49 protein-coding genes and 2 other RNA genes (1 of these 51 running past the window's edge) are annotated in these 57671 nt (G+C 63.0%); 35 read left to right on the top strand and 16 right to left on the bottom strand.

All coding sequences use genetic code 11. From position 1 onward, the window contains the following. Positions 1-16, top strand: partial view of a long-chain fatty acid--CoA ligase gene (locus KIT79_14340; protein MCW5830482.1) — the 3' end only. 1595 nt of this gene lie to the left of the window's left edge; only the last 16 of its 1611 coding nucleotides appear in the window; its start codon lies off the left edge, out of view; the stop codon is at positions 14-16. A gap of 3 nt (positions 17-19) precedes the next feature. On the opposite strand, the gene KIT79_14335 is transcribed toward KIT79_14340, so the two are convergent. Both KIT79_14335 and rnpB read right to left on the bottom strand, forming a co-directional pair. After that, on the bottom strand, positions 20-751 hold the full coding sequence (locus KIT79_14335) for a hypothetical protein (GenBank protein ID MCW5830481.1): 732 nt from the start codon (positions 749-751) through the stop codon (positions 20-22). 22 nt (positions 752-773) lie between these two features. Then, an RNA gene (gene rnpB, locus KIT79_14330) (RNase P RNA component class A) lies at positions 774-1160 on the bottom strand. A gap of 72 nt (positions 1161-1232) precedes the next feature. Here rnpB and ribD point away from each other — a divergent pair. From ribD to KIT79_14305, 5 genes are all read left to right on the top strand, one after another. Next, on the top strand, positions 1233-2390 hold the full coding sequence (gene ribD / locus KIT79_14325) for a bifunctional diaminohydroxyphosphoribosylaminopyrimidine deaminase/5-amino-6-(5-phosphoribosylamino)uracil reductase RibD (protein ID MCW5830480.1): 1158 nt from the start codon (positions 1233-1235) through the stop codon (positions 2388-2390). A gap of 9 nt (positions 2391-2399) precedes the next feature. Then, positions 2400-3080 carry a riboflavin synthase gene (locus KIT79_14320; GenBank protein MCW5830479.1) on the top strand — a complete coding sequence of 227 codons (681 nt, stop codon included), beginning with the start codon at positions 2400-2402 and terminating at the stop codon, positions 3078-3080. Between the two features lie 157 nt (positions 3081-3237). Beyond that, the gene (locus KIT79_14315; protein MCW5830478.1) at positions 3238-4452 is read left to right on the top strand and encodes a bifunctional 3,4-dihydroxy-2-butanone-4-phosphate synthase/GTP cyclohydrolase II; all 1215 of its coding nucleotides are present in this window, start codon (positions 3238-3240) and stop codon (positions 4450-4452) included. Positions 4453-4497: 45 nt separating this feature from the next. Further along, a complete protein-coding gene (locus KIT79_14310; GenBank protein MCW5830477.1) occupies positions 4498-4728 on the top strand; it encodes a hypothetical protein in 231 nt (76 codons plus the stop codon). Beyond that, the gene (locus KIT79_14305) at positions 4725-5375 is read left to right on the top strand and encodes a DUF2238 domain-containing protein (GenBank protein MCW5830476.1); all 651 of its coding nucleotides are present in this window, start codon (positions 4725-4727) and stop codon (positions 5373-5375) included. The genes KIT79_14310 and KIT79_14305 overlap by 4 nt, the downstream gene beginning before the upstream one ends. Here KIT79_14305 and KIT79_14300 read toward each other — a convergent pair. After that, entirely contained in the window at positions 5306-6199 is an 894-nt protein-coding gene (locus KIT79_14300; GenBank protein ID MCW5830475.1) for a CHAD domain-containing protein, read from the bottom strand. The two genes, KIT79_14305 and KIT79_14300, sit on opposite strands and share 70 nt — an antisense overlap. Positions 6200-6258: 59 nt before the next feature. Here KIT79_14300 and KIT79_14295 point away from each other — a divergent pair, with 59 nt between their 5' ends. Beyond that, on the top strand, positions 6259-7875 hold the full coding sequence (locus KIT79_14295) for an ATP-binding cassette domain-containing protein (GenBank protein MCW5830474.1): 1617 nt from the start codon (positions 6259-6261) through the stop codon (positions 7873-7875). A 69-nt stretch (positions 7876-7944) separates the two neighbouring features. Then, positions 7945-9123 carry a metallophosphoesterase gene (locus tag KIT79_14290; protein ID MCW5830473.1) on the top strand — a complete coding sequence of 393 codons (1179 nt, stop codon included), beginning with the start codon at positions 7945-7947 and terminating at the stop codon, positions 9121-9123. Between the two features lie 6 nt (positions 9124-9129). On the opposite strand, the gene apaG is transcribed toward KIT79_14290, so the two are convergent. Continuing rightward, on the bottom strand, positions 9130-9519 hold the full coding sequence (gene apaG, locus KIT79_14285) for a Co2+/Mg2+ efflux protein ApaG (protein MCW5830472.1): 390 nt from the start codon (positions 9517-9519) through the stop codon (positions 9130-9132). A gap of 77 nt (positions 9520-9596) precedes the next feature. Then, the gene (locus KIT79_14280; GenBank protein MCW5830471.1) at positions 9597-10835 is read right to left on the bottom strand and encodes an AI-2E family transporter; all 1239 of its coding nucleotides are present in this window, start codon (positions 10833-10835) and stop codon (positions 9597-9599) included. 135 nt (positions 10836-10970) lie between these two features. On the opposite strand from KIT79_14280, the gene metK reads away from it, so the two are divergent. The 6 genes from metK to KIT79_14250 all read left to right on the top strand — a co-directional run bounded on the left by metK (position 10971) and on the right by KIT79_14250 (position 19525). Next, positions 10971-12167, top strand: coding sequence for a methionine adenosyltransferase (gene metK / locus KIT79_14275; protein ID MCW5830470.1), 1197 nt, complete (start codon positions 10971-10973; stop codon positions 12165-12167). Between the two features lie 131 nt (positions 12168-12298). After that, positions 12299-13390: an aspartate-semialdehyde dehydrogenase gene (gene asd, locus KIT79_14270; GenBank protein ID MCW5830469.1), complete on the top strand. Its 1092-nt coding sequence runs from the start codon at positions 12299-12301 to the stop codon at positions 13388-13390. Between the two features lie 38 nt (positions 13391-13428). Continuing rightward, positions 13429-14757, top strand: a complete 1329-nt coding sequence (gene ahcY, locus KIT79_14265; protein ID MCW5830468.1) for an adenosylhomocysteinase — start codon at positions 13429-13431, stop codon at positions 14755-14757. Between the two features lie 158 nt (positions 14758-14915). After that, complete coding sequence (locus KIT79_14260) at positions 14916-15905, top strand: SDR family NAD(P)-dependent oxidoreductase (protein ID MCW5830467.1); 990 nt, start codon at positions 14916-14918, stop codon at positions 15903-15905. Then, a complete protein-coding gene (locus tag KIT79_14255; GenBank protein MCW5830466.1) occupies positions 15902-17005 on the top strand; it encodes an undecaprenyl/decaprenyl-phosphate alpha-N-acetylglucosaminyl 1-phosphate transferase in 1104 nt (367 codons plus the stop codon). The genes KIT79_14260 and KIT79_14255 overlap by 4 nt, the downstream gene beginning before the upstream one ends. A gap of 42 nt (positions 17006-17047) precedes the next feature. Further along, positions 17048-19525 (top strand): protein kinase, encoded by a 2478-nt coding sequence (locus KIT79_14250; GenBank protein MCW5830465.1) that lies wholly within the window; start codon positions 17048-17050, stop codon positions 19523-19525. On the opposite strand, the gene KIT79_14245 is transcribed toward KIT79_14250, so the two are convergent. Then, the gene (locus KIT79_14245) at positions 19498-20664 is read right to left on the bottom strand and encodes a glycosyltransferase family 4 protein (protein ID MCW5830464.1); all 1167 of its coding nucleotides are present in this window, start codon (positions 20662-20664) and stop codon (positions 19498-19500) included. The two genes, KIT79_14250 and KIT79_14245, sit on opposite strands and share 28 nt — an antisense overlap. A gap of 88 nt (positions 20665-20752) precedes the next feature. Between KIT79_14245 and KIT79_14240 the strand changes: the two genes are divergently transcribed. Beyond that, entirely contained in the window at positions 20753-22483 is a 1731-nt protein-coding gene (locus tag KIT79_14240) for an alpha/beta fold hydrolase (protein ID MCW5830463.1), read from the top strand. Positions 22484-22486: 3 nt separating this feature from the next. Here KIT79_14240 and KIT79_14235 read toward each other — a convergent pair whose 3' ends face one another. The 3 genes from KIT79_14235 to KIT79_14225 form a co-directional block, all read right to left on the bottom strand. Further along, a complete protein-coding gene (locus tag KIT79_14235) occupies positions 22487-24076 on the bottom strand; it encodes a VWA domain-containing protein (protein ID MCW5830462.1) in 1590 nt (529 codons plus the stop codon). A gap of 32 nt (positions 24077-24108) precedes the next feature. Further along, positions 24109-25248 (bottom strand): AAA family ATPase, encoded by a 1140-nt coding sequence (locus KIT79_14230; protein MCW5830461.1) that lies wholly within the window; start codon positions 25246-25248, stop codon positions 24109-24111. A gap of 103 nt (positions 25249-25351) precedes the next feature. Further along, the gene (locus KIT79_14225; GenBank protein ID MCW5830460.1) at positions 25352-25837 is read right to left on the bottom strand and encodes a cyclic nucleotide-binding domain-containing protein; all 486 of its coding nucleotides are present in this window, start codon (positions 25835-25837) and stop codon (positions 25352-25354) included. Between the two features lie 122 nt (positions 25838-25959). Here KIT79_14225 and hemW point away from each other — a divergent pair, with 122 nt between their 5' ends. The 11 genes from hemW (at position 25960) to KIT79_14170 (ending at position 40106) form a co-directional block, all read left to right on the top strand. Next, a complete protein-coding gene (gene hemW / locus KIT79_14220) occupies positions 25960-27201 on the top strand; it encodes a radical SAM family heme chaperone HemW (protein ID MCW5830459.1) in 1242 nt (413 codons plus the stop codon). Between the two features lie 101 nt (positions 27202-27302). Beyond that, positions 27303-28355: a heat-inducible transcription repressor HrcA gene (gene hrcA / locus KIT79_14215; protein MCW5830458.1), complete on the top strand. Its 1053-nt coding sequence runs from the start codon at positions 27303-27305 to the stop codon at positions 28353-28355. 62 nt (positions 28356-28417) lie between these two features. Continuing rightward, positions 28418-29191 carry a nucleotide exchange factor GrpE gene (locus KIT79_14210; protein MCW5830457.1) on the top strand — a complete coding sequence of 258 codons (774 nt, stop codon included), beginning with the start codon at positions 28418-28420 and terminating at the stop codon, positions 29189-29191. Positions 29192-29230: 39 nt separating this feature from the next. After that, positions 29231-31054, top strand: coding sequence for a molecular chaperone DnaK (dnaK, locus tag KIT79_14205; GenBank protein MCW5830456.1), 1824 nt, complete (start codon positions 29231-29233; stop codon positions 31052-31054). Between the two features lie 104 nt (positions 31055-31158). Further along, positions 31159-32286 (top strand): molecular chaperone DnaJ, encoded by a 1128-nt coding sequence (dnaJ, locus tag KIT79_14200; GenBank protein ID MCW5830455.1) that lies wholly within the window; start codon positions 31159-31161, stop codon positions 32284-32286. A 101-nt stretch (positions 32287-32387) separates the two neighbouring features. Then, positions 32388-33308, top strand: a complete 921-nt coding sequence (locus KIT79_14195) for a hypothetical protein (protein ID MCW5830454.1) — start codon at positions 32388-32390, stop codon at positions 33306-33308. Positions 33309-33432: 124 nt separating this feature from the next. Then, entirely contained in the window at positions 33433-35028 is a 1596-nt protein-coding gene (locus KIT79_14190; protein ID MCW5830453.1) for an acyl-CoA carboxylase subunit beta, read from the top strand. Then, positions 35028-36560 (top strand): VCBS repeat-containing protein, encoded by a 1533-nt coding sequence (locus tag KIT79_14185; protein MCW5830452.1) that lies wholly within the window; start codon positions 35028-35030, stop codon positions 36558-36560. Before KIT79_14190 ends, KIT79_14185 begins: the two co-directional genes overlap by 1 nt. A gap of 107 nt (positions 36561-36667) precedes the next feature. After that, the gene (locus KIT79_14180; GenBank protein ID MCW5830451.1) at positions 36668-38017 is read left to right on the top strand and encodes a hypothetical protein; all 1350 of its coding nucleotides are present in this window, start codon (positions 36668-36670) and stop codon (positions 38015-38017) included. A gap of 10 nt (positions 38018-38027) precedes the next feature. Beyond that, complete coding sequence (recO, locus tag KIT79_14175) at positions 38028-38777, top strand: DNA repair protein RecO (GenBank protein MCW5830450.1); 750 nt, start codon at positions 38028-38030, stop codon at positions 38775-38777. Between the two features lie 66 nt (positions 38778-38843). Continuing rightward, complete coding sequence (locus tag KIT79_14170) at positions 38844-40106, top strand: hypothetical protein (GenBank protein MCW5830449.1); 1263 nt, start codon at positions 38844-38846, stop codon at positions 40104-40106. Between the two features lie 9 nt (positions 40107-40115). Here the strand turns inward: KIT79_14170 and KIT79_14165 are convergent, their stop codons facing one another. Then, on the bottom strand, positions 40116-41438 hold the full coding sequence (locus KIT79_14165; protein MCW5830448.1) for an AarF/ABC1/UbiB kinase family protein: 1323 nt from the start codon (positions 41436-41438) through the stop codon (positions 40116-40118). A gap of 258 nt (positions 41439-41696) precedes the next feature. On the opposite strand from KIT79_14165, the gene ssrS reads away from it, so the two are divergent. Beyond that, a non-coding RNA gene (gene ssrS / locus KIT79_14160) (6S RNA) lies at positions 41697-41900 on the top strand. Here ssrS and KIT79_14155 read toward each other — a convergent pair. Continuing rightward, positions 41899-42171: a hypothetical protein gene (locus KIT79_14155; protein MCW5830447.1), complete on the bottom strand. Its 273-nt coding sequence runs from the start codon at positions 42169-42171 to the stop codon at positions 41899-41901. The genes ssrS and KIT79_14155 overlap by 2 nt on opposite strands. Before the next feature lie 208 nt (positions 42172-42379). On the opposite strand from KIT79_14155, the gene KIT79_14150 reads away from it, so the two are divergent. From KIT79_14150 to KIT79_14135, 4 genes are read left to right on the top strand one after another with little or no spacing between them, the layout of a single operon-like run. After that, on the top strand, positions 42380-42961 hold the full coding sequence (locus KIT79_14150; protein MCW5830446.1) for a 5-formyltetrahydrofolate cyclo-ligase: 582 nt from the start codon (positions 42380-42382) through the stop codon (positions 42959-42961). A gap of 3 nt (positions 42962-42964) precedes the next feature. Continuing rightward, the gene (rny, locus tag KIT79_14145; GenBank protein ID MCW5830445.1) at positions 42965-44545 is read left to right on the top strand and encodes a ribonuclease Y; all 1581 of its coding nucleotides are present in this window, start codon (positions 42965-42967) and stop codon (positions 44543-44545) included. 14 nt (positions 44546-44559) lie between these two features. Continuing rightward, positions 44560-45378, top strand: coding sequence for a TIGR00282 family metallophosphoesterase (locus KIT79_14140; GenBank protein ID MCW5830444.1), 819 nt, complete (start codon positions 44560-44562; stop codon positions 45376-45378). A gap of 44 nt (positions 45379-45422) precedes the next feature. Continuing rightward, positions 45423-46598, top strand: coding sequence for a tyrosine--tRNA ligase (locus KIT79_14135; protein MCW5830443.1), 1176 nt, complete (start codon positions 45423-45425; stop codon positions 46596-46598). A gap of 1 nt (position 46599) precedes the next feature. On the opposite strand, the gene KIT79_14130 is transcribed toward KIT79_14135, so the two are convergent. The 5 genes from KIT79_14130 to KIT79_14110 are packed head-to-tail and all read right to left on the bottom strand — an operon-like array spanning position 46600 to position 52732. Next, on the bottom strand, positions 46600-47784 hold the full coding sequence (locus KIT79_14130) for a glycosyltransferase family 4 protein (GenBank protein ID MCW5830442.1): 1185 nt from the start codon (positions 47782-47784) through the stop codon (positions 46600-46602). Further along, a complete protein-coding gene (gene asnB, locus KIT79_14125) occupies positions 47781-49646 on the bottom strand; it encodes an asparagine synthase (glutamine-hydrolyzing) (GenBank protein ID MCW5830441.1) in 1866 nt (621 codons plus the stop codon). Before asnB ends, KIT79_14130 begins: the two co-directional genes overlap by 4 nt. Next, positions 49646-50740 (bottom strand): glycosyltransferase, encoded by a 1095-nt coding sequence (locus tag KIT79_14120; protein ID MCW5830440.1) that lies wholly within the window; start codon positions 50738-50740, stop codon positions 49646-49648. Before KIT79_14120 ends, asnB begins: the two co-directional genes overlap by 1 nt. Continuing rightward, positions 50737-51804 (bottom strand): glycosyltransferase family 4 protein, encoded by a 1068-nt coding sequence (locus tag KIT79_14115; GenBank protein MCW5830439.1) that lies wholly within the window; start codon positions 51802-51804, stop codon positions 50737-50739. The genes KIT79_14120 and KIT79_14115 overlap by 4 nt, the downstream gene beginning before the upstream one ends. Beyond that, complete coding sequence (locus KIT79_14110; protein ID MCW5830438.1) at positions 51788-52732, bottom strand: glycosyltransferase family 2 protein; 945 nt, start codon at positions 52730-52732, stop codon at positions 51788-51790. Before KIT79_14110 ends, KIT79_14115 begins: the two co-directional genes overlap by 17 nt. A gap of 253 nt (positions 52733-52985) precedes the next feature. Between KIT79_14110 and KIT79_14105 the strand changes: the two genes are divergently transcribed. The 4 genes from KIT79_14105 (at position 52986) to KIT79_14090 (ending at position 57267) form a co-directional block, all read left to right on the top strand. Beyond that, positions 52986-55223 (top strand): cyclic nucleotide-binding domain-containing protein, encoded by a 2238-nt coding sequence (locus tag KIT79_14105; GenBank protein ID MCW5830437.1) that lies wholly within the window; start codon positions 52986-52988, stop codon positions 55221-55223. An 80-nt stretch (positions 55224-55303) separates the two neighbouring features. Beyond that, a complete protein-coding gene (locus KIT79_14100) occupies positions 55304-55507 on the top strand; it encodes a hypothetical protein (GenBank protein ID MCW5830436.1) in 204 nt (67 codons plus the stop codon). Between the two features lie 60 nt (positions 55508-55567). After that, on the top strand, positions 55568-56485 hold the full coding sequence (locus tag KIT79_14095) for an ABC transporter ATP-binding protein (protein MCW5830435.1): 918 nt from the start codon (positions 55568-55570) through the stop codon (positions 56483-56485). Beyond that, on the top strand, positions 56482-57267 hold the full coding sequence (locus KIT79_14090) for an ABC transporter permease (protein MCW5830434.1): 786 nt from the start codon (positions 56482-56484) through the stop codon (positions 57265-57267). The genes KIT79_14095 and KIT79_14090 overlap by 4 nt, the downstream gene beginning before the upstream one ends. The last annotated feature ends 404 nt before the right edge of the window (positions 57268-57671 follow it).

Genomic DNA, 57671 nt, shown 5'->3' with positions numbered 1-57671 from the left:
CTGGAAGTGGCAGTGAGGGCTACCACTCGACCTGCAGGTCCAGTTCCTCGTTGAACAGATGGAACATGAGCCGGCCGCGGCCAGGACGGGCCGGGACGCGGGCATACAGGAACGCTCCGTCCCGTGAGCGGGCCACCGGAAGCGAACGTCCGCGGGAGTCATAGAGCAGGGCTAGGCCGATCTTCGAGACGTCGATGGAGGGCTGTTCCGGCGTCGAGACATAGAATTTCACGAGGTCGTCCTTCCTCACCACTTCGATCAGGTAGTCGGCGTTTGTGTAAACCCTGCCGCCGTGCCGGGCGTAGTAGTCCCGTGGCGGGTCGATGCGGATAACGGCGTCGGCCGCCCCTTCCGCTGGGCAGTCGCGGAACAGGAGATGCCCGGTGACGCCGCGGATCACCGCTTCCCTGAGTTCCGTCGCATGAAAGGCGCCGGGTTCATCTCCTGAGCGGGCGAACCAGAACTCTTCCCAGCGTTCGCTGGTCCCCCGCCGGATCACGAGCCCCCGGCAGCGTTCGGGCAAGGTCTCCACCGGGTTTCCGAACCCGTCCTGTAAATAGATGCTCTGCCGGGCTTCGGTGAGGACAATTTCAGCCTTGAGCGTGCCGGCGGGAAAAAGAAATCCGCCGTGCAGCGTCTGGAGTTGCGCCGGTTCCGGGTCGAAATCCATGGCGTCGAACGGCATTGCCTTCGGGGCGCAGGCCGGGAGCAAAAGGATCAATATGGCCGCGAATCCGCCAGTCGTTTTCATCCGGATTCCTTCATCTAAAGTGCGCCCTGGAACGGCTGTACTCCGGATCCTGTCCCCCTTGCGGGGCGGTGGTCATCCATCTGGGAACGCCGTTGCCGGCGCCCTCAAGCGATCTACCCGTGCGCTTCGGCGGGGACTCTCGCCTACCAGCGCGCACCTATTTGATCTTGCTCCGGACGGGGTTTGCCACGGTCCGGGTCGCCCCGGTGCCGGGTGCGCTCTTACCGCACCGTTTCACCCTTGCCTGATCCCCTTGCGGGGCCATCGGCGGACTGTTCTCTGTTGCACTTTCCGTAGCCTTTCGGCTCCCGGCCGTTAGCCGGCGTCCGGTCCCACGGAGTCCGGAAGTTCCTCGGCAGGCGGCCGGCAGCAAGCTGCCAACCCCTGACGCGACCACCCGCCGTTCCAGGGCGCAAGGGACATTGTAACCACGATCGGGGGGCGGGGCGAACAGAGAGGGCTCTGTGCTATATACCGGCACATGAGCGGTCCCAAACGCCCGGCCCGGCCCGTCAAGCTCCATCCGCAGCGTGAAGCGGACCGGAAGTTCATGGCCCGTGCGCTGGAACTGGCAGCCCGGGGCAAGGGGAAGACTTCGCCGAACCCCATCGTCGGCTCGGTGGTGGTAAAGGGCGGCAAAATCATCGCCGAGGGCTACCACCGGGGTCCGGGCCTGCCGCACGCCGAGGCCGAGGCGCTCGCAAGGGCCGGACGCCGGGCGAAGGGGGCAACGGTCTATGTGACGCTCACCCCCTGCAACCTTGAGGGCCAGGTGCCACCCTGCACGTCGGGACTGATTGCGGCCGGGGTCAAACGGGTGGTCATCGCGTCGGATGATCCGCACCCCAAGGCTGACGGGGCCCTGCAGCGGCTCCGCAGGTCGGGGATTGAAGTAACGACGGGCATCCTGAAGGACGAAGCCGGGCGGCTGAACGAAATCTTCCTCACCTGGGCCGGAACCGGGACGCCATTTACGGTGGTGAAGCTCGCCGCCTCGCTGGACGGGAAGATCGCCACCCGCACGGGCCAGTCGAAATACATCACCGGCAGGGAGTCGCTCCGCCGGGTTCACGAGTGGCGCGACCTTTATGATGCCGTTTGCGTGGGCGTGGGCACTGTGCTGGCCGACGATCCAGAACTGAACGTGCGGTTCACCCGCCGGACCGGCGCCGATCCGGCTGTTGTCATCGTCGATTCGCGCCTCCGGACGCCTCCCACGGCCAGGCTGTTCCGTAACCGCCGGACGAAAAAGATCATCGCCACCACCGGGCGGGGTGGAGCGGCCCGCCGCCGGGTGCTGGAAAAGGCCGGCGCCCGCGTCGTGGAGCTGACTGACCGGAACGGACAGGTGGACCTGCCCCGCCTGTGGCGGTACCTGGGTCTGGAACGGATAACGGGCGTACTGGTCGAAGGCGGTCCCACGCTCGGGTGGAGCCTGATCGAACTGGGACTTGCCGACCGGTTCGCCCTTTTTCTCGCCCCCAGAATCATCGGCGGCGCGCTGGCACCGGGCGTGCTCGGCGGTTCCGGCGTGGAAAAACTGGCGGGGGCGATACCGGTCCGCGATCTGGCGACCGAGCGGCTGGGTAATGATCTCCTCGTTACGGGCGAACTCGACCGCCGCTACCGGGCAAGGTAGGTTCAAGCCATGTTCACCGGCCTCATCATTGACCGTGGGAAGATAACCGGCCGCCGGGCGCTGCCGGGGGGCGAAACGGCGGGAGTTGTCCTGACGGTCCAGACGAAACTGGATACCGGCGATTTTGAATTGGGTGAGAGCATCGCCGTGAGCGGCACATGCCTCACGGTAACGAAGATTCACAGGGACGGCTTTGAGGCCGATGTCTCCCGCGAATCCCTGAACAAGACGAAACTGGGCAGCGTCGCCGTGGGATCGGAAGTGAATCTCGAACGGGCGCTCCGGGCAGCTGATCGGCTCGGGGGGCATATCGTTCAGGGCCACGTGGATGGCGTCGGCGAACTGCTGTCGGCCGAACCTGTGGGCGAGAGCCACAAGCTCACCTTCCGGGTGCCGGATACCATCGCCCCGTACCTGATACCCAAGGGTTCGGTGGCGGTGGACGGGGTATCGCTGACCGTGAACGAGGTTCAAGGGGCGGAGTTTACCGTCAACATCATTCCGGTCACCTGGTCCGAAACAGCCTTGGGCACGCTCAAAAAGGGCGATCCGGTCAATCTTGAGGCGGACGTGCTGGCCAAATACGTCGAGCGGCTGCTCGCGGTCCGGCTTGGGCCTGCCGTGGCCGGGAAAGCCGGGGGTTCGAAGATTGATCTCAGGTTTCTGGCCGAACACGGATTTTTGGAATAGGGTTACATCCAGCACCCGGGGGGTGGATTCCAGTGTCCCCCGGCGCCTCAAGCGCCCCGCCGCGGAAACCCGCGGAGTTTTCAGGGGCCACCCCATCCACCGGTCGGGACCGGCTGATCCGGCCTGAACTGTTCCCGGGTGCGCGGGAGTTCCCTCTATGCCGTTGAGCCGTGTCGAAGACGCCATGCGCGACCTGCGCGAAGGCAAGATGATCATCATGGTTGATGATGAGGACCGCGAGAACGAGGGCGATCTCGTGATGGCGGCCCAGTTCGCCACCCCCGAGGCTGTGAACTTCATGGCCAAACATGGCCGGGGGCTGATCTGTCTTACCCTGACCGAAGAACGTGCCGGGCACCTGAACCTTCCCCTGATGGTCCGCGAAAACACGTCCCAGTTCGGCACGGCGTTCACTGTTTCCATCGAGGCGCGTACGGGCGTGACGACCGGCATCAGCGCCGCCGACCGGGCGCGTACCATCCATGTGGCGATTGATGACAGTTCTACCGCCAGCGATCTGTCCCGCCCCGGCCATGTATTTCCCCTGATCGCCCGTCCGGGCGGCGTGCTCCAGCGCACGGGACAGACCGAAGGCTCGGTCGATATCTGCCGAATGGCGGGTGTGAAACCCTACGGTGTCATCTGCGAGATCATGAAGGACGACGGCACCATGGCCCGGATGCCGGACCTCGAACGGTTTGCCGCCGAATGGAATCTCAAGATCATCTCGGTTGCCGACATCATCCGGTACCGGCTCTGGAAGGAGCGGCTCGTTCATCGCGTCTCGGAGGGCCGCCTGCCGACCCAGTATGGCGAGTTCAGGATCATCGTCTACCACAATGACGTGGACAGCCATGAACATGTGGCGCTCATCAAGGGCGATGTGACCGACGGCGAGCCGACGCTGGTGCGGGTCCATTCGTCATGCGTCACGGGCGACATCTTCAATTCGCTCCGGTGCGATTGCGGAGAGCAGCTTCACGCTGCCATGCGCATGGTGGAGCGCGCCGGGAAGGGTGTTGTCCTGTACCTCATCCAGGAGGGCCGCGGTATTGGGCTGGCGAACAAGATCAAGGCCTACAACCTCCAGGACGGCGGCATGGACACGGTGGAAGCCAATATCGCTCTCGGGTTCAAGCCGGATCTGAGGGATTTCGGCATTGGCGCGCAGATTCTCGTGGACCTGGGGCTGAAGAAGCTCCGCCTCATGACCAACAATCCCAAGAAGATCGTCGGGCTCGAAGCCTATGGGATGGAAGTGGTTGACCGTGTTCCCATCGAGATCGAGCCCAGCCAGGAAAACCTGCGTTACCTGAAGACCAAGCGCGACAAGCTCGGCCACCTGCTCCGGATCATGCCGGACGGGGAGTAGGGGCGGCGCTTGCACGTCCCGCTGCCGGCCGTTCATGAATCCGCGATGAGCGATCCAGCCAACGAAGTTCCAGAGGAAACGCCCGAAGAACGGGAGCGCCGGGTCCGGATCATCGGCATCCTGGCGGGCCTGATCGCCGTCTGGCTGGCCGTGCTGTCAGTGGGTTTTGTCATCTGGCGGGCCCGCGAGCACCGCGAAGCGCTTCCCGTCCAGATAGAGCACGGGACCAGCGACAGCAGCCCGGCTGACGGTGCCGTGGAACCCGCATCTCCGTGACCAGCTCTCGCGCTGAACGGATCGCCCTTGTCGCCCTGACGGTGCTGGCGCTGGTTCTTTCAGGCTGGAGCCCGTTTGACCGGCTCACCTGGTTCCTGGAAGTGCTGCCCGTCTTGATCGGACTCCCGCTGGCTATTCTGACCTTCGACCGGTTCCCGCTGACGCCGCTGCTCTACCGGCTCCTGTTCTTTCACTCGCTGGGGCTGATCCTGGGCGGACATTACACCTACGCACGGGTTCCGGCAGGCGACTGGATGCGCGATGTCTTCTCCCTGAGTCGTAATCCCTATGATCGGTTCGGCCACTTCGTGCAGGGGTTTGTTCCGGCGATCCTGGCGAGGGAACTGCTGCTGCGCCTGACGCCGCTGAAACCCGGCAAGTGGCTGTTCTTTATCGTAGTGAGCTTCTGTCTTGCCTTCAGTGCCGTCTATGAACTGATGGAGTGGCTTGCCGCCGTGATTATCGGGCAGGGCGCCAACGAATTCCTGGGGATGCAGGGCGACGAGTGGGATACCCAGTGGGACATGTTCCTCGCGTTGGTGGGGGCGGCGCTGTCCCTGCTTCTCCTCAGCGGTGTTCACGGCCGCCAGCTTGAGCGCATCGTTTCAGGCGGTTCCCGGAACGATTCCAGCTCCGGCAGCAACTGAATAAACTCCCGGATGCGCCGGTCCCGTTCGGAACGGACTTTCCGCAGGGCGGCCTTTGCGCCGGATTTCAGGGGCGCCGGTGCGGCCCCACTGTAACTGGCGATCCGTTTCTCCAGCACACAGATATCCTGCACGGCGCCCATGGCCGCCTGAAACCGGCGCATCGAGCCGATCTGCTGACGGCTGACGCCGGGCGGCACACTGGCCATGAACTCTCGCATGTAACGGAACTTCTTGAACGGCACACGGAGTCGGTGAATGGTCACGGGCTCGTCTGCGTCTACCAGTGCGGCCAGCCGGACAACCTTCTGGAACTCCCGCCTGGAAATCCGGCCGAGCGAGATGGCGAGCGCCGTCGAAGTCTCGTCCCGGGTGCCTGCCTTTTGGGTCAGGCTGCGAATCTGCCTGACGGCGCGGCGGATAGACTTTGGTGTCCCGGCCTTCCGGGCCGGGACTCGTTTCTTGGAAAGTTTTTTCTCTTCGGACCGGAGCTCTTTTACGAGCGGTTCCAGAGGGGCGTTGACAGAAAGAACCGACGGCAGAAGCCGGAGCTGGACCTGGGCATCCCGGAGTGGGCCGAGGCTTCCCATATCCTCCTTGGCACGTTTACGGGCCTTTTTGACCATATCCGCCCCGTCATCGCCGAGAAGCGGTCCGTAGAGATCGAACATGGCGAGAAGCCGGCGAGTGGCGACCCGGAGATCGTGGATGGACCGCTCGCTGCCCTTGCGGCGATAGCGACTGCGGCACCGCTCGTAACAGTCCCACGTCCGGTTTATGGACCGGAGAAGATGGTTGGAAGGGCTGGCTGCGTGCTTGCTCACAGATGGCTCATCCCCGCAAAACTTGTATTCCGGGGGCGGATTTGGCTAGTGGGGCCGCCGTGATTAGTGCCGACAACATCACGCTCCGGTTTGGAGCCAGAACGCTGTTCGAGGACGTTACCACCGAGTTCACACCGGGCAACTGTTATGGGGTGATTGGGGCCAATGGAGCGGGAAAGTCCACGTTCCTGAAGATACTGTCCGGGGAGATCGATCCCGACACGGGCAAGGTCCACACTGCCAAGGGGTCGCGGGTCAGCTTCCTCCGCCAGAACCAGTTCGAGTTTGACGACTTTACGGTCATCAATACCGTGATCCGCGGCCATGAAAAGCTGTATGGCATCATGACCGAGCGGGACGCGCTGTATGCCAAGCCCGACTTCTCCGATGCCGACGGCATGCGGACGGCCGATCTTGAGGCACAGTTTACCGAGATTGGCGGGTGGGAAGCGGTGAGCGAAGCCGCATCGCTCCTCAGCAACCTGGGGATTCCCGAACCCCTGCACGAGATGAAGATGCGTGATCTGGACGGGGCCCTCAAGGTCCGGGTGCTGCTGGCACAGGCGCTGTTCGGAAATCCCGACGTGCTCCTGATGGATGAGCCCACGAACGGCCTGGATCCCGATTCGATCCTCTGGCTCGAGGAGTTTCTGTACAACTTCCAGAACACGGTGATTGTCGTTTCGCATGACCGACATTTTCTGGACCGGGTTTGCACCCATATTCTCGATATCGATTACCAGAAGATCCGGCTCTACACGGGCAACTATTCGTTCTGGTACCAGGCATCGCAGCTGGCGCTCCGCCAGACGCAGGACCAGAACAAGCAGAAGGAAGAGAAGATCAAGGAACTCAAGGAGTTTATCGCCCGGTTCAGCGCCAATGCTTCCAAGGCCCGTCAGGCGACGAGCCGCAAGCGGCTGCTGGACAAGATCTCGCTGGATGAGATCAAGCCTTCATCCCGGCGCTATCCGTCTATCCTGTTCAAGGCCGAGCGCGAATCAGGCCGCTCCATTCTATCCGTTGCGGGGCTGACCAAGGCCGTGGAAGACCAGAAAGTGCTGGAAAACTTCTCCCTTTCCGTGCAGCGGGGCGAGAAGATCGCCTTTGTGGGTAAGAGCAGCCTGCCTGCCACCGTTCTGTTCCAGATTCTCGAAGGGACGCTTCAGCCCGACAGCGGAACGGTTGAATGGGGCTCTACTGCTGTGCCGTCGTTCTTCCCCCGTGACAATGGGCCCTATTTTGAAACCGATCTGAACCTTATCGAATGGCTCCGGCAGTATTCCAAGGAACAGACCGAAGGGTATATCCGGGGATTTCTCGGGCGGATGCTGTTTTCCGGTGACGAGGCGAAGAAAAATGCGCGGGTGCTGTCGGGCGGCGAGCGCGTGCGCTGCATGCTTTCCAAGATGATGGTCCACGGCGGCAACGTGCTGGTGATGGACGAGCCGACGAATCACCTGGACCTGGAAGCGATAACGGCGCTGAACGACGCACTCGTTGACTTCAGCGGTACGGTCCTTTTTTCATCCCGGGATCACCAGTTCATCCAGACTGTCGCCAACCGGATCGTCGAGATCGCCCCGAAGGGCGTCCTTGACGTGAACATGCCGTTCGACGCCTACCTGGAGGATTCCAGGGTCAGGGAGCAGCGCCAGCTCCTCTACGCGGCGTAGATACCGGAAGTTCCCGCTATCAGGGCAATCGGCTGGCATTCCGGCTGCCGCGTGGGTATCCCCTGACGGATGTCGTTTTTTGCCGTCACCCGGACGCTCTGGCTCATCGCTCATGTTTATGTGGGATGGCGTCTTTTGCACCGGTCCCGGCTTGCCCGGCCGTGGAACATCGTCGCGGGTGTTTTGCTGGGTTCGCTGCTGATGCTCGGTCCTGCGGCGATGGCCTTGGGCCGCGTGCCGGAAAAGCCGGACTGGATGGGACTGGTGCAATGGGCCGGGTATCTCTATGTCGGCTTCTTCCTGATGCTGCTGCCGGCGGTGATCCTGGCTGATTTCGGCTGGGGAGTGGCCGCTGCCATACGGAAACTGCGGGACCAGGGCGTGCCGGAGGAGTCCGGGCCGCCGGAACTGCCATCCCGCAGGCTTGCCCTGGTCCGGTCAGTGAACGTCGGCGTGATTGCCGCATCGGCCATTGTGACGGGCTCAGGGTTTCATGCCGCCCGCCGCCGCCCGGACGTGGTGGAAGTGGACATCCCGCTTCCGGGCCTGCATGAGGACCTCGACGGTTTCCGGATCGTGCTGCTGACCGATATCCATGTGGGTCCGACGATCCGGGCCCCCTTCACGGAAACGGTTGCCGAAGTAACCGACTCGCTGAAGCCGGACCTCGTGGCCAATACCGGTGATCTGATCGATGGCCATGTGAACCAGCTGAGGGACCACGTGGCTCCGCTCGGCAGGATCACCGCGCGGCACGGGCTCTACTACGTGACCGGCAATCATGAATATTACTGGGACGCGCCGGGCTGGGTACGTGAAATGGAGCGGATCGGTTATGACCCGCTCATCAACGAGCACCGGGTAATCGTGCATGGGCGTGCAAAGCTCACCGTGGCCGGTGCCACCGATCATAGTGCGAGCCACCGTTATCCGCCCCATCTCACCGATCCGGCAAAGGCTCTTGAGGGGGCTCCGGAAGACAGCTTCAAGTTGATGCTTGCCCACCAGCCCCGGAGCGCGTTCGCCGCCGCCGGGGCTGGCGCCCAGCTTCAGCTCTCCGGGCATACCCACGGCGGTCAGTTCATCCCCTGGACGTTCCTGATCACTCTTTTCCAGCCGGTGGGTGCGGGGCTGCACCGGATTGATGGCATGCCGATCTATGTGAGCCGGGGGACCGGATACTGGGGACCGCCGAATCGCGCCGGGAGCCCGAGCGAGATCACGCTCATTACGCTGCGAAAGACATGAGCCTTCTCAGTTGATCGACATAGGTTCGGCGAGGGTGAATGGGGCGATCTGGGCGTCGAACTGCTCTCCCGCCTTCGTTACCATCTGGTAGGTGCCGTGCATGGAGCCGAAGGGCGTTTCCAGCGGGCAGCCAGAAGTGTAGGTAAACGACTCGCCGGGTTTCAGGACCGGCTGCTCACCCACCACGCCGGGGCCTTTCACCTCTTCCACATGGCTTTCGGCGTCCGTGATGATCCAGTGGCGGCTCACGAGCTGGACGGTTTCCTGTCCCTCGTTGGATACCTGTACGGTATAGCGGAAAAACCACTTGTGCTGTTCTGGCAGCGACAGGTCCGGCGCGTAGGCGGACTCTACATGGACGCGGATTCCCCGGGTGACGGTGTTCGAACTGGGCATTGCGTGGCGTACTCCTTGTAGCAGGAGCGGCATTGATTGCACCGCTGCGGGCACAGAGGCAACGGGGCCTGCCTCCGTTACTTGGCGGCGGCTTCGCTGCCAGGGGTTTCTTCTGCCGCCGGGGCGGGGTTGGGTTTTAATTTTTTGAGATCAGGAATCCGGCCGTCGGGGACGGAGAGGTCGCGGAAGCGGGGGCCGGCGCGTGGCCTCTTGCGCGGATAGCCGAGGAACTCTTCGCGGTAGATGTCGATGCACTCGACGAAGACCGCAAGAAGGGCGGGACCGAGGATCACGCCCATGGGCCCCAGCGTGACGATGCCGCCCAGAATGGCGATGAGTATCCAGAGGGTGGGAACGGTCGTGGCTCCGCCGACGATCAGTGGGCGGATGATGTTGTCGATCGTGCTGGCGATGGCGCCGAAGACAAGGATGACGATGCCTGACCCCACATGGCCGTTCATGAACATATAGAGACAGGCTGGCCCCCAGACGAGGGTCGTGCCGAACACCGGGACCAGGGCGGCGAACGTCATCACGACGCCCCAGAGAACAGCGTTCTCGACGCCGCCGAAAATGAGCCCCAGCGTTCCGATGAAGCCTTGCGCGGTAATGGTGACGAGAGTCCCCCAGAGCACGGCGCGGCTTGTCTCCCCGAAACGGTCAAGAATCCGGCGGTTCACGTCCGAGCCCAGCGGTGATATCTCAACCACCAGGTTCACCAGCGCCTGACCCCGTATCAGGAGATAAAAAACGAATACGACGGCGATAATGTACTGGAACAGGAGGATGGCGAAGCCTCCCAGGATGCCGGAGATGACACGAGTGCTCTCGGCCGCGATCTTTTGCCACTGGCTGACAACGAAACCGATGATATCGACGTCGGTACTGAACGTTTCGTGGATGAGGGCCTCGATCCGGATGAGATAGGTCTCCATTTCAACGGTGTCGATAATGCCCCGCTGGATGAGCCCCGTCAGCTGCTGGATGGTAAATGTCGCCACCACGGTAAACGGCAGAAGTACTGTCAGATGCGCCACAATGACCGCGCCGGTGGCGGCCAGCACCGGTCCGGCCCCCATCCTCCGCTGGAACCAGTCGTGTACGGGCCACAGGAGAACGGCGAAAACGGCCGCGAAAACCAGTGGAGGGGCGAAGGGCCTCAGGAACCAGATGCCCAGCACTGCGCCCAGCGCGGCGAACACGACCAAAAACGCCCTACGTTGCATACGAAGCGGCGGTTCCTGATGCTGTTCCACGCCGATCCGTATCTCGACCGGGGCGGGAACATTCGTTTCGTTTGTCGGTTCCGATGTCATGCCGTCAGATCCGTTGACTCGCTATGCCCATGCACCTAGCATCGGCGCGCCTTGAGGAGGGACACCCGAAAGGCGCCTCAACAGGCCGCTTCCACTCTAGCTGGAAGCATCGGAAATCCCTAGGGGAAATATACGATGAGCTCCAACCGCGACTTCCTGTTCACCTCCGAGTCAGTCACCGAAGGCCACCCGGACAAGATGTGCGACCGCATCTCGGATGCCGTGCTGGACGCACATCTGGCAAAGGACCAGAAGGCCCGTGTGGCGTGCGAGACGCTGGTCAAGACGGGGCTGGTGATTGTCGCGGGGGAGATCACGTCGCGGGCGCAGGTGGACTACCACAAGCTGGTCCGGCAGACCGTCTGCGAGATCGGGTACACGCACAGCGACATGGGCTTTGACGGGAAGACCTGCGCGATCCTGGTCGCGGTCGAGCAGCAGAGCCCGGACATTGCGCTCGGCGTCGATGAGCACACCAGCCAGTCGAAGGAGCAGGGCGCCGGCGATCAGGGCCTGATGTTCGGATATGCGATCAACGAGACGAAGGCGCTGATGCCGATGCCGATAGAGCTCGCCCATGCGCTCACGGCAAAACTGACCAGTGTCCGCAAGGGTGACCGGCATTCCAAGCTCCGTCCCGACGGGAAATCCCAGGTGACGGTCGAGTACCGGGACGGCGTGCCCTTCCGGGTGGATACTGTTGTGGTCTCGACCCAGCACGCAGAGGATATCAGCCAGAAGCAGCTCAAGGAGCTGGTGATGGAAACAGTGGTCAGGCCGGTCGTGCCGACAAAGCTGCTGGACAAGCGGACCAAGTATTTCATCAACCCGACTGGCAAGTTCGTGGTGGGCGGCCCGATGGGCGACTGCGGCGTTACCGGGCGAAAGATCATCGTGGACACTTATGGCGGCTGGAGCCGTCATGGCGGAGGTGCCTTCAGCGGGAAGGATCCCTCAAAAGTGGACCGTTCAGCGGCCTACATGTGCCGTTACATCGCCAAGAATATCGTTGCGGCGGGACTGGCGGCCAAGTGTGAGGTCCAGGTGGCCTATGCCATCGGCGTCGCCGAGCCGGTGTCGGTTCTGGTCGAGACATTCGGAACCGGCGCGATCGACGACGGTGAGCTGGCTGACCTGGTGCGGCAGGTGTTCCCGCTCAGGCCACGGGCTCTCATTGAGCATCTCAGGCTTCTGCGGCCGGTTTACTCGGAGACGGCGGCCAATGGCCATTTCGGCCGGACCGGAACGGCATTTACATGGGAAAAAACCGACAAGGCGGCCGAACTGAAAAACCTTGCCGCCCGTTCGATGAAGACGGCCCGGCGGGCCTGAACAGCAACCGGCGCGGCGATTATCAGCATCAGATAGGATAAACACGGGACCGGAGCCCTGACGCGGCCTCCAGTCCCGGTAACTGGCCCGCAGGGAATCCTGCGGCGGCATATCAAGAGGTAGACACAATTATGGCATCCCGTAGGCTGAAGGCGGCCGTTGTCGGCGCGACCGGTGTGGCGGGGCAGCAGTTTCTGGTGGCGCTGGCGGGGCATCCCCTGTTCGAGGTGACGCGGCTCGCCGCGTCGGCCCGCTCGGCCGGCAAAAAATACATTGACGCCATTCGTACCGACGCCGGGCAGGTCCAGTGGCATTGCACGGAGCCCCTGCCTGCCGAGTTTGCCGGGATCAGGGTGGATGAAGGCGGCTCCATGCCGATGAAGGGTATCGACGTGGTGTTCTCGGCGCTGGAAAGCGATGCGGCCAGGAAACTGGAACCGGTGTATGCGGAAACGGCAGGCGTCTTCTCGACCGCCTCGGCATTCCGCTATGAACCGGACGTGCCGATCGTCATCCCCGGCGTCAACCATGAACACGTGAAGATGATCGACGTGCAGCGCAAGCGGCGCGGCTGGCGCGGTTTCGTGCTCCCGGGGCCGAACTGCACGGTGACGGGACTGGCGATCACCCTGAAACCGCTTCACGATGCCTTCGGCGTCCGGAGCGTGGTACTCACCACCATGCAGTCGGTATCAGGCGCGGGGCGTTCTCCGGGGGTGCTGGCGCTGGACATCACCGACAACGTGATCCCCTTCATCGCCAAGGAAGAGGAAAAGGTCGAAAAGGAAGCGCAGAAGATTCTGGGCGGCCTCAAGAACGGGAAGTTCTCCCCGCTTGCCATGAACGTGTCGGCTACCTGCACCCGTGTCCCCGTGCTGGAGGCGCATACGGAAAGTGTATTCGTGTCGCTGAAGAAGAAGGCGACACCGGATCAGGTGAAGAAGGTGATGCGCGCTTTCGGGCGGGATTTCGTGAGGAAGGGTCTTCACTCGGTCCCGCAGGAGATGATTATTGTTCACGACGATCCCTACCGGCCGCAGCCCCGGCTGGACCGTGACAACGGCAGGGGGATGAGTACCACGGTGGGCCGGATCCGCGAGGACAAGGTGCTTCCGAACGGGATCAAGTATGTGCTTGTATCCCACAATACCCGGATGGGAGCCGGCTGTGGAGCGGTGATGACCGCCGAGTACGTGGCATCCCAGGGCTATTTCCGGAAATAAACGGTCCGCACAGGCGCGCCGGCAAGGTTGGTTTGATCATGGTACCCAGCGACATCAAGGACATTAAACTGGCGCGTCAGGGCGGGCTCCGGCTCGAATGGGCCGAACAGAGCATGCCGGTTCTCCGGCAGATCGGTGAAAGGTTCGCGAAGGAAAAGCCCCTGAAGGGCGTGCGCGTCGGCGCCTGCCTGCATGTGACGACCGAAACGGCCGCCCTGATGAAGGTGCTGAAAGCGGGCGGGGCAGAGATATTCCTCTGTGCGTCGAACCCGCTCTCAACCCAGGACGACGTGGCGGCCACCCTGGTGGCTGACCACGGGGTGAGCGTCTTCGCCAGGAAAGGCGAGGACACGACGACCTACTACGACCACATCCTGTCGGTGCTGAAGGCCAATCCGCATGTGACGATGGATGACGGTGCGGACGTGGTGAGCTCATTCCAGTTCATCGCGCTGGACCGGCTGGGCGACCTGAACCCGGTAATCAAGGGCTGGGCGCAGGGACTGTCATCGGCCGACCGGCAGAAGCTGGTTGACGGCATCAAGGGCGGCACCGAGGAGACGACGACCGGCGTGATTCGCCTGAAGGCGATGGAGAAGGACGGCGTGCTCCGGTTCCCCGTTGTCGCGGTGAACGATGCGGACACCAAGCACCTCTTTGATAACCGCTATGGTACGGGCCAGTCCACGCTGGACGGCATCATCCGGGCGACGAACCGGCTTCTGGCGGGCCTGACATTCGTCGTGGCCGGATACGGACAGTGCGGACGGGGGCTCGCCAGCCGGGCCCGCGGCATGGGGTCCCACGTCATTGTCACCGAGATCGACCCCATGAGGGCGCTTGAAGCGGTCATGGACGGCTTTCAGGTGATGCCGATGGAGGAGGCCGCGAGACGTGGAGACATCTTCTGCACGGTGACGGGCAACACGGACGTGATCCGTCTGGAGCACATGCGGAAGATGAAATCCGGCGCCATCATATCCAACTCGGGCCATTTCAACGTGGAACTCGATCTGGAAGGCCTTGAGGAAGTCACCCGAGGCAAGCGCGAAATCCGGGATTTCGTCGTCGAGCACACAATGGATGACGGCAAGATCATCAACGTGCTCGGGGAAGGACGGCTCATCAACCTGGCAGCGGCCGAAGGTCATCCTTCCAGCGTCATGGACATGAGCTTCGCCAACCAGGCGCTCGCGGCCGAATTTATCTGGAAGAACCATTCGAAGCTGGAAAAGAAGGTCTACCGGATGCCGGTGGAGCTGGATGCCGAGATCGCCCGCCTGAAGCTCATCTCCATGGGCGTCGGTATCGACAAGCTCACGCCCGAGCAGCAGAAATACCTGACGAGCTGGGAATCGGGAACCTGATCGTTCCGTTCCGGAACGGCCCAGACGGCATGGAACCCCTTTCCTGACACCGGGAAGGGGTTTCGCTTTTCGCCAACTTCATAACCGGCTAGAATCACTCCGTTTCCTGTATCTCGTGGACTGTTACTTTGGCGCGGGCTGAGGGGCCGGGAGCTTTTTTGGGCAAACACATCCTGATCACTGGCGGGGCCGGCTTCATCGGTTCCCATCTGGCCGAGCAGATGCTCGCGGCGGGGCATTCGGTGACTGCCCTGGACAACCTGTCCACCGGTGCGGCGGCAAATGTCGCGCACCTGCGGCAGCATCCGGAGTTTTCGCTGATTTCCGGGTCCGTTCTGGACGAGGCCCTCGTCGATTCGCTGGTGGGCAGGGCGGGACGGGTGTTCCATCTGGCCGCTGCCGTGGGTGTGCGGTACATCCTTGAGCATCCCGTTGAGACCATCACGACCAACGTGGACGGAACACGGATCGTTCTGGAAGCCGTTCGCAAGTACGGGGTGCCGCTGCTCATCACCTCCACGTCCGAGGTCTACGGCAAGAACCCAAAGGTGCCGCTTTCGGAGGACGATGATTCGGTGGTCGGTGCCACGTCGCTCACCCGCTGGAGCTATGCCTGCACGAAAGCGCTCGATGAGTTCCTGGCGCTGGCCCATGTCCGGACGCAGGGCGTGAAGGCCGTGATTGTCCGGCTGTTCAATACGGTGGGGCCCCGGCAGGTGGGCCGCTACGGGATGGTGATTCCCCGGTTCGTGTCGGCGGCCCTCGAGGGAAAGCCGCTGCTCGTTCACGGTGACGGGCAGCAGAGCCGGACCTTCTGCGACGTCTCGGATGCCGTATCGGCGCTGCAGAAGCTGATTGAGGAGCCGCGGGCCTTCGGCCAGGTATTCAATGTCGGCGGGAAGGACGAAATCACCATACTGGAGCTTGCCCGGCGGGTCGTGGCGCTCACGGGGTCGAAATCCGAAATCAGGATGATCCCCTATGACCTTGCGTTCGCCGGAACCGAAGGGTTTGAGGACATGCGCCGCCGGGTTCCGGACCTTTCAAAAATCCGGGGCCTTACCGGCTACGAGCCCCGTCACGGGCTGGATTCGATACTCGCCCGCATTATCGCCAGCCTGAAGGAGACAGGGACACCCGCACCGTGAAGCTGGTCTGGCTACAGGCGCTGCTGTTCGGTTTCGGGTTTGTCCTGTGCGGCGCACTTGTGCCGCTGTTCCGCCAGATCGCCACGAAAACGGATCTCGTTGACCGTCCCGGCGGGCGGAAGCTCCAGCAAAAGCCGGTGCCGTACCTGGGAGGAGCGGCGGTGTTTGCCGGACTTCTGGGCGCGTTCCTGCTCGCGGTGTTCGGGCTGGGAACGGAAACCGGGCGTTCCCTGAGCGGCCAGTTCATTTCGCTGGAAAAACTGGCGCCGCGCCCCGTGGCCGAGCGGGCTACCGTCCTGCTGGCGCTGGCGGCCGGAATGACTGTTATTTTCGTGACCGGGCTGCTGGATGACTGGAAGGGGGCAGCCTTTCCCGTCTGGGCAAAGCTTGCCGGGCAGTCGCTGGCCGCGCTTCTGGTGGTGCTGAGCGGTGTGCACATCGAAATCTTCAATCTTCCCGGCCTCGATCATCTGGTGACGTTCCTGTGGATCGTTGGCATCACAAACGCCTTCAACCTGCTGGACAACATGGACGGTCTTTCCTCCGCCATCGCCGTCATATCATCCATCTGTTTCTGGATCGTCGCGTTCTCGCTCGGGCAGTGGCTGGTGGCGAGCCTACTGGCGGTTTTTGCCGGAACCATATCCGGTTTTATCCCGTTCAACTGGCACCGGGCATCGATCTATCTTGGAGATGCCGGGTCGCTGCTGATCGGGTTTTTCCTCGGATCCATGACTGTGATCCAGAGCTATATTGCCATTGGCGAGCCGCTCTCGCTGGCGGTCCTGATGCCGCTGCTGGTGCTGGCAATTCCGCTGTTCGATACCTTCTCGGTGATCGTGATCCGGATGCGTAATGGCCAGCCGGTCTATCAGGGTGACCGGAATCACCTTTCCCACCGTCTTGTGCGGATCGGACTCAGCATTCCGGAGGCGGTACTTTTCCTGTGCCTGCTCCAGATCGTCACCGGCTTCGGAGCTGTCTTGCTCCCCCGCCTGACTTTTGGGTACGGTTGGCTTGTATTGGTCCAGAATATCATCGTGGTGATGCTGGTCAGCATGCTCATGTTTTTCGGGGGCAAGGGCGCGGACGGGCGCTGACGGACCGGTCATGCTTCAGAAAGGGTACTACCGCCTGTGAACGTGGATGCCATCATCCGGCAGCTTGATTCGCCCGTTGCGCGCCTCGCGCTGGTGGTCGTGGTCCTCCTGTTCATCGTCCGCAAGATACTCGGCGCACTGTCCAGCGGCGGCAAGGGCAATTTCCGCAAGCAGATCCGGAAGGAGATCAGGACGGCGATCAAGATCGGCAACTACCAGAATGCCGGGATGTTGATGGAGCAGCTTGAGGAATACGACGAGGCGATATCGCTCTACAAGAAACATGGTCTGTATGGCGATGCGGCGCGGTTGCTGCTGAAACGCGACAAGCTGGAGCAGGCCCGCAAGCTGCTGACGGACAATTCCCTCTGGAAGGATCTGGGCGAACTGCTGAAGGACAGGGATCCCCGGGGCTCGGCGGCGGCGTTCCGCAAGGCGGGTGATCACCTGCGGGCGGCAGAGGTTCTGGAGAAGGCCAATCTCACCCATGAGGCGGCGGACGATTATCGCAAGGCAGGCCTTGAGACGATGGCTTCCGTTGCGCTCAAGACGTCCAAGACGCTTTCCGTCAAGCAGGCGAAGGAACTCGAAACCGATCTCCGCAAGCAGCTGACCGGCCACATCCCCGGGTCGCCGTTTCCTGCCGATACAGTCACAACGGTGAAACGAATCTGCAAGGTTTACATGCAGAACAACCTTCATCAGCAGGGTGTGGACCTCGCCCTCAAGTTCGATCTGTTCAGGCTCGCCGCGCAAATCGCATCCGAGGGGAAGGTGAAGCCCACGGCGGCGCTTGCCGAAGCCTGCGCCCAGGGAGGCGAGCACGAGGCCGCAGCCGGCATTTACGACAGGCTCGGCGAGAAGCAGGCGGCCGCCCTCCAGCGCGCAACGGGTGCCGACAAGCGGGGCGAACTGATCGAAGCTGCCCGCTGGTATGCCGAGGCCGGTGAGGAACTGCAGGCCGGCGAAATCTACGTACAGCTTCAGCAACCGGAGAAAGCGGCGGAAAATTTCGAAAAGGCGGGGGATTTCGCCAGGGCCGCAGAGCTCTGGGCCAGTCTCGGCGAGTGGAAACGGGCGGCAATGGACTTTGAAAAGCTCTCCTACTACCGGGAGGCCGCCCACGCGTGGCAGCAGGCGGGCGACGTGACGCGCCAGGCGGCGGTGCTGGAAAAGGCGGGCCGGCCGCTGGAGGCGGCCCGGATCCATTTCCAGCAGGGCAGGGTGGACAAGGCGATCTCGCTGGCCCAGCAGGTGACCGAGGACTCTCCCGATTTCCGCGATTCGCGCACGCTGCTGGCCGAGCTGTTCGTGAGCAAGGGTGACCACGCCATGGGCATCCGTTCGCTGGAGCGGTCGCTTCAGGGCGTCAAGGTCAGCCGGGAAACCTCTGGCAGTTACTACATGCTGGCGACGCTGCTGGAGAAGGCAGGCGAGTTCAGGAAGGCTGCCGATATTTTCGAGCAGATCGTTGCCGAGGCATACGATTACAAGGATGTGAAGGACCGGCTGCTCCGCGTCCAGCGGCAGGCAGAGGCTTCCCCGCAGCCATCCGGCGGGCAGCGGGTGGCTGCATCCCAGGAGGCATCGGTCCGGCTTTCCGATGTGGCACCCTCTGGTGCCGGGACAGCGGCTTCCGGCCCCATCCCGCCCGACGGACGTACCCAGCTCGACATTCAGGCGGTGAATCGCAGCACCGGCCGTTACCGTCTGGAAAAGGAAGTGGGCGCCGGCGGCATGGGGGTTGTGTACCGGGCGTTCGATACGGTGCTGAACCGGGCAGTGGCCTACAAGATGATGCCGACGGACCTCAAGTCCCATCCGGAGGCTGCCAAGTTCTTCATTGACGAGGCGAGGGCGACGGCGCAGCTTTCACACCCGAACATCGTCCATGTTTACGACTGCGGCGAGGACGAACGCGGATATTTCATCGTCATGGAGTTCATCGAGGGCGAGGCGTTCGACAAGGTACTCCGGAAAAAGAAGATATCCGTTCCCGGGGTCATCAATATCGCGCAGCAGGTGGCCGGAGCCCTGTCGCACGCGCACAGCCGGAAACTCATTCACCGGGATCTCAAGCCGTCGAACCTCCTCTGGACCACGGAAAAGAAGGTGATGCTGCTCGATTTCGGCCTTGCCAGGGCCATGAACGAGCTGGGCAAGGTCCGCACCCGGATTTCCGGAACGCCGTACTACATGGCGCCGGAGCAGGTCCGGGGGGGCGAGCTGGACGCCCGGTGCGACCTCTATTCATTCGGTGCGGTCCTGTTCGAGCTTTTCTGCAACCGGCCGCCGTTCACCGAAGGCGACATCGGCTATCACCACAATCACACCATGCCGCCTGACCCCCGCCTGCACCGCAGTGATCTTACACCCGTCATGGCCTGGATCGTCCTGAAGCTGCTCGCCAAGAAACCGGAGGACCGGTTCCAGTCGGCGGACGAACTGCTCCAGGCGCTCAAGAGCCTCCGCGACGGCAGCACCCCTCCGGGTTATGTGGAACCGCCTGCGCCCGGCTGAGACTGCATCGAATAGAGGCCGAGCAGGAGACCCGCCTGGCGGCCGGAGTCATGCCGTTTTGCCAGCTCGCGCCGGGCCGCCTGTGCGAGGAGCTGCCGGAGCAGCGGATCGGCCAGAAGTTCGGCAGTGGCTTCCGCCAGTTCATGGGCATTGTCCGGCTCCAGTAGCCGCCCGGTCCGGCTGTCTTCGATCAGTTCATCGACGCCGGGGAGCCGCGTGGAGACGACCGGAACCCCGAGCCGCATGGCTTCCAGAACAAACTCCGGCACGGGGTCAATGCCGCCGAGCCGGTCCCGGCGGCATGGAGCCAGTGCCACGGCAGCGCCAGCCAGTGCGCGGGCATAGTCGCCGGATGTTTCGATCCGGACGAAACCGCCCGCCCGGCGAAGCTCCACGTGCCTGAGCAGGTCACCTGCCAAAGGACCGGTTCCCGCAATCACCAGATCAATCTCCAGGCCCCGGCGGGTGAGATCGCAGGCTGCCTCGATCGCCTGATCCAGCCCGGAGCGGGAGATGAACGGACCGCCGGCCGCGATCCGGAAGGGTGGCCCCGCCGCTGCTTCCGGCGGGCTTGCCGCCTCTTCCACCGCTCCGGCGGCCGGCCGGATGCAGTGGATCACGCCGGCGTTGGCGGGGAACCGCTCGCGGAGTTCGCGGGCCGCGAACTCCGTCGTCGCACGGACGGCCGTGGCGTGGCGGATTTTGTCCCTGAGACCGGGATTGTGGATGAAGAGGTCGGCTCCGTGGGCCGTGAACGAAAAGGGAATGCCGGTCAGCGCGCTCACCATCGCGGCCAGTTCGGCTGCCTCCCCTGAAAGCGCACCGTGGAGGTGCGAAACACCCCGGCGGCGGACGACACGGGCAAGATAACCCGCCTTCAGTTCCCGCCGCGCCGTGCTCATCAGGTTCCGGGCGCGGAGCATGGTCCTCAGGGAGGCCGCCGGGTTCTGGATGATCTGGGCCGCCGAGGCGGCCGCATCAAGCGAAATCCCGCCACGAAAGACGGCTTCCACGGGGCCCGGCACGGAAACATCCTGCCCGCACGGCATGACGGTTACCGGCACGCCGCGCTCCTGCAGGACAAGCAGCTCCCTCGCAAGGAAAGGCTCGGCGGAATCGAGAAAAAGACCCAGGTGCATCACCTGCAAGTGTATACGTTCGGGAAAATTTCCCTACTGGCCGCTTTGCCACCGGTCCGGCTAGGCTTGGCCCGCCGGTTCTGGCGCTATGTCTACGCGGGCGAAAACCATCGTTGTCGTTGCCGGGCTGTTCGCAGCGGCACTGGGGCAATTTGTCCTCCGGTGGAACCGGTATGCGGGCCTTGAAGTCGTTGATCACGTGGAAAGCGTCCGGGAAAGCGACGGCAGCAGCCTAGACGTTTCCATGCAGGTTTATGCCCGTCCGGTGGGAGGAGGCAGGCTGCCCGGAGTGGTGTTTGTCCACGGTTTCATGGCGAGCCACGAACTCTACGAGGCGAACTACATCCTTCCGCTGGCGAGATCGGGCTATGTGGTGGCCGCCATTGACGTGAGAGGGCACGGCGATACCGGTGGAGCGATGCGGTTCCCCCGGCGGTTTGAGCCGGAAGGTTTCAAGGTGCTGGAAAAGCCGGAAATCCTCGCAGCCATACAGGCGCTCCGCCGCCGCCCGGATGTGGACCCGGCACGGATCGCGCTCGTCGGACACTCGATGGGCGGCCATGCCGTGACCGACGCAGCGCTGCTCGGTGCGGACGTCGGGGCGGTGGTCGCCATTGCCGGGATCAATGGCAATGGTGACTGGGCGAAAGTCCCCAACTACCTGTTCCTCAACTGTGCGTACGACCAGTACATCTCCCGTGAGCGGTCGCTGGAACTGGCGCAAAGGTTTTCCGGCGGCATGATTACCGAAGCTGGACAGGTGGTGGGCCGGTTTGAGGACGGCTCGGCGCGGGGCCTGAAGATATTTCCCGGCTGTGAGCACATCATGGAGGTGTATCACCCCGGCATGTCCCATGCGGTGATGGACTGGCTGGACCGCTCGCTCGGCCACCGGTCGCAGCCCCCGTCCGTTCCGGCATACGTGCGGGCGTTCGCCCGCGACTGGCTGGGCAGCGGGCTTACCATCGCAGGGGTTCTGGCAGCCGCCGGGGCACTGCTGTGGGCATGGCTGGCCTTCTTGTACCGGGAGCTGGAAAGGCATTTCCCGCACACCGCTGTCCGGATTTCCGGCGGACGGATCAGCGAGGCGATCCAGCATGAACTCGGCCCCGCCGAAGACACCGGAGACAGCGGCCCCCTGTATCTGAAGCTGGGCATGCGGCTCTACCTCGCCCTCTGGCTGGCGGCGCCGCTCCTGTCGGTGGTGCTGGAGCCGGTGCTGGATCATGTGCCGCTGGCGCTGGCTGGACCGGTCCTTGCACAGTTCTGGGCGGCGGGCATCCTGTTCTCGGTGCTGTGGTTCCTTGCTGTGGACGAGGACAACCGTGCCCATCAGATCGAATGCCTGATCCGGGGGGCGGGGCTCCGTTATCTTGCCGCCGGAGTGCTGTTCGCTGCCGCCGTCTGCGGGGCGCTCGCCCTGGGACTCACGGGTTCCATTCTCGACTACTGGCCGACGGCACGGAAGTGGGGCTATTCGGCGCTGATGGCCGGCTTGCTGCTGCCACCACTCTTTGTCTGCCAGTTTTCCCTGAAGCTGGCCGCCCGCCGTTCGGCCCGGACGGAAAAGGACCGCCTGTTCCGCGAGCTGGTGCTGCACGGAACCGTGCCGTTCGCGCTCGCCGCCGGGATGGCCCTGTTCCGTTACCGGATGATGATGCCGCTCGAATGGCTGTCGGCGGCCACTGCCTGGTGGATGGGTTTCCTGCCGTTCATGATGTTCCGCCGGGACGACGAAACGCCGGCCCGCGTGCTTTCCTGGGCGCTCATTGCCGGGTTTGCCCTGGCGAACCTGCTGCCCGTCCGGATGTGGGAATAAGGCCTACAGCTGCGCGAACAGGTCCTTCACCTCGTCTGAGGTGAGGCGCGAGACGGTCGTCACCTTGTCGGAAAACTCCTTCACCGTGGCGGGGGTATTGATCCCCATGTCCACGAGGATCGAATAGACCGACACTTCCAGGTCCTCTTTCATCCGCCGGAACTCGGCGAGCCACCGGGACGACACCACGCAGTCGCCATCGGTGATGAACACGATGTCGCCGCGCTGCTTGTCGTCGCGCTCAAGCGAATAGATCGCTTCCTGGAGGGGTTTCTCGAAGTCGGTGCCGCCGCCGATGAAATACTCGGCGAGCTGCTCCACCTTCTCGATCCGCCGTTCCCGCAGCTCGTTTTTCGGGAACTCCATCACCGTAAGCGGATCCTTCTTCGAACCGAAGTGAATCGCCCGGAAGTTGCGCTTCTGCCGGGTGGCAATGTCCAGCATGGCGAGCGTCACCGCCTTGGACCAGAGTTCCTTTTCGCCTTCCATCGAGTAGCTGCCGTCGATGCAGACGACGAGGGCGCCCTTTCCCCGCTCCTCGTCGCCGCGCAGGTTGTACTGGAGGAGCTTTCCTTCCACGAACCGGCGCAGGAAATCCTTGCGGAGCAGCGGATGGCGCAGGGTGAACAGTTCCGCCGGTATGAGACGGGAGATGTCGTTACCCAGGGTGACGTCGTACATCTCCTCGTGGTGCTGCATCACCCGGCGGCGCTGTTCGGCCAGCGCCAGCCGCTTGAACTTGCCCACCATCTTGGCAAGCCGCTTCAGCTTGTCCGAAGTCTGGAGCTTTTTCGCCAGGAGCAGCCGCTGGTTCACCGTCATCCGCTGGTTCTGGCCGGCTTCCTCGCCGAAACCTTCCATCAGTTCCTGCGAGTCGCGCACATCGTTCAGGGCCTGCTCGAACCCGTCGGTGAGCGCCCGCTCCAGCGCGCTCTGGCGGGCGGGGTCGTTCTCGAAATCCTGGACCTGCTGGTCATACCGTTCGGCGTTCTCGCTCATTTCCTCGCGGGCCTGCTCCAGCCGCTCGCGGATCTTCTCCTCCATTTCTTGGGAGGCGTTGTAGTTCTCCAGCAGTTCTTCCAGCGATTCAATCTCCTCCTGCTGGTCGGCCATGCGCTGCTCGGAGTCGTGCATGTCGTTGACCTGTTCGGCCATGTCCTTCTGGATCTGGCTGAGAATCCCGCTGGCAAGGCTGTAGGTGGCGACGGCCGCCGAGGGTTCGTTCAGGATGGTGAACTTGCGCAGTTCGAGCCACTCCTTACGGCCCATGGCGCTTTCGACGAGGCTCCGGTTCTGGAGATTGCTCTTAACGAGCGTTTTCGGGTCCGAGAGCCGGATGTTGTATTTGTACAAACTCGAAAAGACGTCCTGCAGCAGCGTCCCGAATGGCGAAAAGAATGTTTCGCCCCGGCGCTTCAGGTCCGCCAGCACAGGCGAGTCGTCGAGCATTTCACTGAACATGGCCCGGTCGAAGGAATCGTTTTCGACCGAATGGATGACGGACAGATCCGCAGGCGCCGGTGGTTCAGCGGCTGTCTTCTTCCGGCGCCGGAACTCGCCGCGCTCGACATCCTTGGGGGGCGTGTAGGCCATTTACGCTGGCTCCAGCCGGGCCGCTCCGGTCTTCAGGGAGCTTCTTCCAGTCCGAGGCAGTTCTCCAGGATCTCGTTGTGCATCCGCTCGATCCGGACGCGGACATCCTCGATCTTGCCGAGAGAACGGCCTTCCTGGCTCGCCCGCTTGATCACATCGCCGATGCGGGAGTGGATCTTCTTGAACTTTGTGTGGGCCTCGATGCCGGCCTTGGTGCGCTCGTCCTCGTCGGCCCAGTCGCGCCGGGCATAGGCCGAGATCTCCTGGGCCTGCTGGAGGAACTCGTCCGCCCTCCGGTCAAAGGGATTGGCCACGTCATAGACGACGTTCTCCACCACCGGGATGTCATCCGGCGTCGTCCACAGGACGTGGCAGAGAATCATCAGGTCGGAATCGGTGACGTGGCTCCGGCCTTCCATGTAGGCCACCGCCCGGAGCAGGTTCAGCGAGTTGCGGAACCGCCGGTCGGAGGGGATGATGTTCTCCTTCTTCAGCTTGTTGCGGACCGTCAGGATCAGGTTCATGACCAGATCCGGCAGATCGATGGCGGTCACTTCATCCTGGATCTCGTCGAGCTCCTTCAGCGTGATCCGGGTCCGCGTCTTGGGCTGCTTGAGTGCCAGCATCGAGACGAAGTTCGCATCTTCCTCCAGGTATTTCACCAGGTAGCGGAGCATGAAGCGGTCATACAGGGCGGTCAGTTCCTCTTCGTCCGGCAGCTCGTTGGAGGCTCCGAACATCGAGATCAGCGGCGCATCCTGCGGCTTGTCGCCGTTGTGGAACTTGCGCTCGTTGATGAGCGACAGGAGTGCGTTCAGGATCGAGCTGTTCGCCTTGAAGATCTCGTCCAGGAACGCCACGTGCGCCACCGGCAGCTTGTCCCGGGGGATGCGGGTGTATTCGTCCCGTTCCAGCGCCTTTAAAGAGATGGGTCCGAAGATCTCCTCCGGTGTCGTGAATTTGGTCAGCAGCCACTGGAAATAGTCTGCCCCGTCGATCCGCTTGCACAGTTCGTCGGCGAGCATCGACTTGGCCGTTCCCGGCGGCCCGATCAGGAGCACATGCTCACGGGCAAGCAGCGCCGCGAGGGTGCCGTCGATCAGCTCCTCGCGCTCGATGAAAGTCTGCTTCAGTTCGGTCCGGATGCTCTGGATCGGATTAGCGGATGCCACGGTCTCGATGAACCTCTCCCCGCGCCGCCTTCAAGGTCCGGCCGGTTGCCGGGGGAAGTGTAGCTGATCCGGCGGCGGTGCGAAGGGAAAATAAATGTGACCCCTAGACGCTCCGGCCGGCGCTCTCCTTGAGCTTCTTGGACATCTTTTTCTCGGCGTACAGGACCTCATTGGTGGCCCGCAGCCGGCCGCAGAGCGACATGCAGAAGTGTTCAAGGAACTTGACGCCGATGGCTGGCTGGCTGTCGATCAGGGACCGGTATTTCATGCGGCTCAGGAACAGCGTCGTGGTTGTGCCCTTGGCCACGCAGTCGGCGGTGGTCGGTTTCTTGTCCACGAGGCTGATCTCGCCGAAATGCTCGCCCTTTTTCAGTGTCGCGAATACCTCAAGCTCTTCGCCCTGGCGGCGGCAGACGGCCACTTCACCGTTGGCAATGCAGTGGAACCCTTCGCCAATCGTACGCTCACGGATGATGATCTCGCCGTCCTTCCAGGTTTTCTGGTCCATGACGGCGGCGACCTTTTCCAGTTCGTCGTGAGTGAAGCCGCTGAACAACGCGATGTGTTTGAGCTGGTCGGTCGGTATCATGGGCGTGCCTCGGTTTCCCTTGCCTGAAGGAGGAAACTAGCCCATCGGGGAGATCGGTCCAAGAGTTAAGGAAGGTACGGGACTTTTAGCGGCGGTATGGCCACAATGGCCGCGAAATGCCGGTGTCCCCTGATGCTTCCGGCCGGTGTCCCGGCCTCTATGTCCATATCCCGTTCTGTGCGCGGAAGTGTCACTACTGCGACTTCAACTCGTGGCCCGATGGGACGCTGCCGGAGGGCGCCGAATCCGTATACTTCGGACGGCTCCGGCGGGAAGCCGGACTGCTGGTTCCACCGGTTCTGGATTCGGCCGCCGGAGCGGGCGGCTTTCAGACGCTGTATCTCGGCGGCGGCACCCCTTCGGCAGTGGAGCCCCTCCTGATCGGGGAGCTTCTGGACACCCTCGGCCGGTGGATTGATATCTCCGGACTTCGTGAGGTGACGCTGGAGGCGAATCCTGAATCGCTGACGCGGGAAAAACTGGCCCGCTACCGGGGCATGGGCATCGGGCGGGTGAGCCTTGGGGTACAGACGTTCCAGCCGGATGTGCTGAAAACGCTGGGCCGGGTCCACGATGTTCCCAGGGCCGAAACGGCGCTCGAACTGCTTGCCGGGAGCGGTCTCGAAAGCTGGTCGCTGGATCTCATGTACGGCCTGCCGGGGCAAACAGTGGAAGGGTTCGCCGCCGGACTTCGCCGGGCACTGGCATACCGCCCTCTGCATGTCTCGATGTACGGACTTACGGTCGAAACAGGCACGGAGTTCGGACGCCTCCAGAAGGAAGGAAAACTCGGCGTGCCAGACAGCGATTTCCAGGCCGACTGCTTCGAGGCCGCACGTGAACTGCTGGCGGCCGCCGGTTACCGCCATTACGAAATCTCCAACTTCGCGCTGCCGGGACACGAGGCGGTGCACAATTCGCTCTACTGGCGCCGGGTTCCCTATCTTGCCCTTGGCGCCGGGGCGCACGGCTTCTGGCCGGGTGAGGGCCACAGCCCGGATTTACGCTGGTCCGTGCCCCGGCCATTCGAACGGCACGGCAAATATGTGGAAGGCGTGGCAGGAACGGGGGAACTGGCATCACTGTTGGCGCCCGTTCGCGGGATTTGTCCCGAATGGCGCGAGGTGGACCGGAGCGAGGCGTTCGAGGAAGCCGTTTTCCTCGGCCTGCGGCTGCTGGACGAGGGAATCTCGCTGGAAGAACTCAGCCATGAGTTTGGGACTGAAAAGACGGTGGGGCTTCTGCCAAGGCTGGAGCGGGCCGCCGGGCGGGGCGAAGTTGAACTGAGAATTGGCCGCTGGCGGCTTACGCCCCGGTCGGTGCTGCTGGCAAACCGGGTGATTGCGGGCCTTTTGGCAGACTAAGTCCGCTTGCCTTTTGCGGTGTCCGATTTACACTGAATGCGTTAACCTAAGGATGACGCAACTGCCTGAAACTATTTGGTAATTTGTTGATGGCGAGACGAATGAAAACCGACCGGCGTCATGTGGTGCTGGGCACGCTCGTGAAGATGTTTGTCCGGAGCGGCGAACCGGTGCCCTCGTCTGAGATTGTCCGGGGCGGCGGGCTGGACTGCTCGGCCGCCACGGTGCGGAACATTTTCGGCGAACTCGCGGCTGATGGCCTTGTGCACCAGCCACATGCATCGGCCGGCCGGGTGCCCACGGACGAGGGCTTCAGGGTCTTCGTGCGGGATCTGATGGAACCGGCCGGGCTGGAGGACGGGGATGCCGCGCTCATCGAATCCGGCCTCACCGGAGCCACCAGTTTCCGCGACTGCCTGCCGCAGGGATCGAAGCTGGCGGCCATGTTTTCCAGTTGCGCGGGTCTGGTGCTCTCGCCGGTGGCCAGGGCCGAGCGTCTCGGCCGGATCGAGTTCCTGAGACTCCGCCGGAATGAACTGGTGGCCATCATCGTCACCGAGTCGGGGGATGTTCGTCACCGGCATCTGGTTTCCCCGGAGGAAGTCGAAACTGCCGAACTGGAGCGGTTCAACAACTATCTTAATTCGATTCTCCACGGACTTACGCTGGCCGAACTGCGCGAGCGGGTGGCGCAGGAGCTCCGCCATGCCCAGGATGAATACGACCGGCTCCGGACGGCGGCACTGAAGCTCGCCGGGCAGACGCTGGCGGGCGTCGAGGCCGAGGATTCCGGCGGGCGGCTCATCGTCGAGGGGCTGAGTAGCGTGCTGACGGCCCCGGAGCTTTCCAGCGACGAGAAGCGGCTCCGTGCGGTGATGGAGCTGCTGGAGGAGCGGAGCCGGCTGGCGCGGCTTCTGGAGCGGGTGGCCCGCGATGGCGACGGCCGGGTGCGGACGCTCATTGGCTCGGAAACCGGGATTGACGGTTTTCCGGCGGCACTCGTGGTGGCCGGATATGGCCCCGAAGGATCGGATCCGATCGGAATCGTGGGTGTGCTGGGTACTCCCCGGATGGATTACGAACGGATCCTGCCGGCGGTGACGTATTTGGCGGCGCGGCTGACGCGTGCGGCCGGTGATGCGGGACTGGCCTAGACCGCATTTAATCTGGTAAACGGTTTCGAACCGGCAGTCCGGGAAGCAGGGAGCACAAGAACTTGTCGAAGACTGTTGATCCTGAAGAACTGATGCGCGAAGCGCTGCAGAGCGTTGAGCGGATCAGCCGCGAGCACAAAGGCGAGACCGGGCCGAACGCAGACGAGCCGGCGGGTGTCGAAATCGATACGGGCGACGTCCCTGGTACCGGTGCCGCGGACGATCCGCCGCCCGATTCCGCCATGGTTCAGGCGATGCAAGCCCAGATCGAGTCAATGGCGAAGGATCTGGAGGCGGCCCAGGCGGCGCTGAAAGAAGCAGACGACAAATACAAGCGCTCGCTCGCCGACCAGGAAAACTTCCGCAAGCGCACGCAGAAGGACCGGCTGGACCTCATCCGGTTCGGACATGAAAAGTTCGCCTCCGAGGCGCTTCAGGTGCTGGACAACTTCCAGCGGGCCCTCGAACATGCCGGCAACCTGCCTGAAGATCCGGCCGTGCAGCAGTTTCTTACCGGCATCCAGATGACGGCTACCCTGTTCCAGCAGGCGTTCGAGAAATACGGTATCAAGCCGGTTCCCGGCATCGGTGCGGCCTTTGACCCGGCCATTCACCAGGCAATGCAGCAGATCGAGCGGGACGACGTGCCGCCCAGCCAGGTGGTTGATTTGTATCAAAAAGGATACATGATCTATGAAAAGCTGCTAAGACCGGCGCTTGTGGGGGTTTCCAAGGTGCCTGCACCGCAGGCGGGAGCGGCTACGGTAGCCGCCGACGGAGATGGTGTATCATCCGGAAACGGTCCAGATACCCCTTCGTCCGAAAGTTCGTCATGACCCGCGATGTGGCGGGAGAAGAGGCCAGGAACCCTTTGAATGGGCGATAAGGTTATCGGCATTGATCTGGGGACGACGAACTCCTGCGTCGCGATTATGGAGGGTTCGGGGCCTGTCGTGATCGCCAACTCCGAGGGCGCACGGACGACGCCTTCCATCGTCGGTTTTACCGAATCGGGTGAACGGCTTGTCGGGCAGGTGGCCAAGCGGCAGGCGGTCACCAACTCCGAACATACGATTTACGTGACGAAGCGGCTCGTGGGCCGGCGCTTCACCGACCAGGAAGTCCAGAAGACCAAGGACATCGCGCCTTTCAAGATTATCGAGCATGCCAACGGGGACGCCTGGGTCGAGGCCCGGGGCCGGCAGTATGCACCTGCCGAGATTTCGGCGATGGTGCTCCAGAAGATGAAATCCACGGCCGAGGACTATCTCGGGGAGGAAGTCTCCAAGGCGGTCATCACCTGTCCGGCCTACTTCAACGATGCGCAGCGGCAGGCGACCAAGGATGCGGGCAAGATTTCCGGTCTTGATGTGCTGCGTGTGATCAACGAGCCCACGGCGGCCGCGCTGGCCTACGGCCTTGACAAGCAGGGCAGGGAAGAAAAGGTCGCCGTGTTCGACCTTGGCGGTGGCACGTTCGATATTTCCGTTCTCGAACTGTCGGACGGCGTTTTCAATGTAAAGTCCACCAATGGCGATACGTTCCTGGGCGGCGAGGATTTCGATCTCCGCATCATCGACTGGCTCATCGCCAAGTTCCAGAAAGAAACCGGGATTGATTTGCGCAAGGACCGCATGGCGCTGCAGCGGCTGTCGGAAGGGGCCGAAAAGGCCAAGCATGAGCTTTCCACCGCCAATGAAGCGATCATCAACCTGCCGTTCATCTGCGCCGACAAGTCGGGCCCCAAGCACATGAACTACACGCTGGAGCGTGCCGAGTTCGAGAAGATGGTCAGCGATCTCATCGACCGGCTGATTCCCCCCTGCGAAATGGCCATCAAGGACGCGGGGCTCACCGCCGCCCAGATCGACACAGTGCTGCTCGTGGGCGGCATGACCCGGATGCCGAAGGTCCAGGCCAAGGTCAAGGAGATATTCGGCAAGGAACCGAACCGGAGCGTCAATCCCGATGAGGCTGTTGCCATTGGGGCGGCGATTCAGGGAGCGATACTCACCGGCGCGGTAAAGGACGTGCTTCTGCTGGACGTGACCCCGCTGTCGCTGGGCGTCGAGACCGCCGGTGGCGTATTCACCAAGATCATCGAGAAGAACACCACCATTCCGACCCGGAAATCGCAGGTCTTCTCGACCGCGCAGGACAACCAGCCCGTCGTGACGGTCAAGGTTTTCCAGGGCGAGCGGCCCCTCGCCGCCGACAACAAGCTCCTGGGTAATTTCGAGCTGGTAGGCATTCCGCCCGCCCCGCGCGGCGTTCCCCAGATCGAGGTGGCATTCGATATCGATGCCAACGGCATCGTGCAGGTGTCGGCGGCTGATCTCGGGACCGGCAAGAAACAGTCGATCCGGATTACCGCTGCCTCGGGCCTGAGCGCCGACGAAATCAGCAATCTCGTCTCCGAGGCCGAGAAGGCCAGGGCGAGCGACGAAGAGCGGGTGAAGTTCATCGAGATGAAGAACGAGGCCGACGGCCTGCTGTACCAGGCCGACAAGCTGGTGAACGAGGCGGGGGATATCCTCGATCCCTCGGACGCTTCCCATCTGAAGGAACTGATCAGCATGCTCCAGGCGGCCCGGGATACGGGCGATGCGATGAAGCTGAAATCCGCCTACGAAGCCCTCCAGCAGGCATCCCACAAGGTGACCGAGGCCCTTTATGCGGCCGCTTCGAAGGAATCCTGAAGGCTGGTCTTGACCCGGCAGAAACGATGGTTTGATTGTGCATGCCCCCTCCCGGGGCGACGGAAGGGCTGTGCCCTGCCGGGAGAAGCCGGGGCAGACCGGATATGAGCAAGCAGGACTATTACGAGGCTTTGGGAGTATCCCGGTCGGCCAGCGAGGCCGAAATAAAGAGCGCTTACCGCAAGCTCGCCCTCAAGTACCATCCGGACAAGAACCCCGGCGACAAGGCCGCCGAGGAGAAGTTCAAGGGGATTCAGGAGGCCTATGCCGTCCTTTCGGACCCCGAAAAGAAGAGCCAGTACGACCAGTTTGGCCATGCCGCATTCGACCGGGGTGCGGGGGGCAGCCCTGGCGGGTTCGATTTCCGCGGGGGCGGACCGTTCGGGGATGTTTTCGGCGATATTTTCAGCGACCTGTTCGGGGGAGCCGCCGGGGGCCGTGCCCGCCAGCAGCAGCACCGTCCACGACGGGGGCAGGATCTCCGTTACCGGCTGACCATCCCCTTCGAGACGGCCGTCTTCGGCGGGACCGAAACGATCGATATTCCCCGTGCCATCGGATGCGAGACCTGTGGCGGGAACGGCGCAAAGACCGGGACCAAGCCGGAAATCTGTGCATCATGCCACGGCAGCGGCCAGCTTCGCTTCCAGCAGGGCTTCTTCACGATGCAGCGGACCTGCACCACCTGTGGGGGCGAGGGACAGGTGATCCGCGAAAAGTGTGAAAAGTGCCGTGGCAGCGGGATGACCGAAATCCGCCGCCGCCTGGAAGTCCGAATCCCGGCGGGCGTGGACACGGGAACCCATCTCAAGCTGAGCGGCGAAGGCGACCTGCCACCCGGCAAGGGGGGGTATCCCGGCGACCTGTACGTGGTGCTGGACGTGATGCCGCATCCCGAATTCGAGCGTGACGGTTATGATCTCCACCTCCACCGGAAGATCACCTTCCCGATGGCCGCCATGGGTGGCGAACTGGACGTGCCGACGCTCGATGGCCGGGCCCAGCTGAAAATACCCGCCGGCTCGGTGAGCGGGCAGACTTTCCGCCTGAAGGGGAAGGGCATTCCGCGCCTGAACGAGTACGGCAAGGGCGATCTGCTGGTCACCATCGAGATCCACGTCCCGAAGAAGCTCACTGCCCGCCAGAAGAAGCTGCTCAAGGAGTTCGCCGAGGAGTCAGGCGAGGCGGTCGGTGACGACGACAAGGGGTTCTTCAGCAACTTCCGGAGCTGATCCCCAGCAGCCCGGCTCCGGTTCCCACAAGGCTTCATTCTTGACACCCCGAAGACAACGGGGGAGAATCGCATGATTCTGCATTTTGCACGGGAGCGTTCATGCCGGGGTGGGGCGGGGATATTTCGAAAAGGTCCGTCTGGGCGGCGGCGTTGGTGCTGTCGCTTTTTGTCCTGACGGCCACCCCAGCCCTGGCCGACTGGCAGTATTTTGACGAGCACGGGAAGCGGCACCAGGTCCGGCATAGGGAGGATATCCCCGCCAGATACCGTGGACAGGCGATTGATCTGAGATCGGAAGAAAGCCGGCATCTGGAGCAGGTGGAACTGGAAGCCGCTCCGGCTGACGCGCTGCCGGTGCCATCCCCCGAAATCAGAGTCGAAATGTCAAAGCCGGACGCCGGTCCCGCCATTCGTCCCGCCTTCGGTTTCACGCTTCCGCGGCTGCCGACTTCCCTCGAACTGAAGTCGCTGGATGTGGCGGCGAAGATGCCGGAGTTCTCGTGGAACCTGCTGTCGGTGAGGCACGACGTTGGCTCCGGCAAATGGACACTCGGCACGATTCTCTTTGGCCTTGTGGTCGGTGTGATCGCATTCATCCTGATTGACCGGTTCCAGAAGGCTGATCTCATGATCAAGCTGACCGTGGTGTTCGTGGCGGCGGCGCTGATCGTGGCCAATACGGTCATCAGCGGTTATGCCTCGCGTCTCGATTCGGCTGTCGGCCTCTTTCTGGAATCCCGCAAGGCGCGTGGCGGGACGGTCAGCTTTTCATCTGTAACCGGCCTGGATGCACGGAGAGCCGGGCTTTCAGCGGGTGCTCCGGTTTCGGGCGACCTGGCCGGAAACGGGTCTGCGGCCGAAACCGGCAGCTTTCCTGGCGAACCAGTGGGCGGTGATGCTCCCGGCTGGAGACAGCATGCCGAGCCGGAAATGGACTTCAGGGAGATCAAGAAGACCCTGGAAGCCGAGATGAAACGCGCCCAGCAGGTCCGTGAGCAGGCCGCAACGGGGATCGAGTAGACCGTTCAGGGCCGATTTGTCCCGTTTGTCCGGCCGGAGCCGCCGGCCGTTTGGTGCCCCGCCTCTTTCCGGCTACCGTCGCCACGCTTCGCCACTCGAAGTCCATGAGGAGCCAGTCCACGCGATGACCAGCCGGAAACCAGACAAACCGAGGCCGACGATCAGGGAGGCCGCGACGTACGCGGAGAAGAAGGCAAGACTTGATGATCTGGGCCGGCGGGTGGAGGCTGGCGGCGGCGAGAAGAACATCGCCCGCCAGCATGAGCGCGGGAAGCTCCTGGCCACCGAGCGGGCCCAGCTCCTGTTCGACAAGGGCTCGTTCCATGAAATGAACCGGTACATGGCCTCGGCACGGGACATCCCGCGTGCCGGTGTGCTCACCGGCTGGGGTCTTGTCGGCGGCCGGCCAGCGGTCATCATCGCCAACCTGAACGACGTGAAGGCGGGAGCCTGGTACCCGGAAACCATACAGAAAATCCTCAAGGCGCAGGACTACGCCCACAAGCAGCGGATTCCGACGGTGTTTTTGGTGGACTGCGCGGGGGCGTTCCTGCCAGAGCAGGACCACGTTTTCCCTGACCACAACCACGCGGGCGACATCTTTAACCGCATGTCGCTCTACTCCGGCATTTTCCCGCAGGTGGCCGGGGTGTTCGGTCCCTGCGTGGCTGGCGGCGGATATGTGCCTGGACTCGCCGATTTCTCGCCATTCGTGAAGGGCCGTTCGTCGGCGTTCCTGGCCGGGCCGAAGCTGGCGAAAGCGGCCGTGGGCGAGGAGATCAGCGAGCAGGACCTCGGCGGTTCAAAGGTGCACTGCGAGCTGTCCGGTGTCGGCGATCTTGAAGTCGAGAGCGACGAGGCCTGCATCGAGGCGATCCGGAAGTTCCTTTCCTATCTGCCCACGAACCACACCATGCCCGCTCCCCGCTTGGAGACGGGCGACGATCCGCTCCGCACGACGGGCGAAATCGCCGCTGTCGTGCCAGAGGACACCCGCAAGGTCTACGACATGCGGAAGATTGTCACGGCCATCACTGACCGGGATTCGTGGTTTGAGCTCAGGCCGCGTTATGCACGCCAGATGCTGACTGGTTTTGCCCGGCTGGACGGCTTTCCGGTGGGTATTGTCGCCAACCAGCCTAACTTCTATGGCGGCGTCATCGACACCCTGGCGGCCGACAAGACGGCGTGGTTCATCTCGCTCTGCGATTCGTTCAATGTCCCGCTCCTGTTCTTCCAGGACGTGCCGGGGTTCATGGTGGGATCAAAGGCCGAGCACCGGGGGATCATCCACGCTGGCGCCCGCATGATCCAGAACCTCGCCCGGGCGACGGTGCCGAAGCTGACGGTCGTGGTGAGGAAAGCCTACGGCGCGGGTTACTATGCCATGTGCGGGACCGCATTCGGGCCGCGGCGAATCTTCGGCCTGCCGTGGGCGGAGATCGCCGTCATGGCCTCTTCCCAGGTGGGGCAGGTGGTGTTCGGTGAAAAGCTTGCCGGTGCCGAAGGCGCCGCACGGGAGCAGATCGAGACCGAAATGCGCGAGACGGTCGAGCGGCATGATCGCACGGTCACGGTGGAGTATGCCGCCTCGCGCGGGTGGATCGATGAAATCCTTGAACCCGAGCAGGTCCGTCCGCGTCTGGCGGCCGAACTGAAACTTTCGCTCGACTCGCCCGTTATGATGCGTGAGGGCAAGCGCCCGGTGATGCCAGTTTGATGAATAACTACTCATTGACGGGACTGGTTCTGGTGCTGCTGCTGGCGGTGCCGGCGGCCGCCTCCACGAAGCCGGAGTTCGTGATAACCGAGCATCACACCCGCGGAGAGGCCCGCAACAGCCTCTTTGGCGACATCAACGGCGACGGTTTCACTGACATGGTGTCGGTGTCGAACGTGGTGAACGATGCCGCCCGCAAGCTGTATCGCTACCTGAACATTTTCATGGGGACGGCGGAGGGGCGGTTCCCCGAGAAGCCGGACCAGGTATTCCGTCTTTTTGACGAGGCGGTGGTGATTGATCTGGGCGAGGTGGACAGCCATTCGCCCGGCGAAGAAGTGGTGTTCGCGGTCCCGGACGGCGCCGTGTATCTGGCCTGGAAAGACGGCAAGCTGGACGAGACGCCCGTGCGGCTCGTCACGGAAACGACGATATTCCAGCGGGCCGACCCCACGCTGGCCGTATCGTGGGACTTCGTGCGCGACTGGAACGGCGATGGGACGCTGGACATCCTGCTCCCCGGTTTCCAGAAATCCGCGCTCTGGACCCGCAAGAACGGCACGTTTCAGCGCCAGCAGTATCTGGAGATTCCGCTGAGAACCCTCTGGGGCTCCCACTGGGAAAACGACGTGATCATCAACCGGGTTTCCCAGCTCGCCGTGCGTGGCTCCCTGGATATCCCCGATATCACGTACGGCGATATGACCGGCGACGGAATCGGCGACCTGACGAGCGTCCAGTTCGATTCGCTCTTTGTGTTCCGGGGGATGGGCGACGGCCGGTTCGAGGAGAAACCCCGCGAAATACGCCTCAACGTGTTCAGGCTGAGTGATTTCCTGAAATACTCGCGTCTCCAGGCGGTCACCCGGGTGTTCCTTGCCGATTTCAACAAGGACGGCCTGCTGGATGCCTGGACGACGCGCCTCAAGATCACCAACCTCGCCGCGATGGAAGTGGGGATGGAGACATCGGTATTCCTGAATGACGGCGGCAAGTTCCCGGCCAAGCCGGACAACTTCTGGGTAACGGACGGTTTTGCCGAGACGACCCGCCTGGGCGACTTCAACAATGACGGCTATCCGGACCTTGTGATCCAGTATTTCCCGTTCAGCATCACGCAGATCGTCCGGTTCCTCGCGCTGGGCACGCTGGCGATCCGCTACGAATATTACCATTTCGATCCGAAGACAGGCCGGTTCCCGGAAAAGCCCACGAATACCGACAGCTGGAGCTTCGCTTTCCGCACCAAGCCGACGAACTCGTCGTTCGGGGCGAGCTTCCTGTACTGGAACGATTTCAACGGTGACGGCAGGCCCGATTTCATGCAGGCGCGTGGGCCAGGCGAATTCACCATTGCGCTCTCGACCGCCCAGAAGTTCGGAGTGGAAGCGCACCACTACAAGGTGCCCTGCTCGTTCTTCATCTATTCCCTGGACCTGAACCGTGACCGCCGGGACGACATCGTGATCCGCTACGAGAACATGCCGGAGCGGAACAATATCATCACGATACTGAACTCTGTGGCGAAATAGCGGACGCTGGCCGCTCCCGCCGCCGGCAGGTAGGATTTCCCGTACGGAGTCCTCCCGCATTGTTTCGCTTGTACTGCCTGCCAGCCGCATTGATGGCGGTTTCCCTCATGTCCGGGTCCCTGTATGCACAGGCCCCGGCCGGGCCTGCCTCGCAGATGCGTCTGCGGATACCGGGGAATCCGGACAACCAGCGTCCGGAGGCCGTGTTCGAGTTTGACCGCATCCGGCCCGGACACTTCGACGAACTCCAGCAGGCGGTGAGCGGTCTGGGAGGAGCCATACGGGCACGGGATATCCCGTCCGCACGGAAACATTACGCCGATGTGGAACGGCTCTACCCGGACGATCCGGTGCTGCTGGGCCAGCTCAAGTCCTACCTTCTTCTCTATGAGGGGATGCAGCTTTACTTCGGCGAAGGGAAGCCGGCCGAGGCGATCCGCGTATTCGAGAGGCTGGACGCGCTGGGTCCGTCCTTCACCGACCACCTGAGGCCATGGGGAATGGCGAGCCTCCAGCTCGGAGACAGCTATTCCGCGGTGAAACACCTGCAAGCCTACGTGGACCGGGGAGGGTCGAGCCGCGGTTTTGCGGGCGCGCTCGGGCAGGTTTACCACGGCCGGAACCGGGACGATCTCGCCATCCGTTTCCTGCGCGAGCAGCTCCAGTATTCGCCGGGCGATCCCGGCGCCCGGGCGCTCCTTTCACGGATCGAGTCCGAGCAGACGATCAAGGGGAACTATACCGGCCGGGAGAGCGAGCATTTCCGTGTGGAGTTCGACGGCGCGGTGAATCTCGCCGCCGCTTACCAGCTTCTCCAGATCATGGAGCAGGCCTGGCGTGAGGTGGGGCGTCTGCTGGATCACACGCCACGGCAGAAGATCTCGATCATTCTCTTCACGGGCGGCAGTTACCGGCAACTGGCGGCAAAGGGATTCGCGCCGGACTGGTCCGGCGGGTTCTGGGACGGCCAGAAGATCCGGGTGCCGTCGGAGAAGGCGGCCTCGATTGATGCCGCCACCCGCAACACCCTGTACCATGAATACGTGCATGCCCTGATCCATGACCGGGCGGGTACGGGGTACAGCCGTATCCCGCGCTGGCTGCATGAGGGGCTCGCGCAGCTTGCCGAGCCGGATAACTCCACTTGGAAATGGAACAATTACAGGCCTCCGGCGGGCTGGATTCCGCCGTCGATTGCGATGCTGGGTACGATCGGCTGGAACTTTCTGGGGCCGGAGGCCGCCGCCCAGCTGTACCTGCAGTCGTTTTCCCTCGTGAAATACATGACGACGGCCTATCCCCGCCGGAATATACTGGCCCTGATCGATGCGTTCGCTGCCGGTGCGGAACTGGACGCCGCGTTCCGGCAGGTCTACGGCATCGATTCGGTCGAGATGCACAACCGCTGGTGGCGAACCATTGGCGGCGCAGAGGGCCTGAAGGGCAGGGCAAACTAGGGTGGAACTGGTGGATAACGCACTGGTGCTCCGTCTGTACGATTCGGGCGAATCGGACCGTATCGCCACCCTGCTGACCCGGGAAAACGGGAAACTCACCGCCATGGCGAAGTCGGCCCGTGCCTCCCGCGAGCGGTTCGGGGTGGCACTCGATCTTTATCGTGAGGTTCATGCCGCCTGGCGGCCGGGCCGGAGCGATCGCACGCTGCTGTTGCGGGTGGAAGCTTCAAGTCGCACACCGGCGGGGTTCCCGGACTTCGAGCGGCTGGCTACCGCTGCGCTCTGGGCCGATTTCGTGGACCGTTTTGCTCCTGCTGGGGAGCCGCTTCCCGGTCTGTATGACCTTCTGGTCCAGGGGCTTGACCTTCTCCGGGACCCGGCGATGAACGTGGCGGCTGTGAGGGTGGCCGTTTCGTTTGAACTGCTCGCCCGTGAAGGACTGGCACCGTCGTTCGGAAGGTGCGTCGAATGTGGCCGAAGCCTGGTCCGTACGGCATGGAAGTTCGTCCGGGCTTCGCGGGGACCGGTGTGCGGCTACTGCACGGCCGTGTCGAAGGAGGACCGGATATCGCCTGCCGCGCTGAAAAGTTTCGAGGTGCTGAGAACCCGTCCTCCGTCGCAGTGGAAGCGGTTGCGGGTGGAGCCGAGGCTGTTTGACGAGATCGACCGCTTCACCCTTGACCTGCTGGAAGAGGCAGCGGGCGCGCCGCTCATGGCGGCGCGGTTCGCCGCTGGCGGACAGGTCTCTCGGCGTGTTTGAAACGGAACCCGGAAGCGGGTATCCGGAAAGAAACGAATTCGGCCAGATCCAGGACGTAGAATTAAGGTGCAGGAACTCCGCTTCAAGCTTGTCAGCCGTGGCTCCGGGCAAAACAAGCTCCATGTCATCACCAACGTCACCAACGCTGCGGGGGCCGTTCAGTACTGCCTCATCCTGGTGATCGGCCGTTCCGGCCAGAAGCTGGCGCTTCAGGACCTGAAGCAGGCCAGTTCCGAAGATGTCGCGAACTACCTGCTGAACATCTTTAAATCCGACACGGAGACCTCGACTGTCCAGTTTGACCTGAACGAGGAGAATCTCGTCCAGGATCTGGTGGAGGGGGTCATCGTGCTGCTGGGGCGTAAGCTGCTGGGCCTTACCGAGGACCATCCGGTTGCACAGGTCGAAAAGGCCCGGCAGTACATGACCAATGCGAAGGGCAGCACAGCCTGGGCCGGCCTGATCAAGCCGGGCAAAAGCGCCGCGCCGGGAACGAAAGCCCCGCCGGCGAAGACTGCGGTGCCCCGTCCGGGCAATCCGGCCCTGAGCCGCTCACCAGCCGGAGACGAGCCATCCCTCGATTCCATCCTGGGGGGCGACAGCCCGCTTGGAAACCTCGGCGAGCCGGAAAAGCAGAAGCTCGAAAAGCTGGAAAACGTGCCGGGGGTTGAAGGCAAGCTCGTCCGGTTCACGACCCGCTATTCCAAACTGATTCTGGAAATGTCCGAGCGGGTGAAGGCGGCACCCAAGGGCGATCTGAAGTCCTACGCTGCCATCGCCCGCAACTTTGCGCCGGGAGTCGCCCAGGTCGCTGCCGAGGCGACGTCGCTTCCGCCGGAGTATTTCGTTTCGCAGTCGGCTGCAAAGGTGGAGAAGGCCCTCAACCAGCTTTACATCCACCGCCTCACGTTCAACCTCCCCGAAATCCGCGACAAGGGAAAGGGAGACCTGTCGAAAATCCTGACGATGGACCTGAGCGGAGCCAGGAAAACCGAGTCGCACTCCATCACGGTGGATTTCCTGTTCCAGAAGCGGTTTGGCGTGCCGCCGGAACTGGGCGACACGCTCCGGGACCTGCTCCGGTTTTCCTGGGGAATGCCGGTCGCGTGCGACGAGAGCTTTCCCTATGTCACCCGCAAGGTGGATCTGACGAAACTCTATTACGTGTACTCCGGATCAGCCCGGCCGATGGACACGGACATTTTCTTCTTCCGCGAACTCGATGGCCGGTGCGGGATGGTTTATGTGCCCTATCAGTACCTGGGTACGGGAATCCTGAACGCGCTGCTGTTCGATTTCTTCAGCCGTCCGTGGCAGCAGGGCAGATAGCTGCAGATATCAGGCGGTGCCGCGAGCCTGGGAGCCCTTCAGTTTCTGGGCCATCTGGAAATCTGCCAGCATGAAGTTGACCAGCCTTGCGTCGTTGAAGATGTTGAGCTTGGGCGCGAGGTTCTTCGCGTACTTGTCGAAATAGAGAAGCTGCTTGGTGATCAGGACGAATTCGTTGGGGAGCCGCATCCTGTGCTTGACCGACACGCGCATGACGTCAGGAAGGACCTCGCCGATCTTGAGATTTGAAAAGCTGGTCGTCAGCCATGGCCCGTAGCAGCCTTCCAGATCCTTGGCCATCTGTTCCACATCGACCTTCTGGCTCACGCTTCCCATGTCGACCAGCACCTGTGCCAGCTTGCTGAAGTTCCCGCGCTGGAAGGCCATGATGTATTCCATCACCATGACCTTCTTCTGCTCGTCGAACCGGCCGATGATGCCGAAGTCGAGGAACCCGATCCGTCCGTCGTGCAGGAGCATCAGGTTCCCGGCGTGGACATCGCCGTGAAAGAACCCGTGCAGGATGATGCACTGGAACCAGCCGCGGAGGCCCGCGACGAGCTTTTCCTCGCTGTTGTAAGGCGAGGCGAGGATGCCTTCGTAGTCGTCCACCCGCCAGCCCTTGAACCGCTCCATCGTCAGGACGCGCTTGGTGGTATAGTCCCAGTAGACAAGCGGTGCGACCACGGAGGAGTTGTCGGCGAGCTTCATGATCTCGTTGAACTGGTCCATGTTCCTGCCTTCAAGACGGAAATCCAGTTCCTGGACGATCGTGCTGCGGAAATCCTCCACGACGCCGACCGGATTGGCCAGTTCGGCATGGGGCACGACAGCCTGGATGATCCGGGCGATAAGGCCCATGATCTTCATGTCGTTCACGACGCGCTCCTCGATATGGGGGCGCTGGATCTTGACGACCACTTCCTCGCCGCTGGAGAGCGTGGCGAAATGGACCTGGGCGATCGAGGCGGCGGCGATCGGCTTCACCTCGAAGGTCCGGTAAACCTGCTTGAACGGACGGCCGAACTCCTCCTGCAGGATGCGTTCGACCTCATGGAACGAGAACGGCGGAACCCGGTCAAGGCATTTGCGGAACTCCTCGGAGTAAGCCTTGGGGAAAAGCCCCTCGCTGGAGGCAATGATCTGCGCCAGCTTGATGTAGGTCGGTCCGAGATCCTCGAAAGCCTTGCGCATCAGGACCGGTGTGGTCAGCGGAAAATAGTTCCGCCCCGTCAGCAAGAAACCGATCCGCCGGACCATGAGCATGTCGGCGAGCTTGATCAGGGCATATTTGAGGAAAATGTAAACGGTGACGATAAAGCGCCAGATCATTGAGTTCCCGTCTCGCTGGGCGGAGTTGTCCCGGTTGCCCGGTCAGAAGGCTCCGGAGCGGCAGCCGCTTGTATAACCTAAGCGTCAACTAAAAAAAATCAGCCGTGCTTTCGGCCAGATACACGCTTGCCGGGGCCGGGGGTATTGCCAGCGGGGCGGTTCCGTAGCACTACTGGTAGCTGTTGGCAGGCGCGCAAGGCCGTTCCGGTGCGGAACGGTTCAGGGAGGCGGGGCCTGCCGCAGACATACAGGTTTGAAATTCCCCTGGGGCGTACGTGAACAGACCGTTACAAGTTCTCTGAGCCTATTCCAAATTCCTGGGAGTTGTTCCAGCCGGCGCCGGGGAGGCCGCTGACCGCTTGCGGTCCGGGCGGGAACCCATATCGGATGCCGGTTTACGACGCCCACCTGCTAACAGCGGGTCTCAGGAACACGACGGCAGCACGGCGTTCTGGGGGTATTATCCGCAATCATGCCCCGTGTCCCGGTTGCAACCGCTTCCGGCCACGGGGTATACTTTTTCCGGTTCGGCCACCGGATTTTCCGGGCGGCCAGTAATGACAAAGACCTTGACCGAATGACAGGAATCGTTGCGATTTTCGTGCTTCTGGCAGTCTTCTGGACTGCGGTGGGCGCGTTCGTCCGTGCGGACCAGGATGGGCTTGAGGGGGCGCTGGCGCAGCCGGCCGCTCCCCGTTCCGGCATCATCCCGGGCCGCTTGCCGGCTTATCATGCAAAACAGCGCCGCACCTGGGTGCGGCCCGCCTCACCACCCGGAAGTTCCGGCCGCTTTGGCGGCCTGCGGTGCTGAGTCCCTTTTGCCTGGTGCACCAGTAGTTCCGGCGTTTCCTCCTTCGTGAAAGGTCTGTCAGCCTAGGACCGGCGTTCGGTTTTGCGACAAACCGGGCGGGGTCCGGGGCGGAAAGGCCCTGGCAGAAGCGATGGTTACCGCGTCCGAATCCAAGGCGGCCCTCCGGAACCGGTTCCGGCGCGAAATCCCACCTCCGGATCGAACCGTGTCGGGTTCCATCTCCGAACGCCTGACGGGCATGGAAACATTGCGATCTGCCCGGACGGTGGCGCTCTTTTGCGCCGCCCAGCCGGAGCCCGATCTCACGGCCGTTGCAGTCGAAATAGAGAGCCGGGGTGCCCGGCTCGCCTGGCCACGTGTCACCGGTGAAGGACAGATGGAGTTCCGGGCGGCGAAAGCATCGGGACCGTTTGTGGCAGGGGCGTTCGGGCTGAGGGAGCCCGCACCGGCGGCCGAACTGGTCCCGCTGGCGGAAATAGACGTGCTGCTGGTACCGGGGCTTGCGTTCGATCTCGCCGGCTACCGGCTGGGGCGCGGCAAGGGATTTTATGACCGGGTTCTCGGCGATGCCGGATTCCGGGGTGTGAGCGTTGGCGTGGCGGCCGATGCCTTCGTTGTGGATGAACTGCCCCGTGAGGCGTGGGACCGGCCGGTTCACCGGCTGGTGACCGAGACCCGCGACCTGCGAATCCGGAAACAGCAGGGAGATTGAGTGATGGAATATCTGGTGCCGGCGGGGGCCGGCGTGGCGGGACTGATACTTGGTGTGGTGGGTGTGATGGTGCTGGGCCGGAGCCGTGAGCAGAAGATGCTCGGCGATGCCCAGCGGCTGCGCGAGGACATGGTGAAGAAGGCCGAGATGCGGGCGCGGGAGATCGAGAAGGAGATCGTCGAGAAGGCCCGTGACAAGGCCCAGCGCACGCGGGAGGAACTCGAACGGGATGCCCGCGACGCCCTGAAGGAAGCGGAAAAGTCCGAGCGCCGGATGCGGGACAAGGAACGCGACGTGCAGGACCGTCTGGACCGGCTTCAGCGCGAGGAGCGGGATCTCAAGACGCAGCAGGAAAACCTGAAACGCACCGAGGCGGGTTATGCCGACCGGCTGCGGTCGCTGGAGACGCAACAGGTGGCCGTAAAGGAAAAGCAGACGGCACTCCAGAAGCAGCTGGAACAGGTGGCCTCGCTGACGGCCGAGGAAGCCAGAAAGCAGCTTCTCTCATCGGTCGAGGAAGACGCAAAGCTGGAGGCGGCCCGTATTGCCCGCCAGCTTGAGACGCAGGCGAAGGAGAAGGTCGAGGAGAGCGCCAAAAAGATCATCGCCCTCGCCATCAACCGCTATTCGGGCGACTATGCCGCCGAACGCATGGTCAGCGTCGTCAAGATACCGGGCGACGAGATCAAGGGCCGCATCATCGGCCGCGAGGGGCGCAACATCCGCGCCCTGGAAGTCGCCACCGGCATGGACTTCATCATCGATGACACGCCGGAGACGATCGTCATTTCCGGCTACAATCCGCTCCGGCGGGAGGTGGCCAAGCGGTCGCTGGAGAAACTGATCGCCGACGGCCGTATCCATCCGGCCCGGATCGAGGAAGTGGTCGCCAAGTCCGAGCGCGAGGTGGAGAAATCCTGCAAGGAGGCCGCCGACCAGGCGGTGATGGACCTCGGACTGACAGGTGTCCATCCCGAAATCCTCAAGCTGCTGGGTTCCCTCAAATACCGGACCAGCTATACGCAGAACCAGCTCACCCATTCGATGGAGGTGGCCTTCCTGTGCGGGATCATGGCTTCCGAGCTGAAGCTCAACGTGCCTGTCGCCCGCCGCTGCGGCCTGCTGCACGATATCGGAAAGGCGGTTTCGCATGACGTGGAAGGGCCGCACGCCTATATCGGCGGCGACCTGCTGAGAAAATACGGCGAGAAGGAGGACGTGATCGTGGGCGTTTCCTGCCACCATGACGACGATCCGCCGACCATCTGGGCCGCCATCACCCAGGCCGCCGACGCCCTCTCGGCTGCCCGGCCGGGCAGCCGCCGCGAACAGATGGAATCGTACGTAAAGCGGGTCGAGTCGCTTGAGAAGATCGCCAGCAGCTTCCCCGGCGTCGAGCGCAGCTATGCCGTGCAGGCGGGCCGGGAACTCCGGATCATGGTGGACAACAGCAAGGTGTCGGACGACGAGGCCTATGCGCTCTCGAAGGAAATCGCGAAGAAGATCGAGGCCGAGGTCACTTACCCTGGCCAGATCAAGATCACGGTATTCCGCGAGACGCGGGCGACGGAGTTTGCGAGGTAACCGGTCCGGAAACAATGAAACTCTTTTTTTCAGGCGATATTTTCGGCCCGGCGGGGCGCAAGGCGTTCCGGACGCTGCTTCCGGGCGTGATCCGCGAGTTCGGGGTTGACGTGGTGGTGGCCAACTGCGAGAACGCCGCCACCGGTCACGGCATTACGCCGGATATATACAGGGAACTGGTGCAGGCCGGGGCTGACTGTCTGACAAGCGGTAACCACATCTTTGACCGGCACGAGATCATCGACCCGATGGACCGGGGCGACTGCCCGCTGCTGCTCCGGCCGGTGAACTATCCCTCGCGTACGCCGGGGCGGGGCATGACGGTGATCGATGCCCCCGGCGGGGTGAAAATCGGGGTCGTTTGCGTGATGGGCGCGGTTTTCATGAACCCGGTTCCTGCGGATCCATGGGAAGCAGTGGACCGGGCGCTGGAGGGACTCCGGAACGAGACTCCCTGTATCCTGGTGGACATGCACGCCGAGACGACCTCCGAAAAGCAGGCAATGGGGGTTTTCTGTGACGGCCGGGCGAGCGCCGTGATCGGCACCCACACGCACGTGCAGACGGCCGACGAGCGGATATTGCCCGGCGGGTGCGCCTATATTACCGACGCAGGGATGACCGGCCCCTACGATTCGGTGATCGGCATGAATGCGGAGATTTCAGTCCGCCGGTTCGTGCGCAAGATTCCCGAAAAGGGCGAAATGGCCGGCGGTGGCGCCCGCCTGTGTGGCGTGGTGCTGGACATTGACACGGCGACCGGGCAAAGCCGGTCCATCGTGCGGGTGAACCGCCCGCTGGACGGTGGCCGGGAAGAAAAGAAAACCGCGTGACCACGGACGAAACCAGGCTGAATGACGCGCAGGAGCGCGACTTCCTGCGCCAGTGGGAACTGATCTGCCGCGGGGCGGTGGAGATCGTTCCGGAGCCGGAGTTGAAGGAAAAGCTTCGCCGCTCCGTCGCCACGGGAAAGCCGCTCCGCGTGAAGGCCGGGTTCGATCCGACGGCTCCGGACCTGCACCTAGGCCACACGGTTCTCATCCACAAGATGCGGCATTTCCAGGAGCTGGGGCATACGGTGGTTTTCCTCATCGGTGACTTTACCGGAAAGATCGGCGACCCGACGGGGAAGAACGAAACCCGTCCGCCGCTTTCGGAAGACGAGATCAGGAAGAATGCCGAGACCTACAAGGCGCAGGTATTCAGGATCCTCGATCCGGCAAAAACCGAAGTCCGTTTCAATGGCGAGTGGATGGACAGGATGTCCGCGAGTGACATGGTGAAACTCGCCGCCCACTACACGGTTGCGCGCATCCTGGAGCGGGACGACTTCAGCAAGAGGTATCTGGGCCACACGCCGATCCACATTCACGAGTTCCTGTATCCGCTGGTGCAGGGGTACGATTCAGTGGCACTTCAGGCAGACGTGGAGCTGGGCGGAAACGACCAGAGGTTCAATCTCCTGGTGGGTCGCGCCCTTCAGGAGTCCTATGGCCAGCGGCCCCAGTGCATCCTGACGATGCCGCTCCTGGAGGGGATCCGGGGCATCGAGAAGATGTCGAAGTCGCTCGGCAACTACGTCGGCATCACCGAACCCCCGTTCGAGCAGTTTGGCAAGCTGATGAGCATTTCAGATGACCTGATGTGGAAGTACTACGAGCTTCTCTCGGCCGAGCCTTTGGATGAGATTGCCCGGCGCAAGACGGGCCACCCGATGGATGCCAAGAAGTCCCTCGCCCGCGAGATCGTGACCCGCTATCACGGCGGGGAAGCCGCCCGGAAGGCGCAGCAGGACTGGGAAGCCCAGTTCTCCAAGGGCGAGACGCCGGAAGATATGCCGGAGTTTTCCTTCACCGGCGGACGGGATCTCGCTGACCTGATGGTCGAGGCGAAGATAGCCGAGTCTAAAAAGGATGCCCGGCGGAAGATCGAGGCAAATGCAGTCACTGTCAACGGGGAAAAGGTGACGAATGTGAAGCAGCGCTACGACCCGCCTGCCGACCTCGTCATCAAGGCCGGGAAACGTTCCTGGGCAAAAGTAAAACTGGGCTAGGTTACTTCCTTGCGGCCAGTTCTTCGTACAAACGCCCCAGCGTGTCGCACAGCCGTTCGATGGAAAAATTAGATGTCACATGACGGCGGGCGGCCGCACCGAGCCGCATGCGAAGTTCTGTATCGTCGAGCAGCATCATTATCTTCTCCGCGAGTGCGGCGGCATCGCCCTTCGGCACCATGAAGCCGGTCTCGCCCCCGATCACCACGGTCTGCACTGCGCCCACATCGGTCGAAACCGCGGGCAGGCCCGCTGCCCCGGCCTCGATCAGGGTCACCGGTGTTCCCTCGTTGTCCGATGTGAGTGCGATGATATCGAGGCCGGCATAGATCGGTGCGGTTCTCGTCTGGAATCCCATGAAGTGAACCTGGTCCGGAATGCCCGACGCCCGTGCCAGTTCCTGAAGCTCCGTTTCCAGTTCCCCGCCGCCCACGATAACGAAATCGGTATCGGCGCGTTTCCCGGCAATCATCCGGGCCGCTTCGAGAAACATCGCGTGGTTCTTGATCCGCGTCAGCCGCCCGACGATGCCGACGAGCTTTTTCCCTGAATCGACGCCGAGCGACTGCCGCAGGGCGAGCCGGGCCTTTTCCCGGCCTTCACCCGACGCCTCGACGAAAGGCCCGAGGTCCAGTCCCAGCGGCACGACGAGGATTTTTGCGGGATCACACAGCCGGTATTTTTCGGTCATCTCGATCCGGAGCTGGTCGCCGACGACAAAAATCCGGTGGGTAATCAGGGCAAGCAGCTTTTCCGTCCAGACCACGAGGCGAGAGACCAGCGGGGAGAAATACCCGTGAAACACATGACCGTGGAACGTGTGGATTCTCACCGGCACACGGGCGATAAAGGCCGCGATCCGTCCCAGAAGGCCCGCCTTCGACTTGTGCGTATGCACCACGTCCGGCCGCTCGCGGCGGAGCAGGCCGACGAGCTGGAAAAAGACCAAAAGGTCGTTCCAGGGAGAAATGCTCCTGCCCAGCGACGGCAGGTATTTTTCCTTTATGTTCCGGCCCTTCAGGAGATAGCTCATGTCACCTTCGTCAGGGCCGATCTCGCCGCGGACGAGCAGTGTCTCGAACCGGCGTCCGTCGTTCAGCCGCTCGCTGGTCAAGGTGACATGAATGGCCGGGCCACCCACGTTCATGCGGTCGATGATCCTGACGATCCTGAGCGGACGGCTCATGACCGGATTCTCCGGAGCCAGTGGTCCAGCACGATCAGCGCCCAGATCACCTGCTGGCCGCCGTCCCGGCCGTCCATGTGGGTCTTCCACAGGAGCCGCACAGCATCGGAATCGACATGGTCATGGAGCGGGCTCTGCCGGTCGAACAGGCGGGCGGCGGCCCACTCCTGCAGGACACCCCGCAGCCATTTGTGGATAGGCACTCCGAAGCCGTGCTTCCGGCGGTGCAGGACCGGATTCGGGAGAAACCCCTCGTAGGCCTTCTTCAGCCACCGCTTGAGCGCGAGTCCCCTGGCGAGTCCATCGGCCGGAAGGGTCAGGCCGGTTTCGATCACGTCCTTCGCCAGAAACGGCGAGCGGAGTTCGAGCCCGTGGTTCATGGTCATCCGGTCGGTCTTCACCAGCAGGTCGTCAGGCATATAGCTCTCGAAGTTCGCCGCCAGCATGTCATGGATGACGGAGCCTGAACCTGGAGTGGAACCTGCCGGCCAGGGAAAGAGGGAAGCGAAGCCGGCCGGTTCCGTCATGTACCGGCGCGCCTGTTCCGGGGGCTGGATCGCCTGCCACCTGAGGAGCCGCTCGGCGGCCGGATGGATTCCATCCCGCAGAAGCCGCCGCAGCCGGTCGCCGCGGTTCCCGTAGCCGCCCGTGTCCGGCACGAGCGGGGCAAGTGGCGAGAGCAGCCGCCGGACGGCAAGGGGTATCCGCTCGGTCAGCAGGATACCGGCGAACCGCTCGTAGCCGCAGAACACCTCGTCCCCGCCGTCGCCGCCCAGTGCCACGGTGATATGGCGGCGGGCATGTTCGGCCAGCGACCAGGTGGCGATGGCCGATGAATCGGCCATCGGTTCATCGAGGGCGTTCAGGGTCGATTCGACGATGGCCTCGCTCACGCCAAACATCTGCTCATGATGATGGGTGTTGAGCAGCCGTCCGATCTCGCGGGCCCACGGGCTTTCGTCGTAACCTTCGCCCTCCCGGAAGCCGATCGAGAAGGTGTTGATCTCGTCCACCCCGGCCTGCCGCATCTCGTAGACGATGATGGAAGAATCAATTCCGCCGGAGAGGAACGCGCCGAGCGGCACATCGGCTTCAAGTCGGGACTGGACCGCGAGCTTCATTGCCCGGCGGATGCAGGGTAGGGCTTCCCGTTCCGGCAGATGCACGGGGGTGAACCGGGGCCGCCAGTACCGCTGCTGATCCGTGATCCGGCCGTTTTCGATGCGGAGCCAGCTTCCGGGCGGAACCAGCCCGATACCCTTGAGGATTCGCGGTTCCCGTGCATAGCCGAGGGTCAGGTATGACCATAAGCCCGCCGGGTCCACCGGCGGCACTTCGGGCAGGAGTGCCAGCAGGGAGTAAACCTCGCTGGCGAACGCAATGCCGGGACTGCCAGGGCCAAGCGGGTTCTCGCTGAAAAACAGGGGTTTCTCGCCTGCGGGATCGCGCACCAGGAACAGCGACCGGTCTGCGTGCCTCCACAGGGCGGCGGCGAACATGCCATCCAGCTTGATGAAGGCATCCGTGCCCCGCCGTGCGAATGCTCGAACCAGCACCTCTGTATCCGAGCGGGTCGTGAAGGTCTCCCCCTCGGGGGCGAGTTCCTGCCGGAGTTCACGGTGGTTGTAGATTTCACCGTTGTAGGCGGCAGTGACACGGCCCCCGGAATCCGTAAACGGCTGCGCGCCGCCCGTGCGGTCGATCACGACCAGCCGGCGGTGGCCAAGTGCCAGCCCCTCCTGCGCGTAGTAGCCCTCGTCGTCCGGCCCCCGGTGGGCGATGCGGCTGGCCGCCGCCCGGACCCGCCGCTGGAGTTCGGCGGAATCCGCACCGGGCACGAACATGCCGGCGATGCCACACATCAGGCGAGTACCTCGCGGTAAAGCTGCTCGATCCGGCGGACATTGGACTGCAGGTTGAACTCCCGGGCGACTGTCTCGCGGGAGGCGGCTCCCATCTTTTTCCGGAGCGCAGGATCGGCGAGCAGTCTGGAGAGAGCACCAGCCGCTTCCAGATCGTCTGTCACGAGAAAGCCGTTCTCGCCATCCCGGACGAGAGTTCCTACGGAGGCAATCCGTGTGGCGATGAGCGAGCACCCTCCCGCGCCGCCTTCGAGCAGCGCCATGGGGAGCCCTTCGGTTCGGCTCAGGAGAAGCACAATGTCCGCCCGTGCGCATAGGGCCGGGATATCGCGCCGCAGGCCGAGGAGATGGATGCGCTTCGCATGTGGAGAGGCGTCACGGGCGGCGGCAAGGGAAGCGGCCAGTTCGCCGCCGCCCGCAAATACAAGATGCGCGTTGGCTGAAGAACCGGCCTTTTCGACCGCCCGCTCAAACACGTTCAGGGTTTCCAGCGGCCGCTTGAGTTCGATCAGGCTCCCGAGCACCAGAACCACCGTGGCGTCAGGCGGGATGCCATCCAGAGCGGCGGGCCGGGCGGAGACGAAGCGATCCAGTTCGACGCCGTTGTTCACGAGCTCGGTTCGCCGTGCGGTCCGGCTGTCGGCCGCCAGCGATGATCCCACGGCGATGACGAGATCCGCCCTCGGCCAGGCGAGCCGGGCGATCCGTGCGGTGAGAGGGCGCATCGACTCCGGCTGGGAATGGTTCGTGGCGACGACCTTCGTGCCCGTTCCCCTGGCGGCAAGAACGGCCCACAGGGAGGGCACCGGAAGATGGGCGTGGATCAGCGTGATCTGCTCTCGGCGAATCCAGCGGAAAAGCTCCCACAGGCTGAAAGGGTCGTTCGCATGGCCGGAAGGAGCGAACCGGACCGGTTCAAATCCGCCGGACCGGAACTCCGGTTCCAGGTCGGCCGGTTTCCCCAGATAGCCCAACCGGTAGTCGAACTGCGACCGGTCCCAAAGGCGGGAACTGTTCAGGACGAGGGTCTCCGCGCCACCGATACCCAGCGTCTTGAGCAGCACGAGCACACGCGGTCGCTGGCTGCCGGTCATCGTTCCGCCGCCTTGTGGATGATCTCCGACCAGAGGGGCACATACCGGCGCAGGTCGTATTGCGTCTCTGCCCGGTCGCGCCCTGCCACGGAAAGCTGCGTGTAAAGGCCCGGATCGCCAAGCAGGCGGTCGAATGCCTCGGTCCACTCCCGGGTGGTCGATGCAAGGAGCCCCGCCTTTCCGCCGTCGAGCGCGTCCACGTTCATGCCTACCGGAGAGGCGACGACCGGAACGGCAGCGGCAAAATACTGGATGATCTTGGTGCCGCACTTGCCCCGGCTCCATTCGTCGTCGGTGAGCGGCATGATGCCGATGTCGAACTGTTCGATCTCGGCAAGTTCGGTCTCGGCGCGCCAGATACGCTGTTCCAGCGGCACCCCCTCCCAGCTGAGGGCCGTGGCTCCGACCGTGCGGAAAACGATCTGCCGCCGGGCGGCGATCCCCCGCAGGGCTTCCTTGACGAGTCCCAGGTAAAACGTCGTGAGGGGCGAGCCGATCCAGCCGATGACGATGGGCCGTCCGGCAGGGAGCCGCCGCGGGGCAGGGCGGGGCCAGGCGGAAAGATCGAGGCAGGTGGGGATCACCTGCACATTTGGGTTCCACTCCCGGATGCGTCCGGCGAGATAATGGTTCCCAGCGACGACGGTATGCGCCATACGGGCCAGGCTTTCCAGCTTGCCGTCGGTTCCCAGCAGCTTGCTGCGCCATCCTTCGGGATGTCCGGGCGGGCGCAGGTCAATGGCGTCGTCCACGTCGAGAATGAGCGGCCGCCCGCTTTTGGCATACAGCCATTCGATCCACGGCACCATGTGGTTGACGAAATCCCGCTGGATCACAATGACATCGTTCAGGGCAGCGGTTTCCACGATCCCCGTCATCCGCTGAAGAGCGGTACGCGCATACCCGATCGTGGTGGCTTCAGTGTTGGCGGGGTCCACCGTGATCTGGAGTCCCTCGGCTGCCAGGTAGTTCACGTACGAATAGACGCGGAGCCGGGCGCTGGCACCCTGCTCGTCCGTCTGGGTCAGGAACCGGACGCGGATGGGTTTAGGCCGGGTAGTCACGTGGGTCGATCTTTTCCAGTTTCGGATCGTATCCGCGGCCGATCGCCACGGCGGTCCGGAACTTTTCAGCGAGGACATCCCTCAGCCACGGCCGGGTCGTGGCGGCCCGGAGAAGATTGAGCAGTTCGCGGCCCGCGAGCTTTGGCGCGAGCAGCGAACCCCAGCCCTCGTTTTTCAGGTGGAGCCAGAGCCGGTTCCGGTAAAGCAGCTTCTCCTGCTCCGGCCGGGCTCCCAGGGAACCGTAACGCTGATGATAGGCTTTTGCGCCGGGTATGAAAACCGCGCTCCATCCGAGCCGTCGCGCCCGCCATGAGATATCCACGTCCTCATAGTAGGCGAAAAAACGCCGGTCGAAATAACCATGCTCCGGGTCTTTCACTGCCGCGAGCCAGTCACGGTGGTAAAGCGCGACCGCGCCGCTCGGGCCGAATACCGGACCGGCGGTCTGATGAGCCGCTCCGGGGGTTTCCCCCCGGTGCCGATCAATAAAAAGTCCCGTGCGGGCATTGAACCCGATGCCGGTCGTATCAATCCGGCCCGTTGGCTTCATAGTCTCATCGAGATGGAGAACCAGTGGCTGAACGGCACCCATTTTCATTTCCGGGTCGAGGGCCGGAAAGGCGGACTTAAAGAAGTCCGGGTCCAGCAGGGCATCGGAATTGAGGGCGAGATAGGCGGTGATCTCCGGATTGGCGAAGGCTGCCTCAATAAGCCGGTTATGGGCTTCGGCAAAACCGGTATTGACCGGCGACTTGAGGAGAACCGCTTCCGGCCAGTTCTGTGCGATCCAGCCGGCCGAATCGTCGGTACTACCGTTATCGAAAAGCAGGACAAGGCGGGGCTGTGTGCTTAGGGCGGAAAGGCTTTGCTTCAGGCCCGGCAGGAGATTCCGGTTGTTCCATATCGCTATGCCAACGGCGCAAGGCACGGTTTCGGTGTGACCTAGCGCACTGGAATTGCCTGAAAAATTCTGTTCTTTCAGCATGTTAGTTGACTACAGGGGCATATTACCTGATAATTTATGCGTTCTGGTCCTTCGCCCCTACTGTAGGCCTGTCTGGAAGGTGGTTCCAGACGGGGCGTTTCGGTTGTGGTGTTCTTCTGTCCTTCCCTTACTGGGGCCCGGTTGCCCCTGACAGGGATTGTGCCGTGCTGCGGGAACAGGCGGGAAACAGATGCAGTTGACGAATGTTGCACCGGGATGTGTTCACCTCAAAAGGGGTGACCTCACCGTCTTGTTCGGATGCCCGAACGAGATTCTCAAGGTAATCCTCCAGAAAAAGCTGACCATGCCGTCGGCGATCGTGCTGCCGGACACCTTCCACAAGGACGGCTCCTCGCTCGTCGCGGTCGAGTTCCCGTTTTACCACTTCGTGTTCGTGCAGGGCGCGCTGGCGAGCGGCCGGAAAATGCGCATTTACGGAACCCGGTCTCAATGCAACCGCATCCGTGAAATGCTCAGGATCACGCTGCTGGGGCCGACGGACGAGGAGATGCGAGCCTGGAAGGTTCCGCCTTCGGTGCGGAAATACCTCCGGGCCGATCTGGACTATCTGGCCGTCAAGCATGCCGACGGTTCCATCCGGCAGATCGACGATTTCATTGATTTCGTCGAATTCCAGGGTTCCCACGCCGCGTTGCTGATCGATGACGAGGACAATCCCCTCTACGTGAGAAAGCTCGGCGACGACCGGTTCGCGCTGCTCGGCGCCGAGGACGGCCGCGATGTGATCGAAACGGTCGAGATACCGCTCGACCAGCCCATCGAACCGCCCTATTCGACGCCCATCGCCCAGAGCGCGCAGTTGCCATCGATCCTGGCCGTGGACCTTCTGGGCGCCTCCAATGGGTTCGACCCGAACTTCCCGACGACCTGCTATCTGCTGTGGCTGTCCGGCGTGGCCGTCCTGTGGGACTGCCCGGCATTCACTCACCACCAGCTCAAGCAGCGCGGGGTTTCGAAGGAGTCGGTCAAGGCAATCATCGTCACCCATGTCCACGACGACCACCTGAACTTCCTGGAGTTCCTGCTCGACAAGCACCGGCCGCTCGTCATCTCCACGCCGGAGATATTCGAATGCCTGCTCATCAAGATGGGCGCGATCCTGGGCGAGAGCCCCGGTTCGATCCGCGACTACATGGACTTCATGCCGGTGCCGGTGGACGAGCCGGTGCGGCTTTTCGGCGTCGATTTCCGGTTCTTCTACGGGGTCCATTCGATCCCCGCGCTCGGCGCCGAGATGTCGGTCCGCGACAAGGACGGCAAGCTGCATAGCGTCTATATCTCCGGCGACACGCTTCACCACCGGGGCCTGGACGAGATGCACGGGAAGGGGCTCCTGGAGGCTGCCCGCCGGGACCAGCTCAAGAGCTTCCTTGGCAAGCGGTACGATCTTCTGGTGATGGATGGCGGCGGGGAGCCCATTCATCTCGATCCCAAGGATTTCGCCGGTTCCGACCAGAAGCTGGTGGTCACGCACCGGTCCACCTATGACGGGAAACTCGGGCCCAATTCGGTTGTCGCCCGGCCCGGCGATTCGTTCCAGGTGGTTCCGGCCGATACGGTGCACCCGTTCCATGTCCTTGGTATTCTGGAATCGCTCAAGCTGTTCGATATCCGTAACCGCTACTGGATCGACATCATCCTGACCCGCGGGACCGTCCGGAACGTGCAGAAGGGGGAGACCATCGTTCGTGAGGGAACCCGCGGGGACACGTTCTATTTCGTGCTTGCGGGTTCATTCGACGTGACCGTCGCCGGCACGCGGGTGGCCGAGCTGGAGCGCGGCGACTTCTTCGGCGAAATCGCCATCCTCCAGCAGATGGAGCGCACCGCCTCGGTGACGGCGGCGTCGGCCTCGACGGTGTTCGAGCTGCCAGGCGATCTCTTCATGGAGTTCGTGGCGGAAAACGGGCTCGAACAGACATTCATGAAGCTCTGGGCCCACCGCAAGGCGATCAAGGAAGTGGAGCTGTTCGCCGGGCTGGATGCCTCGGCGATCCACCGGATCTCGCTCGTCGCCGAAACGCTGGTCTTCAAGCCCCGCCAGACGATCGTCGGCGAGACGGAAGTCGCCAAGGCGCAGAATATCTACATCATCCAGGAAGGCTCGGTTCGTCTCAGCCAGGGAGGCAAGCCGCTCAAGGACGAGCGCGGCCGCCCGCTGGAACTGGGCCCCGGCCGGTATTTCGGCAAGAACGTGAGGATCGCTGGCGTGCAACTGGCCCGGTACCGGGCCACGACCGAAGGCGGCTGCCGCGTTCTGGTCATCTCCCGGGACAAGCTCCGCGCCCTCGAGCAGGAGATGCCGGTCATCCGGCACCGGATCCGGCTCGTGATGGGGAACGAAACGGCCGGAGTCCGCAAGACTGCCCGCAACGGTGCGGCGCCGCGCCGGGCTGCATCCGCCCGCCGGTAGGAAGGTCATTGCCGGTTGCCCCTCGCGTCCGGGGCCGGATATAGTGCAGTTTCAGGCGAGGGTGCTGGCGGGGGGTTTCGATGAACCTCGATGGTGATGCGACCGGAGTCGCGGAACTCAAGAAAATGGCCGCGGCCAACAAGGACTTCCTCAAGTTCCTGATCAAGGAAGTCCGCACATCGTTCGAGGGTTTCGCCGAGTTCAAGGGCACCGATGGCGTCCGGTACAAGCTGGTCCGTGACGGGCTTAATCCCGACCACCTGACCGTCCAGAAAATCGGCTGATGGCGGTCTCGCGAGGCCGCCAGCCGCCTTCCCCGGCATAAGCTCCTTCTCCCCTTGCCTATGGCTCCACTCATATCGGTTCGTGAACTGGAAAAGAGGTTTGACGCGCTGGAGATCGTCCGGGCGATCAGCTTCGATATCGCGCCGGGTGAATGTGTTGGCCTGCTGGGGCCCAACGGCGCGGGAAAGACTTCCACGCTCAAGATGCTCGTCGGGCAGATGTTCCGCACCGGTGGCGAGGTGGAGGTATTCGGCATCGACCCGGAACGTCACCCGGTTGACGTGAAGGGCCGCCTTGGCGTGGTTACCCAGGACGACACGACCGACCCGGACCTCACGGTGGAGCAGAACCTCGTCGTGTTCGCCGGGTATTTCGGCATCCGGGGGGGCGAGGCGACCCGCCGGGCCCGTGACCTGCTGGAGTTCGTGCACCTGACCGAAAAGCGGCGGGAGAAGATCGAGAACCTCTCGGGCGGAATGAAACGCCGGCTACTGATCGCCCGCGCCCTGGTGAACGCGCCCGAACTGCTGGTGCTGGACGAGCCGACGACCGGCCTGGACCCGCAGGCGCGCCACCTGATCTGGCAGAAGCTCCGGCTTCTCAAGCGCCAGGGGACGACGATGCTGCTCACGACGCACTATATGGAGGAAGCCGAGCAGCTCTGCGACCGCATCCTCATCATGGACGGGGGGCGGATTCTCGATTCCGGCTCCCCGGAAAGCCTCGTGGCCCGGCACGTGGGGGCGGAGGTGGTCGAGGTGTTCCTGGGCGACCGGGAGCCGGCCGAGGTCCTGGGCACGCTCGGCAGCCCCGTCCCCCGCCACGAGATCACCAACGACATGCTGTACCTCTACCTGGACGGACAGGCGGATATCGCCGCCCGTGTGCGGGCGTCGGGATTCACGGAAGTGATCCAGCGCCCGGCGACGCTGGAGGACGTGTTCCTCAAGGTGGCGGGAAGGGAGATTTCCGAATGACGGCGGTCTTCGCGCTTCCGTGGATCGGCATCCGGACGCTCACTGTCTGGAACCGCAACCGGATCGTCTGGATGCAGGGAGCTTGGCTCTCGACGGTCTTTGGCGAGCTGTTCGAGCCGATCCTCTACATCTTCGCCTTTGGCTACGGACTGGGGTCAATGATCCCCGAAATGGGGGGCATGTCCTACATCCATTTCATCGTGCCCGGCGCGCTGGGCCTCAGCATCATGTATTCGTCGTCATTCGAGTGCACCTACGGGTCGTTCACCCGGATGTCGCGGCAGAAGACCTACGAGGCTGTAATGCTGACGCCGGTTGCGCTGGAGGAGGTCGTCGCCGGGGACATCTTCTGGGGCGCGACGAAGGGGCTCATCGGCGGCTTCTTCGTGGTCTGCGTCGTGAGCGTGGCCGGGCTCGCCCAGAGCCCGTATCTCGTGCTGGCCATGCCGGCGTCGTTCCTGGTGGGGCTCACCTTCGCGGCGATGGCGCAGCTCGTGACGGCCCTCGCCCCGAACTACGACTTCTTCACCTACTACTTCACTGTCGTGCTGACGCCCATGTGGCTCCTGAGCGGGGCGTTCTTCCCGGTGGAGACGCTGGGGCCGTTCTGGACCGGAGTGGCCGGTTTCCAGCCCCTGTTCCATGCGGTGACGGTGTTCCGCGAGCTGGCCGCGGGGCGCGTGCATCCCGGCCTGCTGCATCATGTGGCGTGGCTGCTACTCTACGCCTATGTGGCCTTCGCCCTGTCGATCAACCTGATCAAGCGCCGGATCGTGAAGTAGGTCGGACCGGCTCCGCTGGGAGCCCGCACGGCCCGTTCAGGCCTCCGTGGTATAATGGGCAGCGGACAGGGGGCGTCGCGCTCCGTCAAATGATGAGCGGCCTGCCCGGCCCTGAAGGGTCTTGGTGATTACGCAAATTGCTTCTATTTCAGGAAACTCACGTCTTGGGAAACCGGCCGCTGCCTTGGGTTGCGCCCAGCCGGTGAACCGGGCCGCCGCCACGCCTCACCACGGCTCACCACGCTTCACCACACCTCAACACGGGTCAGGACGGCAGAAAGTGATGGAGATCACATAAAAATAACACGTGAAAACAGATAGTTACAGCCACCACGCTTCACCACGGCTCACCACGCCTCATTTGAGGTGAGGCGTGGCCGCTAGCCGAACCTGACCTCTGGGAG

This window comes from Deltaproteobacteria bacterium (assembly GCA_026129095.1).
Taxonomy (GTDB): domain Bacteria; phylum JAGRBM01; class JAGRBM01; order JAGRBM01; family JAHCIT01; genus JAHCIT01.
The sequence above is the reverse complement of the archived record's forward strand: the minus strand, read 5'-3'. Positions and strand labels throughout refer to the sequence as shown.

Coding starts and splice junctions, on each gene's coding strand:
- KIT79_14335 (MCW5830481.1), bottom strand. CDS start 751: ATGAAAACGACTGGCGGATTCGCGGCCATATTGATCCTTTTGCTCCCG.
- ribD (MCW5830480.1), top strand. CDS start 1,233: ATGAGCGGTCCCAAACGCCCGGCCCGGCCCGTCAAGCTCCATCCGCAG.
- KIT79_14320 (MCW5830479.1), top strand. CDS start 2,400: ATGTTCACCGGCCTCATCATTGACCGTGGGAAGATAACCGGCCGCCGG.
- KIT79_14315 (MCW5830478.1), top strand. CDS start 3,238: ATGCCGTTGAGCCGTGTCGAAGACGCCATGCGCGACCTGCGCGAAGGC.
- KIT79_14310 (MCW5830477.1), top strand. CDS start 4,498: ATGAGCGATCCAGCCAACGAAGTTCCAGAGGAAACGCCCGAAGAACGG.
- KIT79_14290 (MCW5830473.1), top strand. CDS start 7,945: ATGTCGTTTTTTGCCGTCACCCGGACGCTCTGGCTCATCGCTCATGTT.
- apaG (MCW5830472.1), bottom strand. CDS start 9,519: ATGCCCAGTTCGAACACCGTCACCCGGGGAATCCGCGTCCATGTAGAG.
- KIT79_14280 (MCW5830471.1), bottom strand. CDS start 10,835: ATGACATCGGAACCGACAAACGAAACGAATGTTCCCGCCCCGGTCGAG.
- metK (MCW5830470.1), top strand. CDS start 10,971: ATGAGCTCCAACCGCGACTTCCTGTTCACCTCCGAGTCAGTCACCGAA.
- asd (MCW5830469.1), top strand. CDS start 12,299: ATGGCATCCCGTAGGCTGAAGGCGGCCGTTGTCGGCGCGACCGGTGTG.
- ahcY (MCW5830468.1), top strand. CDS start 13,429: ATGGTACCCAGCGACATCAAGGACATTAAACTGGCGCGTCAGGGCGGG.
- KIT79_14245 (MCW5830464.1), bottom strand. CDS start 20,664: ATGCACCTGGGTCTTTTTCTCGATTCCGCCGAGCCTTTCCTTGCGAGG.
- KIT79_14240 (MCW5830463.1), top strand. CDS start 20,753: ATGTCTACGCGGGCGAAAACCATCGTTGTCGTTGCCGGGCTGTTCGCA.
- KIT79_14235 (MCW5830462.1), bottom strand. CDS start 24,076: ATGGCCTACACGCCCCCCAAGGATGTCGAGCGCGGCGAGTTCCGGCGC.
- KIT79_14225 (MCW5830460.1), bottom strand. CDS start 25,837: ATGATACCGACCGACCAGCTCAAACACATCGCGTTGTTCAGCGGCTTC.
- hrcA (MCW5830458.1), top strand. CDS start 27,303: ATGAAAACCGACCGGCGTCATGTGGTGCTGGGCACGCTCGTGAAGATG.
- dnaK (MCW5830456.1), top strand. CDS start 29,231: ATGGGCGATAAGGTTATCGGCATTGATCTGGGGACGACGAACTCCTGC.
- dnaJ (MCW5830455.1), top strand. CDS start 31,159: ATGAGCAAGCAGGACTATTACGAGGCTTTGGGAGTATCCCGGTCGGCC.
- KIT79_14195 (MCW5830454.1), top strand. CDS start 32,388: ATGCCGGGGTGGGGCGGGGATATTTCGAAAAGGTCCGTCTGGGCGGCG.
- KIT79_14190 (MCW5830453.1), top strand. CDS start 33,433: ATGACCAGCCGGAAACCAGACAAACCGAGGCCGACGATCAGGGAGGCC.
- KIT79_14185 (MCW5830452.1), top strand. CDS start 35,028: ATGAATAACTACTCATTGACGGGACTGGTTCTGGTGCTGCTGCTGGCG.
- KIT79_14180 (MCW5830451.1), top strand. CDS start 36,668: ATGTCCGGGTCCCTGTATGCACAGGCCCCGGCCGGGCCTGCCTCGCAG.
- KIT79_14165 (MCW5830448.1), bottom strand. CDS start 41,438: ATGATCTGGCGCTTTATCGTCACCGTTTACATTTTCCTCAAATATGCC.
- KIT79_14155 (MCW5830447.1), bottom strand. CDS start 42,171: ATGATAAGCCGGCAAGCGGCCCGGGATGATGCCGGAACGGGGAGCGGC.
- KIT79_14150 (MCW5830446.1), top strand. CDS start 42,380: ATGGTTACCGCGTCCGAATCCAAGGCGGCCCTCCGGAACCGGTTCCGG.
- rny (MCW5830445.1), top strand. CDS start 42,965: ATGGAATATCTGGTGCCGGCGGGGGCCGGCGTGGCGGGACTGATACTT.
- KIT79_14140 (MCW5830444.1), top strand. CDS start 44,560: ATGAAACTCTTTTTTTCAGGCGATATTTTCGGCCCGGCGGGGCGCAAG.
- KIT79_14130 (MCW5830442.1), bottom strand. CDS start 47,784: ATGAGCCGTCCGCTCAGGATCGTCAGGATCATCGACCGCATGAACGTG.
- asnB (MCW5830441.1), bottom strand. CDS start 49,646: ATGTGTGGCATCGCCGGCATGTTCGTGCCCGGTGCGGATTCCGCCGAA.
- KIT79_14120 (MCW5830440.1), bottom strand. CDS start 50,740: ATGACCGGCAGCCAGCGACCGCGTGTGCTCGTGCTGCTCAAGACGCTG.
- KIT79_14100 (MCW5830436.1), top strand. CDS start 55,304: ATGAACCTCGATGGTGATGCGACCGGAGTCGCGGAACTCAAGAAAATG.
- KIT79_14095 (MCW5830435.1), top strand. CDS start 55,568: ATGGCTCCACTCATATCGGTTCGTGAACTGGAAAAGAGGTTTGACGCG.
- KIT79_14090 (MCW5830434.1), top strand. CDS start 56,482: ATGACGGCGGTCTTCGCGCTTCCGTGGATCGGCATCCGGACGCTCACT.